At 70.4% G+C, this 57290-nt stretch carries 53 protein-coding genes and 1 rRNA gene (1 of these 54 running past the window's edge); 33 read left to right on the top strand and 21 right to left on the bottom strand.

What is annotated here, in order from left to right:
* Positions 1-59, bottom strand: the start of a protein-coding gene (locus tag QWI33_RS22045; protein WP_289959074.1) for an NAD(P)/FAD-dependent oxidoreductase. Its footprint begins 1102 nt before the window's first position; only the first 59 of its 1161 coding nucleotides appear in the window; its start codon is at positions 57-59; its stop codon lies off the left edge, out of view.
* Between the two features lie 193 nt (positions 60-252).
* Here QWI33_RS22045 and QWI33_RS22040 point away from each other — a divergent pair, with 193 nt between their 5' ends.
* Positions 253-870, top strand: a complete 618-nt coding sequence (locus tag QWI33_RS22040) for a GNAT family N-acetyltransferase (RefSeq protein ID WP_289959073.1) — start codon at positions 253-255, stop codon at positions 868-870.
* A gap of 48 nt (positions 871-918) precedes the next feature.
* Entirely contained in the window at positions 919-1374 is a 456-nt protein-coding gene (locus QWI33_RS22035; RefSeq protein ID WP_289959072.1) for a hypothetical protein, read from the top strand.
* A gap of 57 nt (positions 1375-1431) precedes the next feature.
* On the opposite strand, the gene QWI33_RS22030 is transcribed toward QWI33_RS22035, so the two are convergent.
* Positions 1432-2331 (bottom strand): NAD-dependent epimerase/dehydratase family protein, encoded by a 900-nt coding sequence (locus QWI33_RS22030; protein WP_289959071.1) that lies wholly within the window; start codon positions 2329-2331, stop codon positions 1432-1434.
* Between the two features lie 129 nt (positions 2332-2460).
* On the opposite strand from QWI33_RS22030, the gene QWI33_RS22025 reads away from it, so the two are divergent.
* Positions 2461-3408, top strand: a complete 948-nt coding sequence (locus QWI33_RS22025; protein WP_289959070.1) for a GlxA family transcriptional regulator — start codon at positions 2461-2463, stop codon at positions 3406-3408.
* Positions 3409-3412: 4 nt separating this feature from the next.
* Here the strand turns inward: QWI33_RS22025 and QWI33_RS22020 are convergent, their stop codons facing one another.
* On the bottom strand, positions 3413-4159 hold the full coding sequence (locus QWI33_RS22020) for a GNAT family N-acetyltransferase (RefSeq protein WP_289959069.1): 747 nt from the start codon (positions 4157-4159) through the stop codon (positions 3413-3415).
* A 6-nt stretch (positions 4160-4165) separates the two neighbouring features.
* The gene (locus QWI33_RS22015; RefSeq protein WP_289959068.1) at positions 4166-6085 is read right to left on the bottom strand and encodes a GTP-binding protein; all 1920 of its coding nucleotides are present in this window, start codon (positions 6083-6085) and stop codon (positions 4166-4168) included.
* A 180-nt stretch (positions 6086-6265) separates the two neighbouring features.
* Here QWI33_RS22015 and QWI33_RS22010 point away from each other — a divergent pair, with 180 nt between their 5' ends.
* Together QWI33_RS22010 and QWI33_RS22005 are read left to right on the top strand one after the other, a co-directional pair.
* Positions 6266-7444 carry a serpin family protein gene (locus tag QWI33_RS22010; RefSeq protein ID WP_289959067.1) on the top strand — a complete coding sequence of 393 codons (1179 nt, stop codon included), beginning with the start codon at positions 6266-6268 and terminating at the stop codon, positions 7442-7444.
* A gap of 140 nt (positions 7445-7584) precedes the next feature.
* Positions 7585-8781, top strand: coding sequence for a serpin family protein (locus QWI33_RS22005; protein WP_289959066.1), 1197 nt, complete (start codon positions 7585-7587; stop codon positions 8779-8781).
* Between the two features lie 67 nt (positions 8782-8848).
* Here QWI33_RS22005 and QWI33_RS22000 read toward each other — a convergent pair whose 3' ends face one another.
* Genes QWI33_RS22000 through QWI33_RS21985 form a run of 4 tightly spaced genes read right to left on the bottom strand, consistent with a single transcriptional unit; the run spans position 8849 to position 13457 of the window.
* On the bottom strand, positions 8849-9253 hold the full coding sequence (locus QWI33_RS22000; protein ID WP_289959065.1) for a VOC family protein: 405 nt from the start codon (positions 9251-9253) through the stop codon (positions 8849-8851).
* Between the two features lie 51 nt (positions 9254-9304).
* Positions 9305-9955 carry a hypothetical protein gene (locus QWI33_RS21995; protein WP_289959064.1) on the bottom strand — a complete coding sequence of 217 codons (651 nt, stop codon included), beginning with the start codon at positions 9953-9955 and terminating at the stop codon, positions 9305-9307.
* A 41-nt stretch (positions 9956-9996) separates the two neighbouring features.
* The gene (locus QWI33_RS21990; RefSeq protein WP_289959063.1) at positions 9997-11736 is read right to left on the bottom strand and encodes an ABC transporter ATP-binding protein; all 1740 of its coding nucleotides are present in this window, start codon (positions 11734-11736) and stop codon (positions 9997-9999) included.
* Positions 11733-13457 carry an ABC transporter transmembrane domain-containing protein gene (locus tag QWI33_RS21985; RefSeq protein ID WP_289959062.1) on the bottom strand — a complete coding sequence of 575 codons (1725 nt, stop codon included), beginning with the start codon at positions 13455-13457 and terminating at the stop codon, positions 11733-11735. Before QWI33_RS21985 ends, QWI33_RS21990 begins: the two co-directional genes overlap by 4 nt.
* Positions 13458-13612: 155 nt before the next feature.
* Here QWI33_RS21985 and QWI33_RS21980 point away from each other — a divergent pair, with 155 nt between their 5' ends.
* Positions 13613-13918, top strand: a complete 306-nt coding sequence (locus QWI33_RS21980) for a hypothetical protein (protein WP_289959061.1) — start codon at positions 13613-13615, stop codon at positions 13916-13918.
* 269 nt (positions 13919-14187) lie between these two features.
* Positions 14188-14544, top strand: coding sequence for a hypothetical protein (locus QWI33_RS21975; protein WP_289959060.1), 357 nt, complete (start codon positions 14188-14190; stop codon positions 14542-14544).
* Between the two features lie 60 nt (positions 14545-14604).
* Here QWI33_RS21975 and QWI33_RS21970 read toward each other — a convergent pair whose 3' ends face one another.
* Genes QWI33_RS21970 through QWI33_RS21960 form a run of 3 tightly spaced genes read right to left on the bottom strand, consistent with a single transcriptional unit; the run spans position 14605 to position 17418 of the window.
* The gene (locus QWI33_RS21970) at positions 14605-15126 is read right to left on the bottom strand and encodes an isochorismatase family protein (RefSeq protein ID WP_289959059.1); all 522 of its coding nucleotides are present in this window, start codon (positions 15124-15126) and stop codon (positions 14605-14607) included.
* Positions 15127-15139: 13 nt separating this feature from the next.
* Positions 15140-15979, bottom strand: coding sequence for a beta-keto acid cleavage family enzyme (locus tag QWI33_RS21965; protein WP_289959058.1), 840 nt, complete (start codon positions 15977-15979; stop codon positions 15140-15142).
* Positions 15976-17418 (bottom strand): KamA family radical SAM protein, encoded by a 1443-nt coding sequence (locus QWI33_RS21960; protein WP_289959057.1) that lies wholly within the window; start codon positions 17416-17418, stop codon positions 15976-15978. The genes QWI33_RS21965 and QWI33_RS21960 overlap by 4 nt, the downstream gene beginning before the upstream one ends.
* A gap of 186 nt (positions 17419-17604) precedes the next feature.
* On the opposite strand from QWI33_RS21960, the gene kdd reads away from it, so the two are divergent.
* From kdd to QWI33_RS21895, 13 genes are all read left to right on the top strand, one after another.
* Complete coding sequence (gene kdd, locus QWI33_RS21955) at positions 17605-18657, top strand: L-erythro-3,5-diaminohexanoate dehydrogenase (RefSeq protein ID WP_289959056.1); 1053 nt, start codon at positions 17605-17607, stop codon at positions 18655-18657.
* Entirely contained in the window at positions 18658-20244 is a 1587-nt protein-coding gene (gene kamD / locus QWI33_RS21950; RefSeq protein ID WP_289959055.1) for a lysine 5,6-aminomutase subunit alpha, read from the top strand. It begins immediately after the preceding gene.
* On the top strand, positions 20241-20987 hold the full coding sequence (gene kamE / locus QWI33_RS21945) for a lysine 5,6-aminomutase subunit beta (protein ID WP_289959054.1): 747 nt from the start codon (positions 20241-20243) through the stop codon (positions 20985-20987). Before kamD ends, kamE begins: the two co-directional genes overlap by 4 nt.
* Entirely contained in the window at positions 20984-21364 is a 381-nt protein-coding gene (gene kal, locus QWI33_RS21940) for a 3-aminobutyryl-CoA ammonia lyase (protein ID WP_289959053.1), read from the top strand. The genes kamE and kal overlap by 4 nt, the downstream gene beginning before the upstream one ends.
* Complete coding sequence (locus QWI33_RS21935; protein WP_289959052.1) at positions 21361-22689, top strand: glutamate mutase L; 1329 nt, start codon at positions 21361-21363, stop codon at positions 22687-22689. Before kal ends, QWI33_RS21935 begins: the two co-directional genes overlap by 4 nt.
* A gap of 82 nt (positions 22690-22771) precedes the next feature.
* Positions 22772-23779, top strand: coding sequence for a serine hydrolase (locus tag QWI33_RS21930; protein WP_289959051.1), 1008 nt, complete (start codon positions 22772-22774; stop codon positions 23777-23779).
* Positions 23780-23977: 198 nt separating this feature from the next.
* Positions 23978-25927: a phosphatase PAP2 family protein gene (locus QWI33_RS21925; RefSeq protein ID WP_289959050.1), complete on the top strand. Its 1950-nt coding sequence runs from the start codon at positions 23978-23980 to the stop codon at positions 25925-25927.
* Between the two features lie 142 nt (positions 25928-26069).
* The gene (locus tag QWI33_RS21920; protein ID WP_289959049.1) at positions 26070-26963 is read left to right on the top strand and encodes a transglutaminase domain-containing protein; all 894 of its coding nucleotides are present in this window, start codon (positions 26070-26072) and stop codon (positions 26961-26963) included.
* A gap of 53 nt (positions 26964-27016) precedes the next feature.
* Positions 27017-27502: a cation:proton antiporter regulatory subunit gene (locus QWI33_RS21915; RefSeq protein WP_289959048.1), complete on the top strand. Its 486-nt coding sequence runs from the start codon at positions 27017-27019 to the stop codon at positions 27500-27502.
* Positions 27502-28692, top strand: a complete 1191-nt coding sequence (locus tag QWI33_RS21910) for a cation:proton antiporter (protein WP_289959047.1) — start codon at positions 27502-27504, stop codon at positions 28690-28692. The genes QWI33_RS21915 and QWI33_RS21910 overlap by 1 nt, the downstream gene beginning before the upstream one ends.
* Before the next feature lie 104 nt (positions 28693-28796).
* Entirely contained in the window at positions 28797-30119 is a 1323-nt protein-coding gene (locus QWI33_RS21905; protein WP_289959046.1) for a M20/M25/M40 family metallo-hydrolase, read from the top strand.
* A 256-nt stretch (positions 30120-30375) separates the two neighbouring features.
* Positions 30376-32001 (top strand): ribosomal protection-like ABC-F family protein, encoded by a 1626-nt coding sequence (gene abc-f, locus QWI33_RS21900; protein WP_289959045.1) that lies wholly within the window; start codon positions 30376-30378, stop codon positions 31999-32001.
* Positions 32002-32259: 258 nt separating this feature from the next.
* The gene (locus QWI33_RS21895; RefSeq protein WP_289959044.1) at positions 32260-32634 is read left to right on the top strand and encodes a cupin domain-containing protein; all 375 of its coding nucleotides are present in this window, start codon (positions 32260-32262) and stop codon (positions 32632-32634) included.
* Between the two features lie 15 nt (positions 32635-32649).
* On the opposite strand, the gene QWI33_RS21890 is transcribed toward QWI33_RS21895, so the two are convergent.
* On the bottom strand, positions 32650-33486 hold the full coding sequence (locus QWI33_RS21890) for an AraC family transcriptional regulator (protein WP_289959043.1): 837 nt from the start codon (positions 33484-33486) through the stop codon (positions 32650-32652).
* A 73-nt stretch (positions 33487-33559) separates the two neighbouring features.
* On the opposite strand from QWI33_RS21890, the gene QWI33_RS21885 reads away from it, so the two are divergent.
* Positions 33560-34042, top strand: a complete 483-nt coding sequence (locus tag QWI33_RS21885; protein WP_289959042.1) for a VOC family protein — start codon at positions 33560-33562, stop codon at positions 34040-34042.
* A gap of 95 nt (positions 34043-34137) precedes the next feature.
* On the opposite strand, the gene QWI33_RS21880 is transcribed toward QWI33_RS21885, so the two are convergent.
* Positions 34138-35112 carry an aldo/keto reductase gene (locus QWI33_RS21880; RefSeq protein ID WP_289959041.1) on the bottom strand — a complete coding sequence of 325 codons (975 nt, stop codon included), beginning with the start codon at positions 35110-35112 and terminating at the stop codon, positions 34138-34140.
* Positions 35113-35242: 130 nt separating this feature from the next.
* Here QWI33_RS21880 and mshC point away from each other — a divergent pair, with 130 nt between their 5' ends.
* The 3 genes from mshC to QWI33_RS21865 all read left to right on the top strand — a co-directional run bounded on the left by mshC (position 35243) and on the right by QWI33_RS21865 (position 39225).
* A complete protein-coding gene (mshC, locus tag QWI33_RS21875) occupies positions 35243-36484 on the top strand; it encodes a cysteine--1-D-myo-inosityl 2-amino-2-deoxy-alpha-D-glucopyranoside ligase (RefSeq protein WP_289959040.1) in 1242 nt (413 codons plus the stop codon).
* 71 nt (positions 36485-36555) lie between these two features.
* Positions 36556-38241 (top strand): enoyl-CoA hydratase-related protein, encoded by a 1686-nt coding sequence (locus QWI33_RS21870; protein ID WP_289959039.1) that lies wholly within the window; start codon positions 36556-36558, stop codon positions 38239-38241.
* A gap of 96 nt (positions 38242-38337) precedes the next feature.
* Positions 38338-39225 carry a phenylalanine 4-monooxygenase gene (locus QWI33_RS21865; protein ID WP_289959038.1) on the top strand — a complete coding sequence of 296 codons (888 nt, stop codon included), beginning with the start codon at positions 38338-38340 and terminating at the stop codon, positions 39223-39225.
* A gap of 56 nt (positions 39226-39281) precedes the next feature.
* On the opposite strand, the gene QWI33_RS21860 is transcribed toward QWI33_RS21865, so the two are convergent.
* The 4 genes from QWI33_RS21860 to QWI33_RS21845 form a co-directional block, all read right to left on the bottom strand.
* Positions 39282-39998, bottom strand: coding sequence for a PspA/IM30 family protein (locus tag QWI33_RS21860; protein ID WP_289959037.1), 717 nt, complete (start codon positions 39996-39998; stop codon positions 39282-39284).
* Positions 39999-40045: 47 nt separating this feature from the next.
* Positions 40046-42034: a TPM domain-containing protein gene (locus QWI33_RS21855; protein ID WP_289959036.1), complete on the bottom strand. Its 1989-nt coding sequence runs from the start codon at positions 42032-42034 to the stop codon at positions 40046-40048.
* A 127-nt stretch (positions 42035-42161) separates the two neighbouring features.
* Complete coding sequence (locus tag QWI33_RS21850) at positions 42162-42800, bottom strand: pyridoxamine 5'-phosphate oxidase family protein (RefSeq protein WP_289959035.1); 639 nt, start codon at positions 42798-42800, stop codon at positions 42162-42164.
* 47 nt (positions 42801-42847) lie between these two features.
* Complete coding sequence (locus QWI33_RS21845) at positions 42848-43003, bottom strand: hypothetical protein (RefSeq protein ID WP_289959034.1); 156 nt, start codon at positions 43001-43003, stop codon at positions 42848-42850.
* Between the two features lie 102 nt (positions 43004-43105).
* Between QWI33_RS21845 and metH the strand changes: the two genes are divergently transcribed.
* The 4 genes from metH (at position 43106) to QWI33_RS21825 (ending at position 48634) form a co-directional block, all read left to right on the top strand.
* Positions 43106-46645: a methionine synthase gene (gene metH, locus QWI33_RS21840; protein WP_289959033.1), complete on the top strand. Its 3540-nt coding sequence runs from the start codon at positions 43106-43108 to the stop codon at positions 46643-46645.
* Positions 46646-46735: 90 nt separating this feature from the next.
* Positions 46736-47293, top strand: a complete 558-nt coding sequence (locus tag QWI33_RS21835; protein WP_289959032.1) for a thymidine kinase — start codon at positions 46736-46738, stop codon at positions 47291-47293.
* A gap of 136 nt (positions 47294-47429) precedes the next feature.
* Complete coding sequence (locus QWI33_RS21830; RefSeq protein WP_435367600.1) at positions 47430-48062, top strand: HAD family hydrolase; 633 nt, start codon at positions 47430-47432, stop codon at positions 48060-48062.
* 47 nt (positions 48063-48109) lie between these two features.
* Positions 48110-48634: a DUF2087 domain-containing protein gene (locus QWI33_RS21825; protein ID WP_289959030.1), complete on the top strand. Its 525-nt coding sequence runs from the start codon at positions 48110-48112 to the stop codon at positions 48632-48634.
* 58 nt (positions 48635-48692) lie between these two features.
* Here the strand turns inward: QWI33_RS21825 and QWI33_RS21820 are convergent, their stop codons facing one another.
* Entirely contained in the window at positions 48693-49037 is a 345-nt protein-coding gene (locus QWI33_RS21820) for a winged helix-turn-helix transcriptional regulator (protein ID WP_353895538.1), read from the bottom strand.
* An 88-nt stretch (positions 49038-49125) separates the two neighbouring features.
* Here QWI33_RS21820 and QWI33_RS21815 point away from each other — a divergent pair, with 88 nt between their 5' ends.
* The 3 genes from QWI33_RS21815 to QWI33_RS21805 all read left to right on the top strand — a co-directional run bounded on the left by QWI33_RS21815 (position 49126) and on the right by QWI33_RS21805 (position 51913).
* Entirely contained in the window at positions 49126-50055 is a 930-nt protein-coding gene (locus QWI33_RS21815) for an NAD(P)-dependent oxidoreductase (RefSeq protein ID WP_289959028.1), read from the top strand.
* A gap of 71 nt (positions 50056-50126) precedes the next feature.
* Complete coding sequence (locus QWI33_RS21810) at positions 50127-50990, top strand: NAD(P)-dependent oxidoreductase (protein ID WP_289959027.1); 864 nt, start codon at positions 50127-50129, stop codon at positions 50988-50990.
* Positions 50954-51913, top strand: a complete 960-nt coding sequence (locus tag QWI33_RS21805; protein ID WP_289959245.1) for an NAD(P)-dependent oxidoreductase — start codon at positions 50954-50956, stop codon at positions 51911-51913. Before QWI33_RS21810 ends, QWI33_RS21805 begins: the two co-directional genes overlap by 37 nt.
* Positions 51914-51979: 66 nt before the next feature.
* Here QWI33_RS21805 and QWI33_RS21800 read toward each other — a convergent pair whose 3' ends face one another.
* Entirely contained in the window at positions 51980-52846 is an 867-nt protein-coding gene (locus QWI33_RS21800; protein WP_289959026.1) for a helix-turn-helix transcriptional regulator, read from the bottom strand.
* Positions 52847-52977: 131 nt separating this feature from the next.
* Between QWI33_RS21800 and QWI33_RS21795 the strand changes: the two genes are divergently transcribed.
* Positions 52978-53724: an NAD(P)H-dependent oxidoreductase gene (locus QWI33_RS21795; protein WP_289959025.1), complete on the top strand. Its 747-nt coding sequence runs from the start codon at positions 52978-52980 to the stop codon at positions 53722-53724.
* Between the two features lie 66 nt (positions 53725-53790).
* Here the strand turns inward: QWI33_RS21795 and QWI33_RS21790 are convergent, their stop codons facing one another.
* A complete protein-coding gene (locus tag QWI33_RS21790; protein WP_289959024.1) occupies positions 53791-55083 on the bottom strand; it encodes a KamA family radical SAM protein in 1293 nt (430 codons plus the stop codon).
* 206 nt (positions 55084-55289) lie between these two features.
* Positions 55290-55715, bottom strand: coding sequence for an OsmC family peroxiredoxin (locus QWI33_RS21785; RefSeq protein ID WP_289959023.1), 426 nt, complete (start codon positions 55713-55715; stop codon positions 55290-55292).
* 672 nt (positions 55716-56387) lie between these two features.
* On the opposite strand from QWI33_RS21785, the gene QWI33_RS21780 reads away from it, so the two are divergent.
* Positions 56388-57290: ribosomal RNA gene (locus QWI33_RS21780) — 16S ribosomal RNA — on the top strand; the annotation flags it as partial.

Genomic DNA, 57290 nt, shown 5'->3' with positions numbered 1-57290 from the left:
AGGCCCGAGGCGCTGAGCGCCTCGGCGCACGCGGCACCGATGATTCCGGCCCCGATCACGACAACGTCAGCGGTCTCGATCCGACTCACCCGCCTCTCAGCACTCGCACGATCAGAGAGTATGCCCGTGTCCGGCCCTGCCTACACGGTGGTCCACGGACCGGCGCGGACCTCCCGCATCGTGGAAACCGCGCGACCGCCCGCGCGCGCCCCCTCTACCCTTTCGGGCAGCGACGACGAAGGATTGACGCCCATGGAATCCCTGCTCGAAGGTCCCGTGCTCCAAGGGGAGCGCGTGCGGCTCGAACCCCTCGGCCACCACCACGCCGCGGACCTCGCCGCGGCCGTCGAGGAGGATCGCGACCGGTACGGGTTCACGTGGGTCCCGCGCGCCCGCGAGGTCGGCGACTACATCGACCAGCACCTCGAGCGCCGCGCCCAGGGCACGCTCGCGCCGTACGCCCAGATCGATCTCGGCACCGGCCGCGCGGTCGGCGCGACCGCGTTCTGGGACCCGCGCTCGCTTCCCGGCCGGGGCCTTTATGCGATCGAGGTCGGCTTCACGTGGCTCGCCGCCTCCGCGCAGGGCACCGGCCTCAACGCCGAGGCGAAGCTCCTGCTCTTCCGGCACGCGTTCACCGTGTTCGGCGTCGATCGCGTCGACCTGAAGACCGATGCCCGCAACGCCCGCTCGCGCGCCGCCATCGAAGCCGCGGGCGCGACGTTCGAAGGCGTGCTGCGCAACTGGTCCCGCTCCTGGGTGCCAGGCGAGGACGGACGCCTCCGCGACTCCGCGATCTTCTCGATCACCCGCGCGGAGTGGCCCGAGGTCGAAGCGGCCCTGGAGCAGCGGCTCGCCCGCCTCCGCTAGGGGGACGCGTGAGCGCCTGTGCGGTTCAGCGGCGATACCGTTGCGACCATGCTCGTGAACGGACCGCCCCCGCGCCCTGAGCCCGGTTCCGGCCCGGAGTGGCCTTCGCGGCTGGGACTGGCCCTCGTCTTGACCGTGCTGCAGATCGCGGCGGGGACCGTCGTGTTCGCGCTGTCCTGGATTCCGGCCCTGAACATCGCATCCGAAGGCCTCGGCCACCGGTCCGGCGTCGAGTACCTGGTCTATGGCGCCATCGCCGCCGCTATCGTGGCGCTCATCGTCGGTCTGGCCGCGGCTGTGCGTATGCGCATGGCCATGTTCGGTCTCTATGCCCTGCCGGTGCCGCTGGCGGTCCTCGTCCTGTGGCAGCTCCAGTCCCACCCGGACGCCCTGTGGTTCGGCCTGCTCGCCTGTCTCGCAGGCAACTCCGTGATCGCCCTGGCCACTACCGGCCTCCCGCGCCGCCCGCGAAAGCCGCGGCTCAGCGACCGCGGCAACCCCTGACCCCGCGGCCGAGTGACGCCGCAGGGACGGGCCCGATCGGTCCCGCCCCTGCTCCGCTCACATGCCCGCGAGCGCTTCGTCGAGCGAGGACGCCTTGAGCCCGAACGCCTCCCGGATGTCGCGGTCGTCCACGACGAACGGCCGGTCGGCCATGTACGCCATCTCGATGAACTCGTGCCAGATGGGCGCGGAGAACCCGAGCAGGGTCAGGTCCCGCTCGGTCAGCGCCTCCAGCCTCGGCCGCGGCGCGCCCTTGAGGTCGGCGAGGCGATCGGCGACCTGCCGGATCGTGGCGGTGAGGGCCGGGGCGTTCCATGCCCGGCCCCAGGCGTTCTCGCTTCCGGCCGCGGCCACCAGCGCGGCCGCCGCGTCCTCGACGAACGTGAACGTATTGGCCGCATCGGGGTTGCCGTCGGTGAGCGCCAGCTCGCCGCGCAGGATCCGGGGCGCCACCAGGAAGTTGAAGGACGAGAACGCGCCGGGGCCGAGGAACTCGCCCGCCCTGATCTCCGTGACCCGCACCCGCCCGGCCTCGTGCGCCGCCAGGGCCTGCCGCCACAGCTGGGCCCGCACCCTGCCTTTGCGCGTGTGCGGTTCCAGCGGGGTGCGCTCGGTGATCGGCCCGTCCGTCTCGCGGTAGGCGTAGTGGTTGCCGAGCATCACGTAGTCCGCGCCGACCCGTTCGGCCGCGGCGAGGATCGAGTCGTACAGGGGCGGCATGGTCTCGGGCCAGGTGTGGTAGTCCGTCATCGCGGCGTTCACGACGGTCGCCGCGCCTTCGGCGGCGGCCGTCAGCTCGTCGGTCCGGGTCGCGTCGAGCGCGACCAGTTCGACACCGGGGACTTCGGGGCCGCTGCCGCTGCGGGTGATGACGCGGACCCGGTCGCCGTTCGCGGCGAACCGCCGCGCTGTCGCCGAGCCGGTGGCGCCGGCACCGACAACGATGCGTTCAGCCATGGTGGTCTCCTTCGATGTGCTTGCCTCAGTTGGTGTTCCATGCTGCGGCCGGGGCCGCGCGACCAATCCTGCGCGCCATCGGGGGCGTAGCCTAGTGGCCTGAACGCCATGCTTCCAAAGGATTCCGCCATGCGCGATGTCGCCGTTCTGGCCGTGCCACCGGTCAAGCCCTTCGACCTGTCGATGCCGTCGACCCTGCTGGAGGACGTGCACGTCGAAGGCAGGCCCGGCTACCGGATCACCGTGTGCACCGCCGAGCCCGGGGTCGTCGCCTCCTCAGGCGGGTTCGACCTGGTGATCCCGAACGGCTTGGAGGCGCTGGACGCGGCCGACACCGTGATCGTGCCTTCGACCGGCCGCCGCCACGACGCCGACGATGCCACCTTGGCGGCACTGCGGCGGGCCGCCGCCGCGGGCAAGCGGATCGCCTCGATCTGCAGCGGCGCGTTCGTCCTCGCCCAGGCCGGGCTCCTCGACGGCCGCCCCGCGACCACCCATTGGGCGCTCGCGGAGGAGTTGCGGCAGGCGCATGCGTCGGTGTCGGTGGACCCCAACGTGCTGTTCGTCGACGACGGCCTCATCCTGACCGGCGCCGGCTCGGCCGCCGGGATCGACCTGTGCCTGCACCTGATCCGCTCCGACTACGGTGCGGCCGTGGCGAACGAGGCGGCCCGCGCGGCGGTCGTCACGCCGGTCCGCCAAGGCGGCCAGGCCCAGTTCGTGGCGACCCCGCTGCCGCCGGAGTCCGGTTCGCCGCTCGCCGAGGCGCGCGTGTGGGCCCTCGGCCGCCTCGACCGGGCGATCTCCCTGGAGGACCTGGCGCGCGAGGCGAAGATGAGCGTGCGGACGCTCGCCCGCCGCTTCACCGCCGAGACGGGCATGACCCCGTTCCAGTGGCTGCTCCAGCAGCGGCTGCACCGGGCCCGGGAACTGCTCGAATCGACCGACTTCAGCGTGGACCAGGTCGCCCGCCGCAGCGGCTTCGGCACCGCCGAGTCCCTCCGCCAGCATTTCTCCCGCCACATCGGACTGACGCCGAGCGGCTACCGGGCCGCCTTCAGCCGCACGGCGGTCTGAGCGCTCACGGATGCCGGACGAACTCGATCGTCCCGCCGACGATCGTGCCGCCCGCCTTCTCCAGCAGCGCTTTCGAAGCCGGGTTCGCCGCGTCGCACTCGGCGGCGACCTTCGCGTGGCCGCGATCCCGCAGTGCCCGGAACGCCACCCCCAGCAGCGCCGCCGCGATCCCGCGGCCCCGGTACGGGCGCGCCGCGCCGACCAGGCCGAGCCGCGGGCCGGACTCGTTCATCCAGACCCGCACGATCCCGGCGAAGCGCCCGGCCGCGGGATCCCAGGCCACCGGGTAGACCGCCGGATCGTACGCCGCCCCGCTGTGCTCCTCCGCCCAGAACGCCGCGCTCGAACGCCATCCCCGCTGGCCCGGCGAGTCGGCGCACACTGCGTCGTTGAAGCGCCGCACCGCATCCATGCCGAATCGCTCGGGCGGTCCGACCTCGAAGCCGGCCAGCGCCGCATCGCCCCATTCGGCGGCGGTCTCCACGGGCACAGTCCAGTCGTGCTCGTAGCGCTCGCCCACGAAACCGGCGGCAGCGAGCGTTCGGTGCATCCCCTGCTCGTAGACGTCTGCCACCGTGTACACCGGCCGGTCAGCGCCGATCGCGTCGCACAGCGCCGCGATCGGCTCCGCTTCGATCGGGTCGAACCAGGCGAACCGCTTGCCGTCCGGGCGGTCCCACACGTGCGCCGTCCCGACCAGGCGCTCGCCGTCGCGGGCCTCCCAGCGGTCCTCGATCTGCTCGATCTCCAAGGGTGCTCAGCCTCTCCTGGGCGGGGTGCCGTAGACCGGGCGGTACTCGGCGAACTCGGTGGTGAACAGGGCCAGGCCCTCGGTGATCCCGGGCAGGCGCCGCTCGACGCCGTGGACGGCCTCGGTCGGCATGAACCCGGAGACGTACCCGGTGGTCTCGGTCGAGAACTGGCCCTTGATGTTCGAGCGCGCCTCGCCGAGGGTCTTCAGGACCGCGTTGCCGGTCCCGGCCGGGAACTCCACATGGAAGCTGTTGACCGGCTCGCAGACCTCGGTGCCGGACTCCTTGAGCATCAGGTCGAGGAGGAACGCCGTGACCGCCCGGAAGTCGTTCGCCGTGCTCGCCTTGCCGATGTAGCCGGTGGCCGTCAGCAGCACTCGGCAGTCGGTGACCGCCCAGCCGTACAGGCCCCGCTTCAGGACCTTGTGGACGGTCTCCTCGACCGCGTTGCGCAGCGCCCGTGTCAGCGAGCCCCGCTCGACTTCCAGCCCGTAGTGCAGGCCCGAGCCCGGCTCGCCCGGCTCCAGCCGCAGGCCCACCGTCGCGATGTGCGGCGTCTGCTGCCACGGGCCCATCTCGTGCAGCGCCTCGACGGTCCGCACCGGACGTTCGATGTGGATCGCCCGCGTCTCCTCGAACTCGACGGCGATGCCGAACTCCTCGTCGAGCAGCGAGGCCACGACCTCCTTCTGCACTTCGCCGTAAAGGCGCACCGCCATCTCCTCGGACAACTCGTCCAAGTGCGGGTCCACGAGCGGGTCGCGCTCGGCCAGACTCAGCAGCGCCCGGCTCAGCGGGATGCGGTCCTTGGACTCGACCGGGCGCACCACCGTCTCCAGGGTCGGCGGCGTGAAGAACCCGCCGCCCGCCAGCGCCTCCTCCGAGCCGATCGCGTCGCCGATGCGGACCTCGGTGAGGCCCTTGACCTTCGCGATGCTCCCGGGCTCGGCCACGGCCATCACGGTCTCGGTGCCCGTGGCGAACACCTCGACGCCGGTCACCTTGCCCTCGAACGACTCGACGGCCCCGTCGACGCGGCGGTACGTCGTGAGCTGCTCGCGCGGCGCGATCCGCCCGCTGTGCAGCCGGATGTACGCGACCTTCTGGCCCGCCGCGCCGTGCTCGACCTTGAACACCGTTCCGACCGGCGCGCCCTCCGGGTCGCGCTTCGGCACCGGCAGGAACCGCCGGACCCCTTCGGTCAAGGCCGCCACACCCGCACCCGTGACGGCCGACCCGAAGTACACCGGGTGCGCCTGCCCCGCCCGCACCTGCGCGGCCAGCTCCGCCTCGCAGTCGAGCGCTTCGGGGTCGTCGAGGTACGCGGCCAGGAACGCGTCCGAGCCCTCGGTGAGCATTTCGACCGCTTGATCGGTGAACGCCGGATCGCCGAACGCGAACGGCTCCACCGCGGCCGCCCGGGTGCCGATCTCGCGGACCGTGCCCATGGGCAGCAGCCGCGGGCTCAGCATCTCGGCCAGGTCCTCCAGCAGATCGGCCTCGCGCGCACCGCGGCGGTCGACCTTGTTGACGAACAGGAGCGTCGGCACCCCGAGCCGCTCCAGGGTGCGGAACAGGACGCGCGTCTGCGCCTGCACGCCTTCCACGGCCGACACCACCAGCACCGCGCCGTCGAGCACGCGAAGCGCCCGCTCCACCTCGGCGATGAAGTCGGTGTGGCCGGGAGTGTCGATGAGGTTGACGGTGAGGTCGCCCAAGCGGAACGCCACGACCGCCGACTGGATGGTGATCCCGCGGCGCCGCTCCAGGTCCATGGAGTCGGTCTGCGTGCTGCCGGAGTCGACGCTGCCGACGCGGTCGATGATGCCCGCGTCGAACAGCAGACGCTCGGTCAGGCTGGTCTTACCGGCGTCGACGTGGGCGAGAATCCCCAGGTTCAGAAAGCTCGGGTTGAGATACGACAATGCAGGTCCTCGAGAGTGAGATCGACTGGAAGCTGATGGAGCACTCCGAGTTTTGGCGCATTGCGATCTCCCTCTAAGGCGAGGACTGACACGTCGGGACCGACGATGTGCCGAGGGTAGAGCCCCTGCGGGGACCGCGCAAGCGAATTAGCGCGCAGCGGGCGGCTAGCATTCCGGGGCATGGAGCAGACCACCCTGCAAGACGCGCTCAGCGCCGACGAGATCACGGCGGCCAACGAACTGACCCGCCGCTGGCTGACCGCCCGCGCCGAGGTCCCCGCGGTCGCCTCCGGGCTCGGCATCTGGCCGCTGCTCGCCGTCCTCGCCACCGGCGCCGTCGAAGCCACGCTCGAGGAGCTGCTGGAAGCGGCCGGCATCGACATCGGCCAGGCCGCCGACGTCCCGGCCGCGCTCCTGGACGCCGTCCGGTCGGCGCCCGCCCTCAGCCTCGCGGTGGCGGCCTGGGCCGGGCCGCGGGTCACCCTCGACCCCGAATGGGTCGCGGGCCTCCCGGGCGACGCCATCGGCGCGCTCACCGGCGACCCTGCCGTCGACAAGCCGGTCCTCGACGACTGGGCCTCCCGCAACACCGGCGGCCTGATCGACCGGATGCCGGTCGACCTCGACGAGTCGATCGAACTCCTCCTCGCCAGCGCCCTGTCCGTGCGCACCAAATGGCGCACGCCGTTCGAAGAGCAGTACGGGCCCTTCCGAAACGGTCCCTGGAAAGACCGCGGCAAGGTCCTCAGCGCCACGTACCGCGAAGAGGTCCTGCGCGTCGACCCGGACGCGGCCGTGCTCACCGTGGCAGGCCACGACGACATCGACGTCCTCCTCGCCATCGGCCGCGCAGAGGCCCCGCCCCAGGAGGTCATGTCGACCCTCATCGACGCCGCCGCCGACCCCCGCTGGGGCCGCCCGGCGAGCGAGGCCACACCGTCGATCGGCGTCACCTTCCGCGAGTACCAGGGCAGCGCCCCGCAGACGGCACCCGAGACCAACGCCGTGGTCCCCGCCTTCACCCTCGACACCGATCTCGACCTCCTCCAGGATGCGGCCGCACTCGGCCTCGAACTCGCCTCGGACGACGAGTTCGCCCAGTTCGACCGCCTTGCGGCCCAACGCCTCTACATCAGCCAGGCCAAGCAGGCCTGCACCGCCGTGTTCAGCGCCAGCGGCTTCGAGGCCGCGGCCGTCACCGCCTTCGGCATGGCCTTCATGGGCTCCGCCCCGCCGCAGCTGATCCACAAGCACCGCTGCGCGGTGGTCACCTTCGACCGCCCCTTCGCCTACCTCGCCCGCCACCGCCCCTCGGGCCTCATCCTCATCGCGGGATGGGTCGCCGAACCGGGGGAGTAGCCGACCGGCCGTCACCCGCACCGCACACCGGACGCGGTCGACTCGGGCTGCCATGGGCCCCCTGTCAGCCGCCGGGTCTGCCCCCGGCACCCACGGCCGAAGCGAGCTGCCCCGAGCGCCAAGGCACTAGCATCCAGAGCATGGGCACCGAGACGACGATCCAAGACGCACTGGACGCGCGTGAGATCCAGGCCGCCAACGAACTCACGCGGCGGTGGCTCGCCTCGCGGGCGGCGCTGCCGGCCGTGGCCTCGGGGCTCGGCATCTGGCCGCTGCTCGCGGCGCTGGCGACCGGTGCCGTCGCCGAGACCCGCGACGAGCTGCTCGCCGCCGCCGGCATCGACGCCGTCCAGGCCTCCAAACTGCCCGCCGCGCTCCTCGAAGCGGCCCGCTCGGCCCCCGCGATCCGGCTCGCCCTCGCCGTCTGGGCCGGGTCCCGGGTAACGCTCGATCCCGAATGGACCGCGAACCTGCCCGTGGACGCGGTCGGGTCGCTCACCGGCGACGCCGCCGCGGACAAGGCCGTCCTCGACGCATGGGCCTCCCGCAACACCGGCGGGCTCATCGAGCGGATGCCGCTCGATTTCGGTCAGCCGATCGACCTCGTCCTGGCGAGCGCCCTCTCCGTGCGCACCACCTGGGCCACCCCGTTCGATGACGCCTCCCGCGCCTTCGATCACGGCCCGTGGGCCGGGCTCGGACGCTGCCGCGCCCTCACGACGACCCTCCGCGACGACCTCCTGCGCGTCGCCGACGACGCCTCAGTGGTCACCGTCCCCGGCGACGGCGACATCGACGTGCTCCTGGGCCTCGGCCGCGAAGGCCTTGCGCCGCAGGCGGTCATGAACGCGCTTCTCGACGCCGCGACCGATCCGGCGTGGGGCCGCTCCTCGACCGGTCTCGCGGTGGGGGAGCGGGCCGTCGGCGTCGAGGTCACCGAGTACCTGTCCGTGCAGCCGCAGACCGGTCCGGAGGTCGAGGTCCACACCGTCCGCTTCAAGCTCGACGCGGACCTGGACCTCGGCGAGGACGCCGCCGCGCTCGGCCTCGTCACCGCCTCCGACGAGGACCGCGCGCGGTTCGACCGCCTTGCGGCCGAACCGGTCTACGTCACCCAGGCCAAGCAGACCGCCACAGCGGTGTTCAGCGCCACCGGCTTCGAAGCCGCCGCCGTCACCGCGATCGCCATGACCCGCGCCGCGGGCTTCGTGAAGCCCAAGCACCGGCATGTGCGCGCCTCGATCCGCTTCGACCGGCCGTTCGCCTACCTCGCCCGGCACCGCCCGTCAGGCCTCGTCCTCATCGCCGGCTGGGTCGACAAGCCTGAACTCGCATAGGGCGCCAAGAGCGTGCCGCGGTCGGCGAATCCGCCGAAGGCGGCGGTGACCCGCATCGGGTCGACGATCACTCGACGGGCTCGGGGCCTCCGGTCGAGGTCCACCAGTCGCGGACCAGGCAGAACGGATGGCCGGCGGGGTCGGCGTACACGCGCCAGCCTTGCCGGTCGTCGAGATAGGTCGCGCCGCAGGAGAGCACCTCGGCGTGCGCCGCGTCCATGTCAGGGACGGCGAAGTCGAGGTGGAACTGCTTCGGATGGTCGGGATCGGGCCATTGCGGGGGCCGGTAGTCCTCCACCCGTTGGAACAGGAACACCAGGCCGGACTCCAGATGGAGCGTCGCACCGTCCTCGTTGACCGCCCATCGCCGGTCGGGCCGGTTGACGGCGCCGCCGAGAATGGAGCGGTAGAACTCGGCCAGACCGATCGGGTCCGCGCAGTCCAGGGCCACGCACTCCAACTTCGCTTCCATGAGCGCATCCTATTGGTGCGCGCCCGCCGCGCTCGCGAACGCGCAACACGTTCACGTGCCGGAGGGGCCCTGGTCCCCGTCCAGCGGCGCCGAGTGCCAAGTCCAATCAGGACTGCGCTTTGCGTGCCCTTCGAGTTCCCCGCGGCCCGTGGCCCACAGCAGGGTCGGCCACGGATCGGTGTCCGCGGGGGCCTCGGGGAACAGCCGCGCCAGCGCCGGGGCGACCAGTTCCGCCGGCGCCTCGAAGCCCAGGCCCAGACCCTGCGTGAGGTCGAAGGCGTGCGCGAGCGTCTCGACCACGCCCATCGCCGCGAAGCCCTCGGGGTCGGCGGTGCCCCAGATGTGCCACGCCCGCGCCGTCGCCGGACGGGTGTCGACCACGGCCGCGACCAGGCCGCCGACCATGAGCAGCACCTCGATCGCCGCCTCCGGCCCGGCCTCGCGGTCGGTGGCCATCGGCAGCGGCGAGCCCGGCCGCTTCCACATGATCGTGGGCCGCATCTGCACGTTCGGGACCGGCGGCACGAGCCGCGTCGCGTACGAGAACACGCCGTTGTTCAAGTGGTCCAAGGCGTCCCAGCACGAGCAGTCCATCGGCCCGGCCTTCGCGTCCCAGGCCTCGGCGGGCGCGAGGCGCAGCGCCTCGGCGGTAAGGGCAACGGCCCGTTCGACATCGGCACCGGTCACAGGGGTTCTCGACATCCTCGGACCTTAGCGCCCGCCCCCGCGCCGGGCAACCCGGATCACTCGCCCTGCCACGCGTGCCAGAGCCCGGCGTACACCCCGCCCGCCGCGAGGAGCGCCTCGTGCGTGCCCTCCTCCGCGATCCGGCCGTCCTCGACCACCGCGATCCGATCGGCCGACGCCGCCGCCTGCAACTGGTGCGCGATCGCGATGACCGTGCGGCCCGCGAGCGCCGCCGCCAGCGCGGCCTCCACATTGCCCGCGCTGGCCGGGTCGATCCCGGCCGTGGCCTCGTCGAGGATCACTATCGGCGGGTCCGCGATGACGACGCGGGCGAGCGCGATCTGCTGCGCTTCGGCCGTGGTCAGCGCCCGGTGCTCGGGGCCAAGCACGGTGTCGAGCCCGGCCGCGACGGCCCACCCGGCGTCGACGCGCCGCAGCGCCCCGACCAGCCGCGCGTCGTCCGCCTCGGGCGCGGCCAGGATCAGGTTCTCCCGCAGGGTCGCGGTGAACACGTAGTGCTCCTGGGTCACCAGCACCACGCGGCGCCGCAGCTCCTCGACCGCGATGTCGCACACCGGGACCCCGCCGAGCGTGGCCGTGCCGGTGCGGGGCCGGTCGATCCCGGCGAGGAGCCGCGCGATCGTCGACTTCCCCGCCCCGGAAGGCCCGACCACGACCAGCCGCTCGCCCTGCGCCGGATGGAGGCTGAGGCCGTGCAGCACATCAGGGCCGTCGCCGTAACCGAAGGTCACGGTGTCGAGGGCCAGGTCGGTCCCGTCCGGTTCGGCCTCGCGGGGCGCGGCCTCGATGAGCCCGACGCCCGTGATCCGCGCGAGCGCGGCCGAGCCCTGCTGGAACTCGCTGAGGTGGATCATGACGCCGTTGGTGGGGTTGGCGATGCGCACGACGACGGTGATCGCCGCGATCGCCGTGCCGAGGCTCAAGCCGCCCTCGAGGTACCACAGGCCCGCGGCGACGATCGTGATGAGCAGCTGCATCCGGTTGAGCCACAGCAGCAGGAAGAAGAACTCCACCTGGAGCCGGATGAGCCGCATGAACCGCTCGAACAGGGTCGCGCCCCGCTCGTACCCGAGCGCGCGCCGCTCCTCCTGCATCGCGAGCGCCGCCACCGTTCGGGCCCCGCTGCCCGACGCGGACAGGGTCTCGGCCGCCTCGCTCATGGCCGCGCGCTGCGCGGTGAACACCACGTTCGCCTGGCGCAGGTACCGGCGCGCCGCGAGCACCAGCGGCGGCAGTGTCAGCAGCGACACCAGGCCCAGCAGCGGATCGACCACGAACAGCGCGATGTACAGCACGAGCACCTCGATCAGCGAGGTCACTATCGTGGGTCCGTTGTCGCGCAGCAGATCAGCGACCGTGTTGACGTCAGAGGCCGTCCGGGTGCCCAGGTCGCCGCGCCCGGCCTGCTCGACCCGGTCGAGCGGCAGTCCGAGTACCCGGGCCACGACGTCCTCGCGCAGCCGCGCGGCCGCCCGCTCGCCGAACCGGTAGCCCGCGCGCCGGCCCAGGCGGCTGAACACGAACTGGACGCCGACGCAGGCGAGGATGACCCCGCACCACAGGTTGACGTCGCCCGCGCCCCAGCCCGCGCCGATGCCGTCGACGACCCGGCCCAGCAGGACCGGCACGGCGACGCTGAACCCGGCCGCGAGCGTGTACATGACCAGGACCTGCACGGCCGGGCCCTTGTCCGCGGCGAGGAGCTCCAGGAACGCCCGCCGCACCTGCGCCGGGTTCGCGATCGGCAGGCGCGCTCGAGTCTCGGTGGCGCTCATGCGGACTCCTCTCCTCGGCGCAGCCCGCCGTCAGTGGATTCACGGTGCGATGCGAGACGGCGGTACTCGGGGTCGGCCAGCAGCTCCGCATGCGATCCGGTGGCATGGACCTTGCCCTCGACCATCCACACCACGCGGTCGGCGTGGGCCAGCCACAGCGGCGAGGCCGTCACCACGAGTGTCGACAGGGCCGCGCGGGCGGCGGCGACGCGCGCGGCGATGAGCGACTCGGTGTGCGAGTCCACCGCCGACGTCGGCTCGACCGCGAGCAGGGCCCGCGGTTCGGCCGCGAGCGCGCGGGCGAGCCGCAGTCGCTGGCGCTGGCCGCCCGAGAGGTTGCGTCCGCCTTCGGCGATGCGCCCGTCGAAGGAGCCGCCGAGGGCGGTGTGCACGTCGCCGGCGCAGGCGGTCGCGAGCGCGGTCGACGCCGCGTCGGGGCCGACCCGCAGGGTCTCGGCGAGCGTCGCTTCGAAGAGGTAGTCCTCGTCGGTGAGCAGCATGATCTGCTCGCGCACGTCTGCGAGTGCGTACGCCTCCAAGGGGTTCGGACCCCACACGGCTCCGGAGTCGCGGTAGCGGGCCAGCCGCTCGCAGGCTTCCATGGCCGGGGCGGTCTCAGCGGTGACGAGGACGGTGAGCCCGGTGCCCGGGACCGCGAGGCCCGAGTCGGGGTCGCGCAGTTCGCCGCCTTCGCCGCGGAGCGCCCCCTGATCGTCCACATCGGTCGAAACGGCGAGGAACCGGGTGAGGCGGCCGGCGGCCACCCAGCTCGCGACCAGGTAGTTCGCGGAGATGATGAAGTTCCCCGAGACGGCGATGAAGATCGTCGCGAAGCTGAACGCCGAGGCGAGGCCGCCGATGGTGAGCGAGCCGCCGACGACGAGGAGCGCGCCGACCCAGGTGATGGCCGCGACGAACACGATCGGCATCGAGCTGCGCAGCGCGTGGATCCATGAGCTGGAGTTCGCCACGTCGTAGCCGCGGTCGCGCAGCGCCGTCGACTGCTCCCGGTACCGCGCGGTGAACATCAGGTCCCCGCCGATGCCGCGGAGCACCCGGAGGCCGCCGACGATGTCGGCCGCCTGCGCGGTGAGGCCGCCGATCATGTCCCGGTAGTCGGCCTGGCGGCGCTGGAGGCGCTTGAGGAGCGGCCCGGCGACGAGGGCGGTGACGACGCTGCCGGCGATCACGATGGCGCCCAGCAGCGGATGGATCGACCACACCAGGGCCGAGCCGATGACGAACATGGCGAGGTTGTTGGTGAGGAACCCGACCTCGGTGACGGAGTGGGCCGCCTTCCGCATGTCCTCGCTGGGCAGGTTCACCAGCTCTCCCGCCGAGACGCGCCCTCGCACACCGGTTCCGGCCGTGTTGAGGTGGTCGGTGAGGCGCTGGACGATGACCCGCTGGTTCGCGGCGTCGGCGCCGTTGAACCGCCGGAAGCCGAGCACCCAGAACGTCGGCTGCGCGGTGACGGCGATCGCCATGAGCGCCAACCAGAACGCGAAGGCGCCGCCGTCGCGGGCGATGAGGCCGTCGTCGACGACCCGGCCGAGCATCCACAGCTGCGACATCGACGCGCCGCCTGCGAGGAGGAAGAACAACGCGCCCAACGCGATCCGGCCGGTATGCGGCCGGGCGAGGCCGGTGAGGAGGCGCAGCGGGGTGAGCGGCCGTTCCGGGGGCGGGGCCCCTGTCCCGGCGCGAGGTCTGGAAGGCATGGGACCCAAGCTTACCGGTCGGCCGGTATCTCGAAAAGCGCATAAAGCCGTCGGCTTTCCGACCCCGCCGAGCCCGCCGTTTCCGTTTGCACTGCACCTCAGCGGGATACCCCTGAGTCCAAGAGCGACAGATCATCGACCCGAATGGAATCGCCATGCCTTACGTCGCCACACGCCACAACCCCGTCGTCGTGCACATCATCTCGGCGGTCTTCTATTTCATTGCCCTGATCATCGTGCTGCACCTGGCCTTCATCCTCCTGGAGGCCAATCCCCACAACCCGCTGGTCGACTTCGTCGGCGATCTCGCCAACTGGTTCGCCTGGCTGTTCAAGGACATGTTCACCCAGATCGAGGACCCGAAGGTGCGCGCCGTCGTCAACTACGGCATTGCAGCCCTGGTCTACATCGCAATCGGAGGGATCCTTTCGGGGGTCGGTCGCCGCCGCTGGCGCGACTGACCGCGAACCGGTGCCCATCCGATCGACGACGCGGTCCGCTCCGTGCCCCGGTGCGGACCGCAGTCGTGTCCGCCTTCGGTCGTCGACCACGACGTGCCCGTGACAGCCGAGATTTCGGCGGGACGGGCGGCGCCGCTCAAGTGAGTCGAGCGGCAGGCCGGCTCGCAAACGGCCGCTAGCACGTTGCGCTCCGTTCGGCAGGCCCATGAGGGTATTTCGGAAAGCCGGACAGGGGTCGCCCAGGGGCGGTGTGATGAAGGCGTCGCCCGGTGCGGGTGCCGCCCGACGCGCGGCCCGCCGGAGCGGCCACCAGGAGGATGAGTCATATGCGAGTCTGTCTGAAAGTGCAGATACCGGTCGAAGCGGGCAACAAGGCGATCATCGACGGGGGGATGCAGACGAACCTGAAGACCCTCATGGATCGGGTACGCCCCGAAGCCGCCTACTTCTTTCCGCAGGACGGCATGCGGGGCATGATGCTGTTCTTCGACCTCGAGGACACCGCGAGCATCCCGCCGCTCGTCGAGCCGCTGTTCGAGGGGTTCAACGCGAAGGTGGAGATGACGCCCGTCATGAACCTCGACGACCTGATGGCGGGTCTCAAGAAGATCGAGAGCAGCCGTTAGGAGCATCCCGGACGTCACGAAAAGGCCCGGCCGCCGCGGCCGGGCCTTTCGCCGTACTCGTCAGGCGGTGGTCCGCCAGCCCAGGTCGGACAGGCGCGCCACCTCGCCGAAGCGGGGCAGGTTGAGGCCGATCGCGGCCTCGTGCTCGGCGCTGCTCAGGGCGCTCATCGCGTCCTCGACGAAGACCAGCTCGTACCCGTGGTCGGAGGCCGCCCTCGCGGTCGACTCCACTCCGAGGTTCGACATGATCCCGGCCATCACCAGCGTCTCGGCCCCATGTCCGCGCAGGACCGCGTCGAAGTCGGTGCCGTAGAAGCCGCCGATGCTGCGCTTGACCACGACGGCATCGGCGGCCTTCGCGATCGGCTCGGCCAGTTCGCTGCCCGGTGGCTGCTCGTCCACGTTGGGGCGCTCCACCCGGATCGCCACGACCGGGGCGCCCGCTGAACGGGCGCCCTCGGCCAGGGCGAGCGCGGTGTCGAGCACGGCGGTTCCGGGACGCGGTTCGAGTTCCAGTCCGAGGAGTCTCGGCATCAGGTCCACCAGGACGACGGCAGTGCGTCGGGGGTCGAGGACGGTCATGCGTCCACACTAATCAGTCGGCGTCGCGCATCCGCAGGAGCTTGCGGGCCTCGACGGTGGTGATCGCCGGCCGCTGCGCCAGCGCCGCCGCTGCCGCCGCGCGCTCTACCAGCTGGTCGTTGCCGGTGACCGCCCGCCGTCTCGCGAACGACACCGTGTCCTCCATGCCCACCCGCAGGTGCCCGCCGTGGGCCAGTGAGGCGAACATGACCGGGAGCGTCGTCCTGCCGATGCCGGTGGCCGAGAACGTGGTCCCCTCGGGCAGGTACCGGCGCACGCCCTCGGCGAACGCGGTCACCGTGGAGGCGTCGCCGGCCGCGCCGCCCGGCACGCCCAGCACGAAGTCCACGTGCACGTGCCCGCCGAACGGCAGCCCCTCCTTGTCCAGCAAGCGCTCGAGCGCCGAGAGGTGCCCCAGGTCGAACAGCTCGTACTCGGGCACGACCGCCCGCTCCTGCATGCGCCGGTGCAGTTCGGTGATGAACGCCCACCGGTTCATGAAGACGTCGTCGCCGAAGTTCACGGTCCCCATGGTGCAGGAGGCCATGTCCGGTTCGGCGTCGAGCACCGCGAGGCGGGCCTCCTCGCCGTCGCGCACCGAGCCGCCCGTCGAGAGCTGCACGATGAGGTCGGTCGTGTCCCGAAGGGCTGCAACGGCGTCGCGCAGCCGCACCGGGTCGAGGGTCGGCCGGGCGTCGTCGTCGCGCAGGTGCACGTGGATGATCGACGCCCCGGCCTGCTCGCACCGCTTCGCGGTGTCGACCAGCTCGTCCAGCGTCACCGGCAGCGCCGGGACCTCGGCCTTGTCGACCTCGGCCCCGGTGGGCGCCACCGTGATGAGGGTGCCGGTCATGCGACCTCCGCAGCCGCGTCCTGGCGGGCCGCGGCCTGCCGGGACCGCGCGGCGGCCGCGTCGCCGTCCTCCTTGGCGCGCACCGGCGCGTGCATGTTCGCCCACCACTGCTGGCCCGCCTTGGGCAGCGTGTCGATCGGGTCGTAGAACGGGTACCGGCGGGTGAGGGCGTCGGGGTCGTCGGCCTCGATCGAGGTCCGGTAGTTCTTGGTCCAGTAGGAGATGCCGAGTTCGCGGTCGTACTCGGAGAGCTGGTGGACCCAGCGCTTGCCGACCATCGGCACGTCGCAGATGATCCGCGGCGTCGCGTACCCGGGCAGGTACCCCATGATCGCCGTCTGCAGCTCCTGCGCCTGGGCGACGGAGGTGCGCCAGTGCTCGGCGTTGGGGATCATGTCGCACATGTAGAAGTAGTACGGGAGGATGTTCGCCTCGCCCTGCAGGGCGAAGCACAGGTCCAGCAGGTCCGCCTGGGTGTCGTTGACGCCGCGCATGAGCACGCCCTGGTTGCGCACGTCCCGCACGCCCGCGTCGAGCATCGCCGCCGCGGCCTTCGCCACGGCCGGGGTCACCGAGTTCACGTGGTTGATGTGCGTGTGGATCGCGAGGTTGACGCCCTGCCCGGCCGCCCGCTTGGCGACGCGGGCCATGCCTTCGACGATCTCGTCCTGCAGCCAGTGCTGCGGCAGGCCCATGAGCGCCTTGGTGGCCAGGCGGATGTCGCGGATGGTCTCCACGTCCAGGAGCCGGTCGAGGAACCGCTCGAGCTGCTTCCACGGCAGGTTGGCCACGTCGCCGCCGGAGACGACCACGTCCCGCACGCCCGGGTGCGAGTCGAGGTAGTCGAGGATCGCCGTCTGCCGGTCGACCGGTTTGAGCGCGAGCCGCCGTTTGTCCACTGTGGGCGTGGAGTTGCCGACGAGGTCCATGCGGGTGCAGTGCCCGCAGTACTGGGGGCAGGTCGAGAGCAGCTCGGCGAGCACCTTCGTCGGGTAGCGGTGGGTGAGGCCTTCGACGGCCCACATGTCGTGCTCGTGCAGCGAGTCGCGGGCCGCGAACGGGTGCGAGGGCCAGTCGGGGTGGCGGTCGGAGGCGACCGGGAGCATGTAGCGGCGCACGGGGTCCGCGTAGAACGCGTCCGTCCACGAGCCCGCGCCGGTCTCCTCGACGTGCGGCGCCATCGTGTTGAGCATCTGGGGCGGCAGCAGCATCGACATGGTCGCCGAACGCTCCATGTCGGCGGCGAGGTCCTCGTAGAACGACTCGTGGAGCCGGTCGCCCACGACCTCCCGGAGCTGCTTGACGTTCTTGACGCAGTGCACGCGCTGCCACTGCGCCGAGGCCCAGTCGGCCTCGGTCACGTCCGCCCAGCCGGGGAACCGCGTCCAGTCGGGCTCCTCCAGCCTGCGACGCCGGTACTGGTAGGGCTGCTCGATCACGGGCGCTGTGTCTCCCGTCGGTCGATCCGACACCTTCTCACCTCCATGTCCGGGCTGTTGGCCCGGGGAAACCTCGCAGACGGGGATGACCGTCCTTGTGACGAGGATAACCTTCCGTTACTGTAGTGCGCTAGGTCCCGCATATTGAGACTCCATAAATTCCCTGCTACAAGAAGGGCGGCAACGATGTCGAAAGGCTCACCGGTCGGATCGCACCGAGTCGTCAGCCCCGCCGGAGCGCTGCCACAAGCGGCCGACCGGCTCGACCCCGACCCCGAGATCGCCGACGACGAGGTCCGCATCAGCGTCGAGCGCCTCAACCTCGACGCGGCCTCCTACCGGCAGCTCCACACCGCCCACGGCGGCGACGGCGAGGCGATCCGGAACGAGGTGCGCGCCATCATCGAGCGCCGCGGCAAGATGCACAACCCCGTCACCGGCTCCGGCGGCATGCTCATCGGCACCGTCGACGCCGTCGGGCCCCGCTCCCCGCTGGGCCTCAAACCCGGCCAGAAGGTCGCCACCCTCGTCTCGCTCACGCTCACGCCGCTGCGCATTGATGACGGTTTGATGCGCTGGGACGGTCAATCCGAGCAGGTTCCGACCAGCGGGCACGCGATCCTCTTCGCCCGCTCCATCGCCGCGGTCCTCCCCGACGACCTGCCCGAGCACCTCGCGCTCGCCGTCCTCGACGTGTGCGGCGCCCCCGCGCTCGTGCGACGCGTCGTCGCCCGCCGTCCCCACGCCACCACCAGCGTCGCCGTCCTCGGCGCCGCCGGGAAGTCCGGCTCGCTCTCGCTCGCCGCCGCCCGGGACGCCCACGCCGCGAAGGTCGTCGCCGTCGTCCGCGACGAGATCGAGGACGCCCAGCTGCGCGGCTCCGGCCTCGCCGACGAGATCGTCATCGCCGACGCCACCGACCCCCTCCGCCTCGCCAAGAAGGTCAACGACGCCCTCGACGGCCGCGGGGCCGACGTCACCGTGGTCTGCGTCGACGTGCCCGGCTGCGAGCACGGCGCCATCCTCGCCACCGCCACCGGCGGCACCGTCGTCTTCTTCTCCATGGCCACGTCCTTCCCGGCCGCCGCCCTCGGCGCCGAAGGACTCGCCGCCGACGTCGAGATGCTCATCGGCAACGGCTACGTACCCGGCCACGCCGACTACGCCGTCCACCTCCTCAGAGCGAACCCGCACCTGAAGGACCTCTTCATCGACCGAGTCGGGAAGGCTGAGGACTAGATGGCCGCCGAACTCCCGCTCGACCCCGCCGTCGTCGCCCAGGCCCGCCGCCTCGCCGCGAAAGCCGCGCAGCCCGTCGTCGACCTGGCCCGCAGCCACACCACCGTCTCCGTCGAACGCGCCACCCTCCGCCTCGCCGGACTCACCGGCGCCGACCCCGACGGCATCCCCTGGGTCAACCGCCTCGCCGACGCCGTCCAGGAGCAGGTCGGCATCGAACACGGCATCGCACTCCCGGTCTTCCACGCGCTCAAGGACTTCCCCGACCTCGACCGCCTCGCCCACGCCGCCGCCGCGGACGGGGTCCGCTTCACCCTCCCCACCGGAAACGACGCCCGCACCGCCCGCGAACGCGCCACGGCCGCCGTCCAGCACGGCTTCGACCGCATCGACCGGTCCCGAGGACGCAGAGACGAACTCGTCGCCGAGATCGGCGACCCGCCCCAGCGCCCCTGGATCTACCTCATCGTCGCCACCGGCGACATCTACGAGGACATCCCGCAGGCCCAGGCCGCCGCCAAGGCCGGAGCCGACGTCATCGCCGTCATCCGCTCCACCGGGCAGTCCCTCCTGGACTACGTCCCCGAAGGCGCGACCCGCGAGGGCTTCGCCGGCACCTACGCCACCGGCGAGAACTTCCGCCTCATGCGCGCCGCCCTGGACGAGACCTCGCGCGAGGTCGGCCGCTACATCCGCCTCACCAACTACGCGTCCGGGCTCTGCATGCCCGAGATCGCCGCGCTGGCGGGGATGCACCGGCTCGACATGATGCTCAACGACTCGATGTACGGCATCCTGTTCCGCGACATCAACCCGATCCGCACCTTCGTGGACCAGCGCTTCTCGCGGCAGGTGCACGCCCGCGCCGGGATCATCATCAACACCGGCGAGGACAACTACCTGACCACGGCCGACGCGGTCGAGGCCGCCCACACCGTGACCGTCTCGCAGCTGCTCAACGAGCGCTTCGCGCACGAGGCCGGGCTCCCGGACCCGCTGCTCGGACTCGGGCACGCCTTCGAGATCAACCCCGAAGTGCCCGAGTCGTTCCGGCTCGAACTCGCGCACGCGCTCCTGGCCCGGCAGCTGTTCCCGGACGCGCCGCTGAAGTGGATGCCGCCCACGAAGCACATGACCGGCGACGTGTTCCGCGGCAACCTCCTCGACGGGTTCTTCAACCTCGCCGGGGTCATGACCGGGCAGTCGATCCTCTTGGTGGGCATGATGACCGAAGCGGTCGTCACCCCCTGGCTCTCCGACCGCGACATCGCGCTCCAGAACGTCCGCTACGTGCTCAGCGCCTGCGCCGGGCTCGCCGAGGACTTTCACCCGCCCAAGGACGGCTTCATCGCCGACCGCGCGAACCAGGTGCTCGGCGAGGCCGTCGAGCTGCTCGGCAAGATCGTGGACGACGGCCTACTCGACGCCATCGCCGACGGCACCTTCGGCATCATGAAGCGCCCCGCCGACGGCGGCCGCGGCCTCGACGGCGTCGCGAAGCGCGCCGAGGACTACTGGAACCCGGCAGCGGAGGAGCTGGACAGGACCAGCCCCGACCAGGACGCACCGATGGAGGCCGCCCGATGAGCCGCATCGTCAGGCCCTACGGGGACACCACCGGCGACGGCATGGTGCAGCTCTCCTTCACCCTGCCCGTCCCGCACGACAAGCGCGCCGAGGGCGCGGCCCTCCAGCTCGCCGCCAAGATGGGCCTCGACGGCGCGATGCTGGTGCACGCCAAGCCGATCGGCGACGGTTACACGTTCTTCGTCGTCTACGGGGCGTCCACGCACCTGGTCAACCTCGACGAGGTCAAGGTGGTCGAGAAGGACTACCCGCACCTGAGCCCCAAGGAGGTCAACGACGCCATCCGCGAGCGGCTCGGCCGCAAGCTCTGCGTCGTCGGCGCCTGCATCGGGACCGACGCGCACACCGTGGGCATCGACGCGATCCTCAACATCAAGGGCGTCGCGGGGGAGAAGGGCCTGGAGTACTACCGCGAGCTGCGGGTCGTGAACCTCGGCGCGCAGATCGCGGTGCCCGACCTCGTCAACCGCGCGGTCGACGAGGAGGCCGACGCGGTGCTGGTCAGCCAGGTCGTCACCCAGAAGGACGCCCACCTGCACAACACCCGCGAGATGGCCGCGGCCTTCCGCGAGGCCCTGCCGCCGGGCCGCCGCCCGCTCCTCGTCGTCGGCGGGCCCCGCTTCGACGAGGGCGCCGCGACCGAGCTCGGCGTCGACCGGATCTTCACCCGTGGCACCACGCCCTCCGATGTCGCCTCGTACCTCGTCCACCGGCTCGTCACCAGTAGGGAGAACGCAGCATGACCGACCACAACGGCACCACCGTCACCCACCGCCGCTACATCCCCTACAGCCACGCCCACTACGGCGGGGACCTCGTCGACGGCGCGTACGGCCTCGGCATGTTCGGCGACGTGGCGACCGAGCTGTGCATCATCACCGACGGCGACGAGGGCCTGTTCGCCTCCTACGCGGACGTCCAGTTCAAAGCGCCGGTGAAGGCCGGCGACGTCGTCGAGGCCACCGCCACGGTGGTGCGCACCGGCCGCCGCAGCCGCACCGTGGAGTTCACGCTCAGCGTCGTCTGCCGCGCCGACCCCGCACGCGGCGATTCGGCTGCGTCCGTACTGGAGGAGCCGATCATCGCGACCACGGCCACGGGCACTGTGGTCGTGCCGTGAGCGGCGCCGTCGTCTGCGTCGACGTCGGATCGACCTACACCAAGGCCGCCGCCGTCGACGCGGACACCGGCGACCTCCTCGGCACGGCCTCGCGCCCGACCACGATCGGCACCGATGTGATGGACGGCCTCCGCGCCGCCGCCGAGGAGGCCACCCCCAAGGGCGCCGAGGTCATCGACACCCTCGTCTGCTCCTCCGCGGGCGGGGGCCTGCGCCTCGCCGTGATCGGCAACGAGCCCCTGGTCACCGCCCGCGCCGCCTACCGGGCCGGGCTCAGCGCCGGCGCCCGGGTCGTGGACGTGCGCGCCGGGAACCTCGACGCGGGCGACTTCGTCGAACTCGCCGGCGCCCGCCCGGACGTGATCCTCCTGGCCGGAGGCACCGACGGCGGCGACGAGACCGCCCTGCGCGCGCACGCCGAAGCCCTCGCCGAGTCGGGTCTGCGCACACCGGTGGTCCTGGCGGGCAACGCGAACGCCGCGGACGATCTCGCGAAGCTCCTCACCGGGGCTGGCATCGACACCACGCGGGTGGCGAACGTCCTGCCGCGCATCGGCGTCCTCAACCCCGTGCCCGCCCGCACCGCGCTCCGCGAGGTGTTCCTGCGGCACGTGATCAGCGGGAAGCACCTCTCCGCCAGCGCCGACTTCACCCGGCTGGTCAAGGCCGCCACACCGGACGCCGTGCTGACCGGGGTGGAGCTCCTCGCCGAGGTCACCGGCGCGGATCTCCTCGTGGTCGACGTCGGCGGTGCGACCACGGACGTCTACTCGGTGCTCACCCCCGACGCCGAACGCGAGGGCCCGCGCGCCGAGGTGGCCGGGACCGCTTGGCGCTCAAGGACCGTCGAAGGCGACCTCGGCGTCCGCCACACCGCCGTGGGCATCACCGAGGCCGCCGACGAGGAGGACCTCGCCATGGGCTGGGGCCTTCCCGAGGCCGCCCGCCTGCGCGCCGCGAACCCGGCATTCCGGGCCGCCGACCCGGCCGACGACGCGGAGCTGAGTGCGCTCGCCGCCCGCATCGCGGTGCGGCGGCACGCCCGCGGCGAGCGCATCGGCGGCCCCCAGGAACCGCTCCGCGGCGGCAAGGACCTCGCCGCCGTGAGCCTCGTGGTCGGCTCCGGCGGCATCCTCCGCCGCGATCCCGGCGCCGCCGCGTGGCTGCGCGAAGCGGTCGGCGCCGACACCTCCGGCGGTGTCAGGCCGCCGAAGGACGCCCGCTTCGCGATCGACGCCGACTACCGGCTCGCCCCGGCCGGGCTCCTCAGCGCGAACGGCCACCGGAGCGCCGCGATCGGACTCCTCGAGTCCACTTCGTTCTGATCGGAGACAACCGCTCGGCCCCCTCCGCGCGTACCAATGATGGACATCCCTCAACACCCTTGCAAGCCAACGGAAGGCGACCATGGAACGACGCGATGTAATCAAGCTCGGTGCCGCAGTCACTGCCGGCGGGGCCGTCCTCGGCGCCGCCTCGACCGCGCACGCGGAGCAGGCGACCACGCAGGCCGCCGTCACGACCGCCTCCCAGATCAAGTCGGTCTACAACACCGAGATCGCCAAGGCCGGAGGCACCTGGCAGGGCTATGTCACCCTCCTGAACGGCACGTCCGCGCCGGTGGTGGCCGTGGACCACAGCTCGCGGGCCGTCAAGACGGCCGCGAGCATCAACAAGCTCGGCATCGCCCTCGGCGTGCTCGACAAGATCGACCGCGGCGAGCTCGCCCTGGACGACCGGATCACCCTCACGCCCGACATCATCCTCACCGGCTCGGGTTTCTACTTCCACCAGACCGCGTACGGCGACGAGATCACCGTCGCGAACATTCTCGTCGCGATGCTGCTGACCTCGGACAACACCTCGGTGCGGCTGTGCGGCCTGGTCTGCCCGCCCGCCGAGATCAACGAGACGCTGGCGGCGAAGGGCTTCACCGCCACACGCGTCATCCCCAACCCGGCCAACCCGAACCGCATGTGGCTCGGCGACACCTCCACCTACGAGACCAACCTCCTGCTCACCCGCCTCGCCAAGGGCGAGCTGCTCTCCACGGGGAGCACGAGCTTCTTCCTCAACATCCTGAAGGGCCTCAGCGGCTACCACGACGGGTTCCGCCGCAACATGTCCTCGGTCGAGCGCGCCCGCGTCGCCATGAAGTACGGCGCGGACGACGCCACCCGCAGCGAGTCGGGCGTGGTCTACAGCGCCTCGGGGGCCCCGGCCCTCGTCTACTCGTTCATGGCCCAGTACACCGACCACTGGGGCAACTACGGGGCGACCCACCCGGCCGTCCAGGCCCACGCCGTCATGGGCCGCAAGATGTTCGACATCGTGAACGCCGCGGGCCTGGCCGCCTCCGACGCGGTCACGCTCGAAGTGGAGCAGGAAGCCCTCAACGGCGGCCTGACCCAGTAGTCCCGAGCGCGAAGCCCCGGCCGGGGTGCGGCCGGGGCTTCGCCGTCTCCAGCAACCGTTAGCCATCGTGCAGCCCGTGCTCACCGGCCCGCTACGATCCGTTCACCGCGCAGCGCGAGAGTGATGCTCGCAATCAACTCCCGCGGCGCCGCCCCCGAGTCCGCGAGGCTTGGCCCTCCGCACCGAAACGAGCACAAGATGCCAGGACAACAGCACACGATCGGCCGCCGCACCCTCCTCGCCGGCTCGGCCGGCATCGTCGCGGCCGCGGTCGCCGCCGATCCCGCCGCCGCAGGTGAGACGACTAGCGCGCTCCAGTCCACAGTAGAATCAACTGCGACGACGGCCCCGCGCACGCAGTGGGCCCAGTACGACGGCCCCGCCTTCGTCGACACCTACTCCACCAACATCAACGCCAACACCACCCCCGAGACCAACGCCGCCGTCCGCGTCCTCAGCGGCATGCAGGACCTCTGGCAGACCGGCCCCGCCTGGAACAACGGCACCGTCCTCGACGACGACACCCTCCGCGCCAACATGGACCACTGCGCCGAGACCACCGGCGCCCGCACCGACGCCGAAGCCAAGCAGTCGTTCATCTTCGACCGCCAGCACCAGAGCTACAGCGCCATCGGCGGCCTCGGCCCCCTCGAAGCCGCCTACAAGACCGGCGCGAAAGCCGTCACCGCCATCACCAACGCCCCCGACGGCGTCCCCGCCGGCAAGATCGACGACAAGGTCCCCGCCGGCGCCCCCGCCGGATCGGCCGTCGGCTCCGGCGCCACCGACTCCGACCTCGGCAAGGTCGCCCAGCTCGTCAACGCCGTCCGCGGCGAGTTCACCTCCTCCAACCCCAGCAAGTTCGCCTACCTCTACCCCCGGCCCTGGCGCATGAACCGCGACAGCGAAGTCGTCGAGACCGGCGGCATCCCCGTCCTCGGCGTCCCCGCCTACGAGTCCGAAGTGCAGGGCGCCCCGCAGCTCCTGCGCCAGCGCTCCGACAAGCCCGCCGAGGACGGCGGCTTCCCCTCCGGCCACACCAACGCCGCCTGGATGGCCGCCTTCGCGTACGCCTACGCCGTCCCCGAGCGCTTCCAGGAACTCCTCACCCGCGCCGCCGAGATCGGCGACTCCCGCATCGTCGCCGGCATGCACTCCCCGCTCGACGTCATCGGCGGCCGCGTCCTCGGCACCGCGCTGGCCGCCGCGACCCTCCACAATCCGATCAACGCCGAGCTCAAGGCCGCCGCCCGCGAGCAGGCCCTGGCCTACTTCACGGCGGTCACCGGCGTCACCGCCGACGAACTGCCCGCGTACGCCCACCGGGAAGGCGTCGACACCGACCGGTACGCCGACCGCGAGGCCAACCGCGCCGCCTACCTGCCGCGCCTGACCTACATCCTCGAGCGCGACCGCTCCGACACGCCGATGACCGTTCCCAAGGGCGCTGAGGTGCTCCTGGAGACGCGCCTGCCCTATCTGGACGCCGAGCAGCGCCGCGAGGTCCTGCGCACCACCGCCCTCAAGGCCGGCTACCCGATCCTCGACGGCCCCGAGCAGTGGGGCCGCCTCGACTACTTCGCCGCCGCGGACGGCTACGGCCGCTTCGACGCCGACCTCACGGTCACCATGGACGCCGCCAAGGGCGGGTTCCACGCCGCCGACACCTGGCGCGGGGACATCGGCGGCACCGGCAAGCTCACCAAGGCCGGCACCGGCTCCCTGACCCTCGCCGGCGACAACGCCTTCTCCGGCGGTGTGGCCCTGCAGGCCGGCACCCTCCGGGCCGCCTCGGCGAACGCCCTCGGCAAGGGCGGCGTCACCGTCACCGGCGGCACGCTCGCGGTCGACACCGGGCGGCTCGAACTGCGCGCGCTCGCCCAGTCGAACGCGACCCTGCAGGTGGTGCTGAACGACGGCGACGAGCCCGCCCTGGACGTCGACAAGAAGGTCACCCTCGGTGCGGGCGCGGTCCTGCGGATCGCCCTCGACCCGCAGCGCCCGCCCACCGCGGGCGTGGACCTCCCGGTCATCAAGGCCCAAGAGGTGAAAGGCACGTTCGCGGAGGTCGTGCTCGACCTCCCCGGCTACACCGCCACCGCCGAGTACGAGAAGAAGCGCGTCAAGGTCCGCATCGACGCCGCCTGATCGGACATGAGGCCCCGGCCGCTCAGCGGCCGGGGCGCTCAAAATACCCACAAATCTCAGCCCGTACATTTGTGCGATTGAATTTGGAACCAGGGGCATGAATCTCCGTAGGCTTCGGTGCATCCTCTACGGAAGGGACGCCATGAGCGCCAACGAATGCCTCGCCTACTACACCCAGCCCGGCCCGCTCACCGACGCCGGCGCACACCGCGACGCGCTGCTGTCCGTCCCTGGCGACATCCGCGGCATCCTCGCCGCAGTGCAGGGCCTCCTCGTGCACCAGGCCCTGACCGGCCTCTACGGCTTCGAGCTCCCCGAAGACCGCAAGGACACCGCGCACTTCCGGGAGACCACCGGCATCCTCGACCGCATCCTCACCGAAGATCGACGGCCCCTGGCCGAACCACGCGAACCGGAACGCCGCTTCGCCTGCACCTGCCGCACCTTCACCCTCCTCACCGTCGCCGCCCTCCGCGCCCACGGCGTCCCCGCCCGCGCCCGCTGCGGCTTCGGCAACTACTTCCCGGACGCCGACTGGCACATCGACCACTGGGTCGCCGAGCACTGGAACGGCGAACGCTGGATCCTCTCGGACGCCCAAATGGACCCGGTCCAGGTGAAGGAGTTCGGGCTCGACTTCGACCCGGCCGACGTCCCCCGCGACCGGTTCGTCGTCGCCGGGCAGGCCTGGACCGCCTACCGCGCGGGGGAGCTCGACGCTGACAAGTGCGGGCTCCCCGGCATCCCCGGCGAGTCCGGGCCCTGGTGGATCGCGGCGAACCTCATCCGCGACGTCGCCTCCCTGTCCAACATGGAGCTGCTGCCGTGGGACGTCTGGGGCCGCATGCCCGAACCCGAGGACGAGATCGGCCCCGACCTCACCGCCCTCTTCGACGAACTCGCCGCCGCCACCGCCGACCCGGACACCGCCGCCGAAGTCCGCTCACGCTACGCGACCGACGCGCGGCTCCGCGTCCCCGACCAGGTCCTCAACGCGGTCCGCCAGGCGACCGAGCCGGTCATCCCGGCCTCCTGACCCACCGGTGCTGTACGGTTCGGTGCGTATCCCACACAAAAGGAGTGACACCAGTGGACGTGGAGCGCACCGAGCTGCCCGGAATCGGCGTGCGGTTCGAATTCGAGACCAAACGCCATGTGCGCCTAGGCATCGTCGCCCACCGCGAGGGCCGCCGCGACTTCATCATCTACGACCCCGACGACCCCGACTCGATGCTCGACTGCATCGTGTTCTCCGCCGACGAGTCCGCTGCGATCGGCGAACTCCTCGGCGGCGCCCGCATCGTCGAGAAGCTCAACCGCCTCCACCACGAGATCGACAACCTCGTCTCCCGCCAGCTGAAGATCGACGCCACCAGCCCGTACGCCGAACGCCCGCTCGGCGACACCCGCGCCCGCACCCGCACCGGCGCCTCCATCGTCGCCATCGTCCGCGCGGACGGCGTCGACACCGGGCCGCCCCCCTCCGCGACCCTCCACGTAGGCGACCGCCTCGTGACCATCGGGACGCAAGAGGCCGTCGACGCCGTCGACCGGATCCTGCGCGGTCTCGAATAATGCACGGGACCGTCGAGCTCCTCCTTGAACTCGGCCTCCTCATCGGAGCCCTCGGTCTGCTCGGAGCGATCGCCGGCAAGTTCGGCATCTCCGCCATCCCGCTCTACCTCCTCGCCGGCCTCGCCTTCGGGCACGGCGGCATCTACGAGATGCAGGCCATCACCGGCTTCCTCGACGTAGGCGCCGAAGTGGGCGTCGTCCTGCTCCTGTTCACCCTGGGCCTGGAGTACACGCCGCGCGAACTGCTCGGCACCATGAAGACCTCCTGGCTCGGCGCCGTCGTCGACCTCGTCCTCAACGCCACGCCCGGCGTGCTCTGCGCGCTCCTGCTCGGCTGGGGACCCGTCGCGGCCGTCGTCTTCGGCGGCGTCACCTACGTGTCCTCCTCCGGCATCATCGCGAAGGTCCTCTCCGACCTCGGCTGGCTCGGCAACCGCGAAACGCCCACCATTCTGGCGCTCCTCGTGGCCGAAGACCTGGTCATGGCGCTCTACCTGCCGATCCTCACCACGATCCTCGCCGGACTCGCGTTCGCGCAGGCCGCGGTCGGCCTCGGCGTCGCCCTGCTCGCCGTCGCCGCGGCGTTCCTCATCGCCTCCCGCTTCGGCGGCCTGCTCTCCCGGTTCCTCGCCTCGCCGAACGACGAGATCCTCATGCTCAAGGTCATGGGCATCGTCCTCGTCGTCGCCGGACTCGCGGAGAAGGTGCACGTCTCGGCCGCCGTCGGCGCGTTCATCGTCGGCATGGCGCTCTCCGGCGAGGTCTCGCGCCAAGCCGAGGAGACCCTGGAACCGCTCAAGAACCTGTTCGCGGCGGTCTTCTTCGTCAACTTCGGGCTCGAGACCGACCCGACCGCGCTGCCACCGGTACTCCCGGTCGCCATCGCGCTGGCGGTCTGCACGATCGCGACGAAGTTCGCCACCGGCTGGTGGGCGGCGGGCCGCTCCGGCTCCGCGTTCACCGGCAAGCTCCGCGCCGGGCTCGTGCTCCTGCCGCGCGGCGAGTTCTCGATCGTCATCGCCGGACTCGGCGTCACGGCGGGCCTCAATCCCGCGCTGGGGTCCGTCGCCGCCGCGTACGTGCTGATCCTGGCCGCCGTAGGCCCGCTCGCACCGCGCCTCGCGGGCCCGATCGTCGCCAAGCGCCGCAAGAAGAACCGCGCGAGGCGACTCGCGCAAGCGGCGTCGTAGCGATGCGGTGGCGGGAGTGCCCGGCTCCGGCGAGCCGGAGTCGCATCCTTCACTCCCGCCACCGCACTCGACGAACCGTTACAAGGGCTTGATAGAACTCAGAGATGGCTGAAACCGCGAACCCGCCCCGCCCGCAAGACGAGGTCGTCGACATCGCCCGCGACCTCATCCGGATCGACACCACCAACACCGGCGACAACGCGACCGCGAAGGGCGAGCGCGCCGCCGCCGAGTACGTCGCGGAGCAGCTCGCCGAAGTCGGCCTCGAAGCCAAGATCTACGAGTCCGCGCCCGGCCGCGCCTCGGTCGCCTGCCGCTTCCCCGGCGCCGACCCCTCCCGCGGGGCCCTCCTCCTCCACGGCCACCTCGACGTCGTCCCCGCCGAGGCCAGTGAGTGGACCGTCCACCCCTTCTCCGGCGAGATCAAGGACGGCTACCTCTTCGGCCGCGGCGCGGTCGACATGAAGGACTTCGACGCCATGCTCCTCGCGCTCGTGCGCGACTGGAAGCGGCGCGGCAAGGTCCCCCCGCGCGACCTCGTCCTCCTCTTCACCGCCGACGAAGAGGCCGGCTCCGACTACGGCGCCCGCTTCATGGTCGAGCAGCACCCCGAGGTCTTCGAAGGCGTCACCGAAGCGGTCGGCGAAGTCGGCGGCTTCTCCGTGACCCTCCCCAACGACCTGCGGGTCTACGTGGTCCAGACCGCCGAGAAGGGCCTCGACTGGCTCCGCCTGCGCGCCACCGGCCGCCCCGGCCACGGCTCGATGCTCCACGACGACAACGCCGTCACCCGCCTCACCCGCGCCGTCGCCAACATCGGACAGCACGAGTTCCCGGTCGAGATGACCCCCACCGTGCGCCAGTTCCTCGAATCCGTCTCCGAACTCACCGGCATCGCCTTCGACCCGAACAACCCCGACGAGACGGTCGCCAAGCTCGGCCCGGTCGCCCGCCTCATCGGCGCGACCCTGCGCAACACGGCCAACCCCACCCGCCTCAACGCCGGCTACAAGACCAACGTCATCCCCTCGACCGCCGACGCCGTCATCGACTGCCGCTCGCTCCCGGGACGCAACGACGAGCTCGAGGCGATCCTCCGCGAACTCGCCGGCCCCGGCATCGACTTCGAGTACGAGATCCGCCAGCCCGGCTACGAGACCTCCTTCGACGGCGTCCTCGTCGACGCGATGGCCGAGGCGATCCGCCAGGCCGACCCCGGCGCCCGCACCGTCCCGTACATGCTCTCGGGCGGCACCGACGCCAAGGCCTTCGCGACCCTCGGCATCCGCTGCTTCGGCTTCGCCCCGCTGAAGCTCCCCGCCGACCTCGACTTCACCGCCCTCTTCCACGGCATCGACGAGCGCGTCCCGCTCGACGGCCTCAAGTTCGGCGTCGACGTCATGGACCGCTTCATCTCCCAGTCCTGACCGCGAGAACCCAACGGGCCCTGATGCAGTGAGCGCACTCACCGCATCGGGGCCCTGCTTCGTCTAGACGCGCGGCCCCGACGGCCGCTACAATCGAGCACGATGTTGATCTTCCTTTAGAAAGCAGCCAGGCCCTCGCGTAGAGCAGCGCTCCGCGACGGCCGCCGAGGCACGCATCGCAATCCATGAGGCCGATGAGCTCTTTGCGCGTGCCGGTCACCTTCCTTTCCTGAACGACTGCTTTCCGGAGGCGCGCATGTTCCGCCATGCCCAACTGACCCTTGTAGACATCACTAAGCGCTATGCCGACCACCTCGTCCTCGACCGCGTCACCTTCGCCGTCAAACCGGGGGAGAAGCTCGGCATCATCGGCGACAACGGCTCCGGCAAGTCCACCCTGCTCCGGCTGATCGCCGAAGTCGAGTCGCCCGACAACGGCGAGCTGACGATCACCTCCCCTGGAGGCATCGGCTACCTGCCGCAGCAGCTCGACCTGCCTGAACACGACACGGTCGCCGCCGCCGTCGACCTCGCCCTCGCGGACCTGCGCGAGATCGAGCGGCACATGCGCGAGACCGAACGCGACCTCGCCGACGGCGATGAGGCCGCAGGCGAGCGGTACGCCGAACTCATGGCGCACTTCGAATCCCGCGAAGGCTGGGACGCCGACCTCCGGGTCGACCGGGCGCTGGAAGTCCTCGGCCTGCCAGGGCTCGACCGGGACCGTCCCCTGGGGACCCTCTCGGGCGGGGAGCGGTCGCGGCTCATGCTGGCCGCGACCCTCGCGGCCAGGCCCCCGCTCCTGCTGCTCGACGAACCGTCGAACGACCTCGACGACGACGCCGTGACCTGGCTGGAAGCGCAGCTGCGCGACTGGCCCGGCACCGTGGTCGCCGTGACCCACGACCGGGCCTTCCTGGAGGCGATCACGACGACGATGCTCGAGGTCGCCGACCGAAAGGCCCGCCGCTACGGCAACGGCTACGCCGGATACCTCATCGCGAAGGAGACCGAACGCCGGCAGGCGCAGGAGGCCTTCGACACCTGGAAGGCCGAAGTGGACCGTCAGGAGGGCATCGTGGACCACAACGCGGGCCGCATGGCCGCGATCCCGCGCAAGCTCCCGATGGCCAACATGTCCACCGGCGCGTTCCGGGCCCGCAACCGCGACCACGGTGCGGGCAGCCGCATCAGGGTCGCGAAGCAGATGCTCGAACGGCTGCGCGCCGACCCGGCGCCGCAGCCGCCCGAGCCGATGCGGTTCGAGTCGGGCCTGAAGACCACCGGTGCGGACACCACGGCGACCGCCTTGGCGCTGCAGGGCGTCCGAGTGGGCGACCGGCTCAAGGTGGACGGGCTGCAGATCGCCCAAGGCGAGCGGATCCTGATCACCGGTCCGAACGGAGCGGGGAAGACCACCTTGATGCGGGTGCTCGCGGGCGAACTCGAGCCGGACGAAGGCGAGGTCGAGCGCAGCGGCGCCATCGGCCACCTGCGCCAGCTCGCGGGCCCGGGCTCAGGCCGCCAGTCGGTCCTGCGGGCCTTCGCCGAAGGCCGCGTCGGCACGCTCGAAGAGCACGCCGAAGCGCTCGACCGGCTGGGCCTGTTCGCTCACGACCAGTTCGGCACCCAGGTGTCGGCGCTGTCGGTGGGCCAGCGCCGCCGCCTCGAATTGGCCAGGCTCGTATCGCGGCCGGTCGACGTCCTGCTCCTGGACGAGCCGACCAACCACCTGTCCCCGCTCCTGGCCGAGCAGTTGCAGGAGGCCCTGAAGGACTACGAGGGAACGGTGGTCCTGGTCAGCCACGACCGGCGCCTGAGGGAGTCCTTCCAAGGCCGCCACCTCGAGATGGACGCGGGCGCGTTCAGTGCCGACGCCTGACCCCGAGTGCTCATCGCTCCCGGAGCGGTGCCGAGCCCGCCGGTACGCCGGGCCCGGCACCACTCCGGACGAGGTTGAACGGAAGAGGCTTTCGGGCCCCTTTCCCTGCGGATCGGCCACCGGGGTCTGAGGCGGACCCGAACCCCAATGGTCCGATCATCCGCTGCTGTGCTCTGGCGCGATCTCGGTGATCGCGGCCTGTCGCCCGAGTCTGGGGCGATGATGAAGAGAGGCCCTCGCGATCCGAGGAGGCACGACATGCCGAAGACATCGAAGGCGACAGCCGAGGACACCATCCGCCTCGAAGGCTATGAAGGCCACGCCACCGAGCTGGACACCGGCTACACGGTGGTGTTCGAGTCCTACACCGCCGACGCCGACCTCACCGAGTACTTCAAAGGCCTGCCTGACGACCGCTGCCAGTGCCCGCACTGGGGGTACGTGTTCAGCGGGAAGGTCACCTACAAGACCGCCGACGGCGACGAGACGTTCGAGGCCGGGGATGCGTACCACGTCGGCCCCGGGCACACGCCGGTCCTGTACGCCGGCACCGAACTCGTCGAGTTCAGTCCCACCGACGAGCTCACCCGCACGATCGAGGTGGTCTCGAGGAACATGGAATCGATGGGCTGACCCCGGTCGCGTCGGTCACCGGTGCGCCATGACCAGTTCCCTTCCGGCCGTTGCGCACTGCGCGGCGTACTCGGAGGGCGGGTAGCCGATGAGGTTCTTGAAGTCGTGGGTGAAGTGGGCGTGGTCGGACCAGCCGAGATCGGCCGCCAGGCGTGACAGGTCCGCCTGCGGGTCCTCGGCGAGCCGGTCGGCCGCGTCGTGGAGGCGGTAGCGCTGGATCAGGGTCTTCGGGCCCAGCCCCAGGAAGTCCTGGAAGAGCCGCTGGAGGGTCTTCGGGGACATGGCGAAGCGGGCCGCGACCTCGTCGACGCGCGTGATCGAGCGGTCCTCGAGCATCGCCCGCACCACCGCGAGCACCCGCCCGTAGCGGGGATCGGGCCGCTCCGGGACGCGCTCGGCGAGGAACCGGGACACCACCTGGATCGCGTCGATGTCGCCGCCGCTCATCACGATCGCGTTCAACTCGTCGACCTCCGGGCCGAACACCGTGGCCGCGCCCGCCGACCAGTCCGCCAGTGCCGCACCCGCCACGCCGCTGAACGCCGTGAACCCGCCCGGCCGGAACTTCACCCCGAACACGCGGCCGCGCCCCGTCAACGGATGCCGCGAGACCGCGAAGCCGGGCCCGTGCAGCTCGGCGCCGATCACGGGCATGAAACTCAGGTTCACGCACGGGTGGGGGATCACCACCGACTCGTACGAGGCGCCGTCCGGCAGGTCCCAGTGGACCGACCAGTACCGCTCGACGTACTGCCCGAGCAGGCCGGTCTCGCGGTATCGCCGCAGGTCGATGAAGTGCACGGCCTCCTGCGGTCGCAGCAGGCCCTTGTCGCTCGCCGTAGCTCCGTTCACGCCCCGAAAACTACCCCGGGGGTACGTCGTTTTTTTACAAGCGAGCCCGGCCGCACCGGGCGAGACTGGGCCCATGAGTGAGAACAAGGTGAACCCGATCCCGGACGGCTACCACACGATCACGCCGTTCATCGTCGTCAACGATGGCGCCAAGGCCATCGAGTTCTACAAGGAGGTCTTCGGCGCGAAGGTCCTGACCCGCAACGACATGCCCGACGGCACGGTCGCGCACTGCGAGCTCCAGATCGGCGACTCGATCGTGCAGCTCGGCGACGCCAACCCCGCCTGGGGCATGGCCTCGCCCGACCCGGAGCAGATCACCGCGAGCCTCGTCATCTACGTCGAGGACTGCGACGCGGTCTACGCGAAGGCCGTCGAGGCCGGCGCCACCGTCCGCGAGGAGCCCGCGGTGTTCCTCACCGGCGACCGGTACGCGTCCATCGCCGACCCGTTCGGCCGCCGCTGGTCGATCATGACCCGCGTCGAGGACGTCTCGCGCGAAGAAGGCGAGCGCCGCGTCGACGAATGGCTCGCCTCCATGGGCGAAGGTCAATAGCCGCAAGCACACCGGGCGGAACTCTCTGCGAACGCACGGCTCGCAAGCGGCTTCGGCGACGCTTGCGAGCCGTCGGCGTCGAGGGCGCCGGCCCTTCAGTAGCTCTCCGGATACCCCACCGTCGGCGCGGACACGTCGTCCAACGCCAGCCTGATCTCAGGCGGCAGGAACAGCTGCTCGGCCGCCAGCGAGGCCCGCAGCTGCGTCGCGTTCCGGGCGCCCACGATCGCGGACGCCACGCCGGGCTGGTCGCGCACCCACGCCAGCGCCACCTCCAGCGGGCTCACCCCGAGCCCTTCGGCGGCGGTCGCGCACGCCTCGACGATCCCGGCCGACCGTTCGTCCAGGTACACCCCGGCGAACCGCGACCACTGCGCCGAGACCGCCCGCGAATCCGCCGGCCGCCCGAACCGGTACTTGCCCGTCAGCACGCCGCGCCCCAGCGGGGACCACGCGAGCACGCCCATCTCCAACGCGAGGCACGCCGGCAGCACCTCGCGCTCGACCCCGCGCTGCAGCAGCGAGTACTCGACCTGGTTCGCCACGATCGGGGTCCGCCCCGGCCACGCCGACTGCCACGCGAACGCGCGCGCGGTCTGCCAGCCCGTGTGGTTCGAAAGCCCCACATAGCGGACCTTGCCGCTGGAGACGGCCGCGTCGAGCACCGACATGGTCTCCTCGAGCGGCGTGTCCGGGTCGTACACGTGCAGGATCCACAAGTCGATGTAGTCGGTCCCGAGCCGCCGCAGCGAGCCCTCGAGCGACCGCATGAGCCACCCGCGCGAGGTGTCGCGCTTGCGCGGCGCCCCGTCCGTGCGCACCCCGGCCTTGGTCGCGATGTGCAGCTCCGACCGGGCCACGATCTTGCCGATGAGCTGCCCGATCGCCGCCTCGGACGAGCCCTGCCCGAACACGTCGGCGGTGTCCACGAGCGTGCCGCCGGCCTCCACGAACGTCTGCAGCTGCGCCGCGGCGTCCTCGAGGCCGGCCTCGTCGGTGGTCCACGTCATCGTCCCCAGGCCGAGCGAGGAGACTTCGATGCCGCTGCGTCCAAGTGGTCGGCGTTCCATGACCACACAAGTTACATCGAGCAACCTTCGCATGAAAGCCTCAGGTGCGCTTAGAAGGACAACGAGTGCGCATCGGACGCGAACTCCCGGCACTGGCCGGTCGGCCGGTATTCGAAATATGATCGCGGGCATGGAATCCTGGACCGCCCCGCACCTGCCCGCCCTCCCCGGCCACGGACCGGCCCTGCGCCTGCACGACACCGCGTCGGCGGGCCTGCGCGAGACGGTCAAGCCCGGCGCCGAGCGCGCCTCGATGTACGTCTGCGGCATCACCCCCTACGACGCCACCCACCTCGGCCACGCCGCGACGATGCTCACCTTCGACCTCGTCCACCGGTACTGGCTCGACCAGGGCATCGACGTCCACTACGCCCAGAACGTCACCGACGTCGACGAGCCGCTCTTCGAGCGCGCGCTGCGCGATGGCACCGACTGGCAGGTGCTCGGCCTCCGCGAGACCGCCCTCTACCGCGAGGACATGGAGGCCCTCCAGGTCCTCCCGCCCCGCCACTACATCGGCGCCGTCGAGTCCATCCCCTCCGTCGGCCGCGCCATCGCCCGCCTCCTCGAGTCCGGCGCCGCCTACCGCCACGAGTCCGGCGACGTCTACTACGCCGTCGCCTCGCACCCCGGCTTCGGCGGCGAGTCCAACTACGACCGCGAGACCATGCTCCGCTACGCCCGCGAACGCGGCGGCGACCCCGACCGCGAAGGCAAGCGCGACCCGCTCGACGCGGTCCTGTGGGTCGCCCCCCGCGACGGCGAGCCCTCCTGGGACTCGCCCGTCGGCCCCGGCCGCCCCGGCTGGCACATCGAATGCGCCTGCATCGCCCTCGACCACCTCGGCGACACCATCGACGTGCAGGGCGGCGGCAACGACCTCATCTACCCCCACCACGAGTTCTCCGCGGCCCACGCCGAATCCCTCACGGGCACCAGCCCGTTCGCGCGCACCTACGTGCACACCGGCATGATCGGCCTCGACGGCGAGAAGATGTCGAAGTCCCTCGGCAACCTCGTGTTCGTCTCCAAGCTCCGCGCCGAAGGCGTCGACCCCGCCGCCGTGCGCCTCGCCCTCCTCGCCGACCACTACCGCGCCGACCGCCAGTGGAGCGCCGCCGCGCTGGCCGAGGCCGAGCTGCGGCTGGGGCGCTGGCGCGAGGCCGCGGCCCGCGAGCTCGCCGTCCCCGCTGGCGCGATGCTGAAGGCCGTGCGGGAGCGCCTGGCCGACGATCTGGACACCGCCGGGGCGCTCGCCGCGGTCGACACCTGGGCGAATGAAACGCTGACCAACGGGGGCGAAGACCCCTCGGCGCCCACCCTTGCCCGCGACACCATGCGAGGACTGCTCGGAATAGACTGCACGCGCTGATTGTGCGAAATGCCGAGTATCGGTACGCTCACAGGTGAGCGTGGCCGACTCCCCGTCCTCCTGGAGTCGAATTGAAGATCCTGCTGCTGGCGTCCGCATTCAACGGGCTCACCCAGCGCGTCTGGTGCACCCTGCGCGAGCAGGGGCACGAGGTCGGCGTGGAACTCGCCCCGGCCCACAAGGCCCCCGAGACGCTGACCCGCGCGGTCGAGCGCATCGACCCCGACCTCATCCTGTGCCCGTTCCTCAAACACCGCGTGCCCGAAGAGGTCTGGCGGCGCTGGACCACCGTGATCGTCCACCCCGGACCGGTCGGCGACCGCGGACCCTCCTCGCTCGACCACACCCTGCTCGGCCAGGGCCCCCGCTGGGGCGTCACCGCGCTCTCGGCGGTCGAGGAGATGGACGCCGGACCCGTCTGGGCCTGCTCCACATTCGACGTTCCTGAAGGCATCACCAAGTCGGCGCTCTACAACAGCCGCGTGGCCGACGCCGCCATGGAATGCGTCGCCACGGTCATCCGCAAGGTCCAGAACGGCGACCGCCCCGTGCCCGCCGAGGAGCTGCCCCTGCCCGTCCCGGGCACCGGCGAGCTCCCGCTGCTGCGCCGCAACGCCTTCGCGCTCGACTGGCGGGCCTCCGCGACCGAGCTCGCCCGCCGCATCGCCGCCGCCGACGGCGCCCCCGGCGCGCCCGCCGAACTCGACGGCCGCACCTACTGCCTCTTCGACGCCGCCGCCATCAGCGAGGACACCGGCGCCGAACCCGGCACGATCGTCGGACGCGACTGCGAATCGATCGCCTTCGCCACCGGCCGCGGCACCCTCTGGGTCGGCTACGCCGCCCTCCTGGAGGAGCCGGACCCGTCCTCGGGTCGCAAGCTCCCCAAGCGCGGTCCGAAGCTCCCCGCCGCCATGGTCGTCGACGCCTCCCACGCGCCGTTCAGGCCCGCGCCCGAGGCCATCGCCGAGACCGTCTACCGCCGCGAAGGCGACATCGGGTACCTCACCATCCGCTCCTACAACGGCGCCATGCACACCGAGCAGTGCCGCCGCCTCACCGGAGCGGTCGAGAAGGCCCTCACCGAGGACACGCGCATCCTCGTCCTCACCGGCACCGAGCACGCCTTCTCCAACGGCATCCACCTCGGCGTCATCGACGCCGCAGCGGACCCCGCCGCCGAGGCCTGGGACAACATCAACGCCATCGACGACCTCTGCCACGCGATCGCCGAGGCCGAGCAGCTGACCGTCGCCGCCTTCTCCGCGAACGCGGGCGCGGGCGGGGTCATGGCCGCCCTCTGCGCCGACGTCACCGTCGCCCGCGACGGCACCGTCCTCAACCCGTACTACGACATGGGCATCTACGGCTCGGAGCTGCACACCTGGTCGGTCGCCAACCGCGTGGGCGAGCAGGTCGCCTCCCGCCTCCTGGGGGAGAAGCTGCCGATCTCCGCGACCTCGGCCAAGCAGATCGGGCTCATCGGCGCGGTCGGCCCGCGCGACTGGGACGAGTTCCAGCGCTGGCTGCGCGCGGTCGCGATCGGCTACAACGACCCGGTCACGCGCGGGCGCATGTTCGCCGCGAAGGCCCGCCGCCGCGCCGAGTCCAAGCCCCTGTCGTACTACCGGACGATCGAGCTCGCCGAGATGGCCCGCGACATGTTCGACGACAGGCACGGCTTCCACGGCAAGCGCCGCGCGTTCCTCGGCAAGGCGGCCCCGACCGAGACCCCGGAGAAGCTCCGCTTCAAATGAGGAGAGGGCTCCGCTTCGCGTCGAGCGGGACCGGAGAGGGCTTGCCAGTCTCGCCAGTGCGTTGACAGGCGCCGTCCCACCTGATGGACTGTTCACATGTTCGAAGAAGGACAGTACTTCGCGCCGGTCAACACCGACGCCGACGGCACGGTCGTCGTGGAACTGGGTGAGAACCACCCGGGCTTCGCCGACCCCGAGTACCGCGAGCGGCGCAACGCCATCGCGGCCCTCGCATTGGACTGGGAACCCGGCCTACCCATGCCGACGGTTTCCTACTCCGACACCGAGCACGAGATCTGGCGGCTGGTCAGCGCCGAACTCGCCATCAAACACCAAGCCCTGGCCAACCACGAGTACCTGGAGGGCGCCGAGCGCCTCAAACTCCCCGCCGACCACATCCCGCAGCTCCACGAGGTCTCGGAGTCTCTGGAGCCGCTCACCGGCTTCAGCTACCTACCGGCGGCGGGGCTGGTGCCCCTGCGCGAGTTCTACGGGGTGCTCTCGGACGGGAAGTTCCACGCGACCCAGTACATCCGCCACCACTCGGTGCCGCTGTACACGCCCGAGCCGGACGTCATCCATGAGGTCATCGGCCACGCCAACGCCCTCGCGTCGCCGCGCTTCGCCGCCTTGTACAGGGCCGCGGGCGAGGCGGCCCGCCGCGTCCATTCGGAGGACGCGCTCGAGTTCGTCTCCCGCGTCTTCTGGTTCACCCTCGAGTTCGGGGTCATGAGCGAGAAGGACGGCCTGAAGGCCTACGGTGCGGGCATCCTGTCCTCGTACGGGGAGATCGACGAGTTCCGGGGCATGGAGATCATGCCGCTCGACCTGGTCAGGATGGGCACCATCGACTACGACATCACGAAGTACCAGGACCACCTCTTCGACGCGGGCTCGATGGAGCAGTTGGAGGACGTGGTGGGGGAGTTCTGGACGACCTGCGACGACGAGTCGATCGAGCGCCTGAAGGCGGACGCCCGCTAGCCGGAGACGCGAAGCGGCCGGGCGATCGCCCGGCCGCTCTCATCTCGTGCCGCGGTTCAGCCGCCGCTCTTGAGCGCGGCCATGCGCGCCTCGATCTCGGCGTCGTCGGCGAGCCCGTCCAGGCTCTCGAACTGCTGGTCCAGCGATGACATCGAGAGCTCCGACTGGCCCCGGACCTTGGCCTCCTCGCGGCGGACCTTCTCCTCGAAGCGGTTGACCTCGCTGAGCGGGTCCATGATGTCGACGCTGCCGATGGCCTCGTTCACCTGCTTCTGCGCCTGCGCGGTCTTCGCGCGCGCGGTCAGGCTGCTGCGCTTGGACTGCAGCTCGGTGAGTTTGGTCTTCATCTGGTTGAGCGCGGTCTTGAGCTTGTCGACGACCTCCTGCTGGCTCTGGATGGTCGGCGCGGAGGCCTTGATCTCCTTCTCCGCGGCGAGCTGCTTGCCCAGGGCCACCTTGACGAGGTTGTCGAACTTGTCGGCCTCGGCGGTGCTGCCGGCGGCCCGCAGCTCGTCGGCCTTGCGGCTGGCGTTGCGGGCCTTGTTCTCCCACTCCTGGGCCGCCTCCTTGTCGGCGGCGGCGTCCTCCTCCATCATCCGGAGGTTGCCGATGGTCTCGGCGATGGAGCTCTCGGCCTCGGCGATGCTGTTCTTGTAGTCGCGCTCCATCTGGGCGAGCATCTTCTCCGGGTCCTCCGCGGAGTCGATGGCGTCGTTGATGTTCGCCCTGAGCAGCTGGCTGATGCGGCCGAAGATCGATTGCTTCTTTGTCATTGGTCCCCACACCCTTCGGTTCTGGTAGTTGCGTTGCCTCGCGGTCGTCAGAATCGGCCACCACCGCCCCGTCTGCCGGAGCCGCCGAACGAGCCCGGTGCGGGGCCGCGGCGGCGTGACGGGCTCGGCGCGCCGAACCCGCCTCCGCGTCCGCCGCCGGAACCGCCGAGGAGCCCGCCGAGGAGGATGCCGCCGAGCATCGCCCCGGCGTTGCCGCCCCCGCCCGCGCCACCGCCGAAGCCGCCGCCCATGCCGCCGCCGGGCCCTGCCTGGTTGCGGTAGGCGTTCACGTCCTGCTGCGCGAGCCGCGAGGCCGCCGCGGCGAGCTGGTCGGCCCGCTGCGCCACCGCCAGCGCCTGCACCGGGTCGGAAGGGGCGAGCGAGCGGGCGGCGTCGAGCTGCTGGTTCGCCTCATTGAGGCGGGTGCGGGCCTCGGTGCCGACCCCGCCGCGGTTGGTGTTGATGTAGTCCTCCACTGCGGCGGCCGTTGCCGAGGCGTTCGCGATCGTGTGCGCCAGTTGGGCTTTCGCGCTCTCGCGCTGCTCCTGCTCGTCGCGCACGGCCTGCAGCTCCCCGCCGACGGCGGCCTGCGCCTGCTCGAGGCGGCGGGTGCTCTCGAGCGGGTCCACGGGCCCGGCGGCCTTGGCCGCGTCGATCTCGGCGGTGACGGCGCGCGCGTCGGCGGCGGCGCGACGCAGCCACTCCCCGCCGGGGGAGCCGTCGGCCTTGCGTTCGGCCTCGCCGATGTCCTGCTGGAGCGAGGCGAGCAGTGCGGGCAGCCCTTTGGCGGCCTCGGCGAGTTCGGTCTGGCGCCCGGTCACGGCGTCGAGCAGTTGCTTCGCCTGGGCGAGACCGCCTTCGGCGGCGCGCACGCCCACCGCGGCACGGCCGTTCTCGCCGTTCGCGAGCGCGTCGCGGGCCTCGGTGAGGTTCCGGTCGGTGAACGCGAGCCGGTCCTCGGCGTCTTCGGCGTTGCGGGCGATGGTCTCGTAGGCGGACGCGGGGTAGGCGGCCGCGAGCGCCGCCAGCGCCTCCCTAGCGGCGCCGGTGCGTCCGGCGAGCGCCTTGGCGTCGGCGGTGAGCTTCTCGATCGCCTCGGGCGCGCGGCGTCCGAGGTCGCGCAGCTCCTCGAACTCCGCGGCGGCCCCGTCGAGTTCCGCGTCGGCCTTGGTGAGGCGGTCGATGATCTCGGTCAGCACCGCGCGCCGCTGCTCCTCGGTCTCGGGCACGTCGTCGTCGAGGGTCTGGCGCAGCCGGAAGGCCTCGGCGAGTTCGCTCTTGGCGGTGTCGAGTGCGGTCGAGAAGCGGGCGGTGCTCTCCTGCCCGAACTCGGCGACGGCGAAACCGAGGTCCTGGTCGCTGGTGCGGACGGCGTCGTCGCCCTCCACCAGGAGCCGGCTCGCCTCGCGGTCGAGGTCCTGGGTCGACATCCGCTGGGCCTGCTTGCCGGCCGGGGAGCCGCGCTTGCCGCGCCGCCTGCGCCAGATGAGGAAGACGACGAGCGCGATCACCGCGAGCACCAGCAGGAACACCAGCCAGCCCGCGCCGCTGCCGCCGCTCGATCCGCCGTCCGCCTGCTCCCGGTAGCCGTCGGCGGCGGCGATCGCCGCACCGGCCCAGTCGTCGTCGGCGAGTTCGGGTTCGATCGCCGCGGCGGCGACCTCGTTCAGCTGCTCGTCCGAGAGGGGGAACCCGGACTCGACCGACCACGAGTAGCGGCGGTCGCCGGTGGCGATGGCGAGCAGGATGTCGTTGGTGCCCAGGCCGCTCCGCACGGCGGTCTGGTTGGCCCAGTCCTGCGGTGCGTACCCCGAGAACGAGTCCACATAGGCCACATAGAGGCCGATCGCGGCGTCGGCGCGGAGCCGGTCGATCGCCGCATCGACTGCGGCGCCGCGGTCGCCGACCGCGCCGACCTGGTCGGTGACCGCGCCGGAGTCCAGATCGAGGGGCGGCACGGCGAGGGCGGCGGTGCCGGAGAGGGCGAGCCAGAGGGCGGCCAGTACGGCCGCCGCGCACTTCACTGTTGCCGACATCGGCGCCCCTGTGTCTTCCCGTGTCCTGAGCTGCGCTTATTGCGCATTCAGATTAGGGAAGAAACTTCGCGGGTTGCTCGATTCGGTGAAAGAGCCCGTCGTGACCGGATCGGCGGGTAGGAGGCCGCTAGTACAGCTCCGCTTCGTACTTGGGGCCGTACTTCTCCACGAGCTGCTCCAGGGTCGCGTCGACGACCTGGGTCTCCTTGACCAGCTGCGCGTGCCGGGGGAGCGTGTCCGAGGTCCAGGTGTCGGGCTTCCAGATCCCCGACCGCATCGAGGCCTTGCCGCAGTGGAAGTAGATGGTGTCGATCTCCACGACCAGCGCCAGGACCGGCTGGTGGCCCTTGACGACCATGTCGGCGAAGAACGGCGCGTCCGCGACGACCCGGGCGCGGCCGTTGATGCGGAGCGTCTCGCGTCGGCCGGGGATGAGCGAGAGCAGGCCGACGTGCGGGTTCGCGAGCACGTTGTGGTAGCCGTCGACGCGGTGGTTGCCGCGGCGTTCGGGGATGGCGAGGGTCGAGTCGTCGAGGACGTGCACGAGCTTGCCCGCCGGGTCGCCCTTGGGGGAGGCGTCGCAGTTGCCGTCTGCGTCGGCGGTCGCGAGCACGCAGTAGGGGGAGGCGGCGAGCCATTCGCGGTCGCGCTGGTGGAGTCTGGCGCGCTCCTTGGTGGCCGCCTGGGGCATCACCTCGCCCACGATCTCCCGGAGCTTCTCGGGATCGGTCACTTCGGTCCACAGGTGACTGTCGAGCGAATCCATCTGGGTCCCTTCGGGGGGAGGAAGCCGTTACGACCCGATGCTACTCCTCAGTCGTCATCCGGGTCGTCCTCGTTTTCCTCGTCCGCATCGGCCGGTTCGGCCTCGCGGGCGTCGGCGATCCCGTCGCGCACGCCCAACCGCACGACCCAGTACATGACGCATGCGCCGATCAGGAGGAAGACGAACGCGAGGAGGAGTTCCATACCGCCCATCCTATTCGTCCGGCTGTGATCTTCAACCGACGCAGTGCCCAACCAGTGAAACCGACTTCCCACTCAGCGGCACACCCAAGTACCCTTGACCCCGTGTCTGCGAACAGCCTTTTCCTTGATGTCCTGAGCCGCCGCGTCGTGATCGCCGACGGTGGTATGGGCACCATGCTGCAGACCTTCGACCCCACGATGGAGGATTACGACGGCCACGAGGGCCTCTCCGACATCCTGTGCCTGACCCGCCCCGACATCGTGCTGGGCATCCACGACGCGTACCTGGCCGCCGGCGCCGACTGCGTCGAGACCAACAGCTTCAACGCCAACTACGGCGGCCTCGTCGAGTACGACATCGTCGACCGCGCCCGCGAGCTCGCCCACGCCGCCGCGAGCCTGGCCCGCCAGAAGGCCGACGAGTACGCCACGCCCGAGTGGCCGCGCTTCGTCCTCGGCTCCATGGGCGGCGGCACCCGCCTGCCCACCCTCGGCCACGCGCCCATGGCGCTCCTGCGCGACCACTACCAGGAATGCGTCCTCGGCCTCATCGAAGGCGGCGCCGACGCGATCCTCGTCGAGACCGCCCAAGACCTCCTCCAGGCCAAGGCTGCCGTCATCGGCGCCAAGCGCGCCAACGCCCAGCTCGGCACCCAGGTCCCGATCATCGCCCAGGTGACCGTCGAGACCACCGGCACGATGCTCGTCGGCGGCGAGATCGGCGCGGCCCTGACCAGCCTCGCCGCCCTCGGCATCGACATCATCGGCCTCAACTGCGCCACCGGCCCGGAGGAGATGAGCGAGCACATCCGGTACCTCTCCCGCCACTCGCCGGTCCCGATCTCGGTCATGCCCAACGCCGGCCTGCCGACCCTCGGCCCGAACGGCGCGGTCTACCCGCTCACCCCCGAAGAGCTCGCCGACGCCCACGAGGAGTTCGTCAAGAACTTCGGCGTCAGCCTCGTCGGCGGCTGCTGCGGCACCACCCCCGACCACATCAGGGCCGTCCGCGCCCGCCTCGGCGGCGCCCCCGAGAACCTGGTCAAGCCGAAGGAGCGCACCCCGGTCATCGAATCGGGCGTCTCCTCCTCCTACCACCACGTCCCGTACCTCCAGGACGCCTCGATCCTCAACGTCGGCGAGCGCACGAACGCCAACGGCTCCAAGGCCTTCCGTGACGCCATGCTCGCCGCCGACTACGACCGCTGCGTCGAGATCGCCCGCGAGCAGGCCGGCGGCGGCTCCCACGTCCTCGACCTCTGCGTCGACTACGTCGGCCGCGACGGCGCCGTCGACATGAACGTCCTCGCCTCCCGCTTCGCCACCGCCTCCACGCTCCCGATCATGCTCGACTCCACCGAGCCGAACGTGGTCGAAGCCGGCCTGGACGCCCTCGGCGGCAAGTGCATCGTCAACTCCGTCAACTTCGAGGACGGCGACGGCCCGAACTCCCGGTACCAGCGCATGATGCCGCTCGTCGCCGAACACGGCGCGGGCGTCGTCGCCCTGTGCATCGACGAAGAGGGCCAGGCCCGCGACCGCGACTGGAAGGTCCGCGTCGCCGCCCGCCTCATCGACGACCTCACCGGCACCTGGGGCATGAAGGTCCAGGACATCTTCGTCGACGCCCTCACCTTCCCCATCTCCACCGGCCAGGAGGAGACCCGCAAGGACGGCATCGAGACCATCGCCGCCATCCGCGAGATCGCCCGCCTCTACCCGGGCGTCAACTTCACCCTCGGCGTCTCCAACATCTCCTTCGGCCTCAACCCGGCCGCCCGCCAGGTCCTCAACTCCGTGTTCCTCCACGAATGCGTCCAGGCCGGGCTCACCAGCGCGATCGTCCACTCCTCCAAGATCCTGCCGATGGCCTCGATCCCCGAGGAGCAGAAGCAGGTCGCCCTCGACATGGTCTACGACCGCCGCACCGAGGGGTACGACCCGCTCCAGAAGCTCATCGAGATCTTCGACGGCGTCAGCCTCGCCGGCACCAAGGAGGCCCGCGCCGAAGCCCTCGCCGCCCTCCCGCTCGACGAGCGCCTCGCCCAGCGGATCATCGACGGCGACAAGAACGGCCTCGACACCGACCTCGACGCCGCCATGGCCCAGGGCAAGCGCCCCCTCGACATCATCAACGACAACCTCCTCGAAGGCATGAAGGTCGTCGGCGACCGCTTCGGCTCCGGCCAGATGCAGCTGCCGTTCGTCCTCCAGTCCGCCGAGGCCATGAAGTTCGCCGTCGCCCACCTCGAACCCCACATGGACAAGGCCGACGCCGCCGACAAGGGCACCATCGTGCTCGCCACCGTCCGCGGCGACGTCCACGACATCGGCAAGAACCTCGTCGACATCATCCTGTCCAACAACGGCTACACCGTCGTGAACCTCGGCATCAAGCAGCCCATCAACGCCATCCTCGACGCCGCCGAAGCGCACTCGGCGGACGTCATCGGCATGAGCGGCCTGCTCGTCAAATCGACGGTCATCATGAAGGACAACCTCGCCGAGATGATGGCCCGCTCGATGCACACGCGCTGGCCGGTCCTCCTCGGCGGCGCCGCGCTCACCCGCGCGTACGTCGAGGACGACCTCCGCGAGATGTTCGAAGGGGGCCAGGTCCACTACGCGCGCGACGCGTTCGAGGGCCTCGACCTCATGAACAAGGTCATGACCGCCCGCCGCACCGGCGTGCCCATCGTCGACGCCGAGAAGGAGGCGAAGATCGCCCTGCGCCGCGAACGCCGCGCCAAGCAGGCCACGATGGTCGCCGACACCCTCCCGGACCTGAACGACACCTCGGTGCGCTCCAACGTCGCCACCGACGTCGAGATCCCGGTCCCGCCGTTCTACGGCTCGCGCGTCGTCAAGGGCATCCAGACCTCCGAGTACGCCGCGCTGCTCGACGAGCGCGCCACCTTCCTCGGCCAGTGGGGCCTCAAGCCCGCCCGCGGCGACGGCCCCTCCTACGAGGAGCTGGTCGAGACCGAGGGCCGCCCGCGCCTGCGCTACTGGCTCGACCGGCTCGCCACGGACAACGTCCTCGAAGCCAAGGTCGTGTACGCCTACTTCCCGGCGTACTCCGAAGGCAACACCCTCGTCGTCCTCGACGAGAACGGCCACTCCGAGCGCACCCGCTTCACCTTCCCGCGCCAGCGGCAGGGCCGGCGCCTGTGCCTGGCGGACTTCTTCCGCGCCAAGGACGGCGAGCGCCTCGACGTCCTCGGCATGCAGCTGGTCACCCTGGGCTCCAAGGTCTCCGAGTACACGAACGAGCTGTTCCAGGCCAACGCGTACCGCGACTACCTCGAGGTGCACGGCCTCACCGTGCAGCTCACCGAGTCGCTCGCCGAGTACTGGCACCGGCGCATGCGCCGCGAATGGGTCCTGCCCTCGGGCGGCACCGTCGCCGACGCCGACCCCGGCGACCTCAAGGGCTACTTCGACGTCGACTTCCGCGGCTGCCGCTACTCGTTCGGCTACCCGGCCTGCCCCGAGCTGGCCGACCGCGCCACCCTCGTCGACCTCCTCGGCGCCGAGCGCATCGGCGTCGAACTGTCCGAAGGGGACCAGCTCCACCCGGAGCAGTCCACCGACGCGATCGTCCTGCACCACCCCGAGGCGAGCTACTTCAACGCCAAATGACCCCGGTAGGTGCCCGGTGCCTTTAGGGCGCCGGGCACCGTTACCGCGGCCGCGTTCACCGCCGCGCCACCCGCCCGGCACCATAGAGCCATGTCGCACGAACTCGTCGCCTACCTCGGCGTCATGGACGCAGGCAAGTCCACCCTCGCGCTCCAGTACCACCACTCCCTCGGCGGCAAGGGCGTCGTCTACACCTCAATGGACCGCGGCGGCGAAGGCGTCGTCTCCAGCCGCATCGGCCTCAGCCACGAAGCCCGCGAGGTCAAACCCGGCTTCGACATCTACGACGACCTCGCCGCGACCCGGCCCCCGTACGTGATCGTCGACGAAGTCCAGTTCCTCGAAGCGCCCAAGCAGATCAACCACCTCGCCGACGCCGTCGACGGCCTCGAACTCGACGTCTACGCCTTCGGCCTCAAGACCGACTTCCTCGGCCGCCTCTTCCCAGCCACCCAGCGGCTCATCGAACTCGCCGACCGCGTCGAGGAGCTCCCCGTCCGCGTCAACTGCTGGTGCGGCGAGCGCGGCACCCACAACGCCCGCGTCCGCGACGGCGTCATGGTCTTCTCCGGCGACCTCGTCGAAGTCGGCGACATGGACTCCTACACCGTCCTGTGCCGCCGCCACCACCGCGCCGGACTCGCCTGACCCCCGCACCCGCCCGCGGCGCCGCCGCACTGTGTGAGCCCGCTCGCGGCCCCGCCTCGACACGAGCCGGCCCACCCGCCCCGCCCGTACTGTTGACACCGTGACCGACCAAGCGAAAGCCGCGTTCCCGCAAGCCGTGCTCTTCGACATGGACGGCACGCTCGTCGACAGCGAGATCATCTGGGACACCGGCGTCGAAGAACTCGCCGCCCTCCTCGGCGGCGCCCTCGACCCCGAGGTCCGCGCCCGCATGGTCGGCACCAACGAGGACGCCTCGGTCACCATGCTCCTGGACAGCCTCGGCATCCCCCTCACCGAAGCCCCCCACCGCCAGACCTGGCTGCGCGCCCGCATGAAGGAGCTCTTCGCAGCAGGCGTCGAGTGGAAGCCCGGCGCCCGCGAACTCCTCCTCGAATGCCGCGCCGCCGGCATCCCGACCGCCCTGGTCACCTCCACCCCGCGCGAACTCGCCGACATCATCATCGGCCACGTCGGCCGCGACAACTTCGACCTCACCGTCTGCGGCGACGAAGTCGAGAAGCCCAAACCCGACCCCCGGCCCTACCTCGGCGCCGCCGCGACACTCGGCGTCGACATCGCACGCTGCGTGGTCGTTGAGGACTCCGTCTCCGGCGTCGGCTCCGCGCTGGCCGCCGGCGCGATCACCCTGGCCGTCCCGGGCGACGTCGAGCTCCCGGTCGACCTCGACGTGAAGCGCCTCGACTCCCTCCGCGGCATCGACCTGGCGTACCTGCGCAGCCTCGGCTAGCCCGATATCGCGTTGACGGGCGCGGCGGCTCGCACCAGTCTGTCCCCATGGAGCCAAGCCATCTGATCGTCAAAGCCCTGGCCGACCCCGAACGCCTGCGCGTGTTCGCCGACATCGTCCTCACCGACGCCGGTGCCGGCGTCACCGACTTGAAAGCGCGCCACCCGCGCGCCGAGAAGGCCCTCGTCCGCCTCTTCGAAGCCGGACTCGTCACCCGTGAGGACGGCAAGGTCCGCGCCGCACCGGACGCCTTCAAAGCCGCGGCAGCGGCCGCCCGCGAAGCGGCCCCCGCCGCCCCGCCCGGCGTCAGTCCCGCAGTGGCCCAGCTGTACTCGAACGGCCGCGTCAGCGTCATGCCGGTGAACCGCCGCACCCGCGTCACGCTCCTGCGCGACATCGCGGGCCGCCGCTTCGAGTTCGACCGCGTCTACACCGAAGCCGAGGTCACCGAGATCCTCGCCGCCGAATACCACGACCCGCTGCAGCTGCGCCGGGACATGGTCGACGAACTCCTGCTCGAACGCACCCTGGGAGGCAGGGAGTACCGCCGCCGCGAGGCCCCGCCGATCTGACCCGGCCCCGAACGACGACGTCCCGCCCTCCGGAACCGGAAGGCGGGACGCGCTGCGTTCAGGGCTGCAACCGCCCGGCCAGCTCCTCGCGGTGCTGGTCGCCCCAGGTCTCCAATGCCGCCAGCGCGTCGTTGAGCGTCAGCCCGAGCGGCGTCAGCGAGTACTCCACGCGCGGCGGCACCTCCGCGTACAGCTCCCGGTGCACGATGCCGCTCGCCTCCAGCTGCCGCAGGTTCTCGGCCAGCACCTTCTCGCTCACCCCGTCGAGCTTGCGGCGGATCTGCCCGAACCGCACCGGCCCCTCGGCCAGCACCCACATCAGGTGCATCTTCCACTTGCCGCCGACAACGTCGATCGCGAGCGACATCCCGCAGATTTGATCTACGTCACTCTGCGTCTCCATCGGACCCCTCCCCGCCATATTTCGAACCTCGAAGTAAGTAGCCCCACCCGAAAGTGCGGTCTTGCAGAGCTTATCCGGCCGGACGAACATGGATCCCGTCAGCACGACCAAGGAAACACCAAATCGCAAGGGGCACAACATGTCTGCGCAGAACAACAAGTCCGTCACCGTCATCGGCCTGGGCCCGATGGGCCAGGCCACCGTCAAGGTCCTCCTCGACGCCGGCTACGACGTCACCGCCTGGAACCGCACCCGCCCCAAGCTCGACGCCATCGCCGAGCTCGGCGCCAAGCCCGCCGACACGGTCGCCGAGGCCATCGCCGCGAACGACGTCGTCCTGCTCTCCCTGATCCACTACGACGCCATGTACGGCGTCCTGGAGCAGGGCCCGGCCGACCTCACCGGCAAGACCGTCATCAACCTGTCCTCCGACTCGCCCGAGAAGACCCGCAAGGGCGCCGCCTGGGTCACCGCCCGCGGCGGCGTGTTCGTCACCGGCGCCTACATGACCCAGAGCGACGACCTCAAGCACGCGTCCTCGCGCCTCTACGTCAGCGGCCCCGAGACCGACTTCGAGGCCCACCGCCCACTGCTCGAGACCCTCGTCCCCGGCATCGAGTACCTCGGCGCGGACTACGGCCTCGCCCAGCTCTACTACCAGGCCGGGCTCGCCCAGTTCCACGCGTTCCTCACCTCGCTGGAGCAGGCCGTCGCGATCATCGACGCCGGCGGCGGCGACGTCGACAAGTTCATCGAGTTCGCCAGCAACGGCGCCGAGAGCAACCGGGACTTCACGCTCTTCTTCGGGGCCGCCGCCAAGCAGGGCGGCTGGGGCGACGTCGCGAACTTCAAGATGATGCACGCCGGGGCCCAGCACGTCATCGACGCCGCCGAGGAAGTCGGCGTTGACGCCTCCCTCACCCGCATCAGCCAGGACCACTACCAGCGCGCCCTGGACGCGAGCGAGCAGGCCGGACACCCCGTCCCCGTCTACCAGATCCTCCGCAACGCCGCCTGACCCGCCGAACCCGCCACGAGCCGGGGTCGGTCCACCAGCCCGACCCCGGCCCTGCCGAAAGGAGTAACCACATGGGCTCGACCGCAAGCATCCTCGGCCTCGGCGCCATGGGCTCGGCCATCGCGACCCGCCTCCGCGAGACCGGCTACACCACCACCGTCTGGAACCGCACCCCCGCCAAGACCGAACCGCACGCCGAAGCCGGCTCCAAAGCCGCCGCCACGATCAGCGAAGCGATCAGCGCCGCCGACACCGTCCTCGTCGTCCTCCTCGACCACGACAGCGTCCGCGAACAGCTCGACCCGCACGCCGCCGAACTCGAAGGCAAGACCGTCGTCAACCTGGTCACCACCACACCGAACCAGGCCCGCGAGACCGCGGCCTGGGCCGCCGAACACGGCATCGGCTACGTCGACGGCGCCATCATGGCCGTCCCGTCCATGATCGGCGACGAGCACGCCCGCCTCCTCTACTCCGGCGACGAACACGCCTACAACACCGTCCTCCCGCTCCTCGAAACCCTCGGCACCGCCGAATACACCGGGAAGGACCCCGGCCTCGCCTCGCTCAAGGACATGGCCCTGCTCGCCGCCATGGACCTCATGCTCCTCGGCTACGTCCAGGCCATCGCCATGATGCGCACCGCCGGTACCCCGGCCGCCGACACCGCCGCCGAAGTCGAAGCCTGGCTCGCCGCCATGCTGCCCCACGGCAGGCACATCGCCGCGATCGCCGACCAAGGCACCTACGACACCGGCGGCCAGAGCGTCGACTTCGACCGCGCCGGCATCCGATCGCTCATCACCGCCAGCCGCGAACAAGGCGTCAGCGCCCAGCTCCTCGAACCCCACCAGAAACTCCTCGAAGAGCTCGCCGCCACCGGCCACGGCGACAGCGACTGGATCCGCATCATCGAACGCCTCACCATCCACTAGCCGACCACCGCGAACACTCCGCACCCGAAGACTCGACACGCAAGGACACCACCATGTCAAAGGGCACCATCAGCATCCTCGGCCTCGGCGCCATGGGCTCGGCCATCGCCGCCCGCCTCCGCGAGACCGGCTACACCACCACCGTCTGGAACCGCACCCCCGCCAAGACCGAGCCCCACGTCAAAGCCGGAGCGACCGCCGCCGCCACCGTCAGCGAAGCCGTCCAGGCCGGCGACATCACCCTCGCCGTCCTCCTCGACCACGCCAGCATCCACCAGAACCTCGAACCCGTCGCCGCCGAACTCAAAGGCAAGATCCTCGTCAACCTCACCACCACCACGCCCAACGAAGCCCGCGCCACCGCCGCCTGGGCCGCCGAACACGGCATCACCTACCTCGACGGCGCCATCATGGCCGTCCCGCAGATGATCGGGCGGCCCGGCTCCCGCCTCCTCTACTCCGGCGACGAGAACGCCTACGCCATCGCCAAACCCGCCCTCGAAACCCTCGGCACCGCCGAATTCGAAGGCACCGACGCCGGCATCGCCGAACTCAAGGACATGGCCCTCCTCACCGCCATGTACCAGATGTTCGGCGGCATGCTCCAAGCCGCCGCCATGATGCGCACCGTCGGCGTCCCCGCGACCCAGACCGCCAAAGACGTCATCGACTGGCTCAGCGCCGTACTCCCGCTCTCAGGCGACTTCGCCGCCGTCGTCGAAAGCGGCCGGTACGATCCGGCCCCCGGCCAGGACGTCAACTTCACCCGACCCGCCGTGGCCTCGCTCATCACCGCCAGCCGCGAGCAGGGCATCAGCGCCGACCTCCTGGAACCCACCAAGAAGCTCCTCGACGAACTCGCCGCCACCGGCCGCGGCACCGCCGACTGGGTCAGCATCATCGAACAGCTCACCATCCGCTGACACGCGACCGGGGCGGGCCCGCACCACCGGCCCGCCCCTAGGGGGTACTGGAAGATCCGCCCAGGATCACCCGGCACCCCCCAGCAGCGCCAGCTTGTCGTAGTCGTCCGTCCCCGGCGCCGCCGTCAACGTCACCAGCATCTGCCCCGAACCGTCCGCCACCCGGAACTGGTCCTTGTACAACTCGAGCAGCCCCACCATCGGATGGTCGAACCGCACCGACCCGATATTGCAGTCCTTCACCTCGGCCCGCGCCCACAACTCCGCGAAGAACCGGTGCCGCACCGACAACTCGCCGATCAGCCCCGTCATCGCCGTGTCATCCGGGAACAGCGCCGCCATCTTCCGCAACTGCGCCACCGTCTCCCACGAGCACACCGCCTCCCAGTCTGGGAAGAACCCCCGCGAATCATCGTCGAACAGCAGCCGCACGAAGTTCGGATTCGCCTCCAGATCCCACCCGAACCCGCCGTACAGCAAGCGCGCCAAGCGATTCGACGCCAACACGTCCTGCCTGTGGTTCAAGATCATCGCCGGGAACCCGTCGATCGCCGCGAGCATCGTCTGCAGCGACGGCCGCACCCCCGCGCTGGCCTGCATCGGGCTCAACCGCGAGTTCCCCGCCAGCCGGTGCAGGTGCGCCCGCGTCGTCTCGTCAAGCCGCAGCGCTCGTGCCACCGCGTCCAGCACCTGGTCCGAGGGGTGCTTCGCCCGGCCCTGCTCCAGTCGCGTGTAGTAGTCCACGCTCACCCCGGCCAGCAGCGCCAGCTCCTCGCGCCGCAGGCCGGGCACGCGCCGCCGCGTGTCCTCCCGCATCCCCACGTCGCCGGGGTTCACGCGTGCACGCCGCGCTTGCAGGAACTTCCCCAGGTCGACCACGTCCTCGAGCCGGTGGATCTCGGTCTTCTGGGTCTCTGTCGCATCAGCCGTCATCACGCAAACCTCCGCGGCAAGTATCGCCGGGATCCCCGCCGAGTGCCTAGGTCTGTCAGTCCTAGGGTCGAACGACCCCAGGTCGAACAGACGTCTGGCAGCCCCGGCGAAACCCCAGCAGCATGGTCCGCATGAGAACCCACCTGGTCTACGCCCACCCGCACCACGGCTCGCTCAACGCCTCGCTCAGAGACGAAGCCGTCCAGACCCTCGAAGGCCTCGGCCACACCGTCACCGTCTCCGACCTGTACGCCATGAACTGGAAGGCTGTCGCCGACTTCGACGACTTCGGCCCCACCGAGAACGAGCACTTCATGGCCGCCGCCGGCGAAGCCTGGGAGAAGGGCCAGATCACCGAGGACGTCAAGGCCGAGCAGGCGAAGCTCCTGGAGGCCGACCTCGTCGTCCTGCAGTTCCCGCTCTGGTGGTACACCGTGCCGGCGATCATGAAGGGCTGGTTCGACCGGGTCTTCACCAACGGCTTCGGCTACAGCCCCTCCCGCGACTGGCCGCGCTTCGGCGACGGCGTGCTGAAAGGCAAGCGCGCCATGGTCATCGTGACCACCGGCGCCGCCGAGTCGCACCTCTCGGACCGGGGCGTGAACGGCGACATCAACGACCTGCTCTTCCCGATCCAGCACGGCGTCCTCTTCTACACGGGAATGGCCGTCCTCCCGCCCGTCGTCATCAGCGGGGCCGGCTGGCAGGCCGAATACGCCGACATCACCAAGCACCTGCGCGAACGCCTCGAGAACCTCACCGAGACCGAGCCGATCGCCTACCGCAAGCAGTCCGAGGACTACGACGAGCACAAGCGCCTCCTCCCCGGCCGCGAACCCGAGGGCACCACCGGGTTCGCCCTGCACATCGCCCGGTAGGCGGACACGGAAGGGCCGGAGCGGCGTCGCCGCTCCGGCCCTGACTCGCTGTCGCTTCCTACCGCACTACTCGAACGGGAACTTGTCGGCGAACGCCGGCTTCAGGTCGTCCAGCCACACCGCGTTCTCGTCGAACTTCGCATAGAACGGACGTCCCACGAGGTCGGGATCCCGGGCTTGGAGCATCCGCAGCGCGAACACCTTCTCCTCACCGATCTCCACGACCCCGTCCACCGCCACCTTGCCCGGCGTGGCCGACATCGACGGACCCCGCACGGTCCGGCACAACCCCGACACCTGGCTGAACGCGTCGCGGAAGATCTCCCACGCCCGCACCAGCGGCACCGAGAAGTAGTCCTGCGGCCCCGTGTCGCGCTCGACGAACATGTAATAGGGGATCATCCCCAGCTTGTGCTGGGTCCTCCACATCCCCGCCCACTGCGTCGCGTCGTCGTTGATCGTCCTGATCAGCGGCGCCTGCGTCCGGATCACCGCACCGGTGCCGCGGATGCGGCGCACCGCCTCCCGCACGATCTCGGAGTCCAGCTCCTTCTGGTGCGAGAAGTGCGCCATGAACGCCAGGTTCTTGCCCGACGCCACCACGCGCTCGAACAGCCGCAGCGTGTCGTCCGCGTCGGGGTCCGACACGAACCGCTGCGGCCAGTACGCCAGCGCCTTCGAACCGATCCGGACCGACTCCACGTGCTCCATCTCGAGCAGCGGCTCGATGTAGCGCCGCAGCACCGGCTCGCCCATGATCATCGGGTCCCCGCCCGTGAGCAGCACACTGCTCACCTCGGGGTGGTCCCGCACGTAGCCCGTCAACTGCTCGACGTCGTTGTTCGCCATCTTCAGGTCGGCGATACCCACGAACTGCGCCCAGCGGAAGCAGTAGGTGCAGTACGCGTGGCAGGTCTGGCCCTGCTGCGGGAAGAAGAGCACCGTCTCGCGGTACTTGTGCTGCAGGCCCGGGATCGGCTCCTCGCCGGCCTTCGGAATGTTCAGCGCGAGCTGCCCGGCCGGATGCGGATTCAGCTTGAACCGGATCTGGTTGGCCGCGGCGGTCACCTCCTGCTTGGAGGCGTCGTTCTGGAGCAGGCCCGCGATCTGGTCGACGTCCTCGGTCGGCAGCATGTCCTCCTGCGGGAAGACCAGCCGGAACATCGGGTCCTCGAACGGGTCGTCCCAGTCGATGAGCTCATCGACCACGTAGGCGTTCGTTCGGAACGGCAGGACGGACGCCACGGCCCTGGTCCGGAGCCGCTGCTCCTCGGTCAGCGGCGCTCGCTGGAGCAACTCGTCCAGGTGGCGGATGGTGTAGGCGTTGAACCGCCTACCGGTGTTTTCAGGAGCAGTCACGAGAACCCCCTCCTCTGCAGTGTCGGTTTGCAACTGGGCAGGCGGGCCTGGTTACAAACAAGTGCGCGAAACCAACGACCACCGTGCCTCCCCGCAGGCGAGACCGCCTGTGTTCGGCTCCGTGACGTTTCAGCCACGGATGGTGCACCCGATGCTTTCGCGCACACTGTGCGTGAATATGAAATTTTCAGTCGTTTGTGACGACCCTAACCCAGCGTTGCCTCAATCGAAATCGGGACCGCCTTCAGCGCCTGGCTCACCGGGCAGTTCTCCTTGGCGCCCTGGGCGATCTTCTGGAATTCGTCGTTGTCGATCCCGGGGATCGAGGCACGGACGGTCAGGACGATGTCGGTGATCCCCGTGCCCGGCTTGAAGGTGACAGCGGCTTCGGTGACGATCTCGTCGGCGGTGTACCCGGCCTTCGACAGGGCGCCCGAGAACGCCATGGAGAAGCAGGAGGTGTGCGCCGCCGCGATGAGCTCCTCCGGGCTCGTCTTGCCCTCGGGGTTGTTCGTGCGTGCCGCCCAGGTCACTGGGGTGTCCGGCAGTCTCGAAGACAGGAAGCTGGTGACGCCGTTGCCTTCCTGGAGATCGCCGGTCCAACGAGTGCTTGCATTGCGAGTGGCTGACATGCCTTCTCCTATATGAGTCGGAGTTCCTTCGCTCGCAGGCTAACAGCCGAAGCCGCCCTCGGGAGACGGTCCGCGTCGGCGGCCAGGCGCGCCGCGCCGCCGCCGACTTTCCAGAAGATCTTGATGTCTCCGCTGGTCAAGCGTATCGTTGAACGAGAGGTGACCCCCCTGGTTTCGGCCCCTTCGAGGGTGTGTATATTTGTCTTTGCCCGCGGGGGAACGGAACAGCCGAGGAAAACGAGGCCGGTCCGGAGATCACGGAGGCACGCGACAAGCTCTGAAGAGCGCTGGCGCGGTCCGAGATCGAGACGCGGGGATCACCTGAGACTCCATAGAGGCTCAATCGCATGTGACGAGGGTCAATGACCCCCAGTTAGACAGTGCGGATTGAGACTAGTAATGTTGTTCGGGTTGCTCCGGCTGAGGCCGAATCCTTATGAGGATCGTTCTGGGTTGGCGTGTTGTTTGAGAACTCAACAGGGTGTTTGGATGGTCAGCGTGCGGGCTGATCGGGAATGACTGGCCTAGGTGCTGGTGGTTTCTGGTTGGTACTGTTTTTGACTGTCTTTTCCTTGGGGCACTTGCTTGGTGCCCCGTAGAAAATCGGTCAGGACATGCTTCGACACATACCAAAGTCGCTGGTGCCGTGAGGTGTCAGTGCGCAACAGGTTTTTGTTGGAGAGTTTGATCCTGGCTCAGGACGAACGCTGGCGGCGTGCTTCACACATGCAAGTCGAACGGAAAGGCCCGCTTGCGGGTACTCGAGTGGCGAACGGGTGAGTAACACGTGGGTAACCTGCCCCCATCTCTGGGATAACCGTTGGAAACGGCGGCTAATACCGGATACGACCTTGATCCGCATGGTTCGAGGTGGAAAGTTTTTGCGGTTGGGGAGGGGCCCGCGGCCTATCAGCTTGTTGGTGCGGTAGTGGCGCACCAAGGCTTTGACGGGTAGCCGGCCTGAGAGGGCGGTCGGTCACATTGGGACTGAGATACGGCCCAGACTCCTACGGGAGGCAGCAGTGGGGAATTTTGCACAATGGGCGAAAGCCTGATGCAGCGACGCCGCGTGAGGGATGACGGCTTTCGGGTTGTAAACCTCTTTTATCCACCACGAAGGCTCCGTATTCGCGGGGTTGACGGTAGTGGTTGAATAAGCGCCGGCTAACTACGTGCCAGCAGCCGCGGTAAGACGTAGGGCGCGAGCGTTGTCCGGATTTATTGGGCGTAAAGGGCTCGTAGGCGGTTGATTGCGTCCGCCGTGAAAGGCCTCGGCTTAACCGGGGTTTTGCGGTGGATACGGGTCGACTTGAGGCAATTAGGGGAGATCGGAATTCTACGTGTAGCGGTGAAATGCGCAGATATGTGGAGGAACACCGGTGGCGAAGGCGGATCTCTGGGATTGTTCTGACGCTGAGGAGCGAAAGCGTGGGGAGCGAACAGGATTAGATACCCTGGTAGTCCATGCTGTAAACGGTGGGCGCTAGGTGTGGGGTCACGTTGGTTGATTCTGTGCCGTAGCTAACGCATTAAGCGCCCCGCCTGGGGAGTACGGCCGCAAGGCTAAAACTCAAA

Source organism: Glycomyces tritici, assembly GCF_030403505.1.
Note: the sequence above shows the minus strand (reverse complement) of the source record. Positions and strands in the feature narration are given on the sequence as shown.

Excerpts from the sequence above, each read along its gene's own strand:
- QWI33_RS21965 (WP_289959058.1), bottom strand. The coding sequence starts at position 15,979 with ATGACCGGCACCCTCATCACGGTGGCGCCCACCGGGGCCGAGGTCGAC.
- QWI33_RS21895 (WP_289959044.1), top strand. The coding sequence starts at position 32,260 with ATGCCGAAGACATCGAAGGCGACAGCCGAGGACACCATCCGCCTCGAA.
- QWI33_RS21985 (WP_289959062.1), bottom strand. The coding sequence starts at position 13,457 with ATGCCTTCCAGACCTCGCGCCGGGACAGGGGCCCCGCCCCCGGAACGG.
- QWI33_RS21825 (WP_289959030.1), top strand. The coding sequence starts at position 48,110 with ATGGAGCCAAGCCATCTGATCGTCAAAGCCCTGGCCGACCCCGAACGC.
- QWI33_RS21990 (WP_289959063.1), bottom strand. The coding sequence starts at position 11,736 with ATGAGCGCCACCGAGACTCGAGCGCGCCTGCCGATCGCGAACCCGGCG.
- QWI33_RS21910 (WP_289959047.1), top strand. The coding sequence starts at position 27,502 with ATGCACGGGACCGTCGAGCTCCTCCTTGAACTCGGCCTCCTCATCGGA.
- QWI33_RS21880 (WP_289959041.1), bottom strand. The coding sequence starts at position 35,112 with ATGGAACGCCGACCACTTGGACGCAGCGGCATCGAAGTCTCCTCGCTC.
- QWI33_RS21855 (WP_289959036.1), bottom strand. The coding sequence starts at position 42,034 with ATGTCGGCAACAGTGAAGTGCGCGGCGGCCGTACTGGCCGCCCTCTGG.
- QWI33_RS22040 (WP_289959073.1), top strand. The coding sequence starts at position 253 with ATGGAATCCCTGCTCGAAGGTCCCGTGCTCCAAGGGGAGCGCGTGCGG.
- QWI33_RS21845 (WP_289959034.1), bottom strand. The coding sequence starts at position 43,003 with ATGGAACTCCTCCTCGCGTTCGTCTTCCTCCTGATCGGCGCATGCGTC.
- QWI33_RS21835 (WP_289959032.1), top strand. The coding sequence starts at position 46,736 with ATGTCGCACGAACTCGTCGCCTACCTCGGCGTCATGGACGCAGGCAAG.
- QWI33_RS21905 (WP_289959046.1), top strand. The coding sequence starts at position 28,797 with ATGGCTGAAACCGCGAACCCGCCCCGCCCGCAAGACGAGGTCGTCGAC.
- QWI33_RS22030 (WP_289959071.1), bottom strand. The coding sequence starts at position 2,331 with ATGGCTGAACGCATCGTTGTCGGTGCCGGCGCCACCGGCTCGGCGACA.
- QWI33_RS21860 (WP_289959037.1), bottom strand. The coding sequence starts at position 39,998 with ATGACAAAGAAGCAATCGATCTTCGGCCGCATCAGCCAGCTGCTCAGG.
- QWI33_RS21920 (WP_289959049.1), top strand. The coding sequence starts at position 26,070 with ATGAGCGCCAACGAATGCCTCGCCTACTACACCCAGCCCGGCCCGCTC.
- QWI33_RS21815 (WP_289959028.1), top strand. The coding sequence starts at position 49,126 with ATGGATCCCGTCAGCACGACCAAGGAAACACCAAATCGCAAGGGGCAC.
- QWI33_RS22000 (WP_289959065.1), bottom strand. The coding sequence starts at position 9,253 with ATGGAAGCGAAGTTGGAGTGCGTGGCCCTGGACTGCGCGGACCCGATC.
- QWI33_RS22025 (WP_289959070.1), top strand. The coding sequence starts at position 2,461 with ATGCGCGATGTCGCCGTTCTGGCCGTGCCACCGGTCAAGCCCTTCGAC.
- kal (WP_289959053.1), top strand. The coding sequence starts at position 20,984 with ATGACCGACCACAACGGCACCACCGTCACCCACCGCCGCTACATCCCC.
- QWI33_RS21795 (WP_289959025.1), top strand. The coding sequence starts at position 52,978 with ATGAGAACCCACCTGGTCTACGCCCACCCGCACCACGGCTCGCTCAAC.
- mshC (WP_289959040.1), top strand. The coding sequence starts at position 35,243 with ATGGAATCCTGGACCGCCCCGCACCTGCCCGCCCTCCCCGGCCACGGA.
- QWI33_RS22035 (WP_289959072.1), top strand. The coding sequence starts at position 919 with ATGCTCGTGAACGGACCGCCCCCGCGCCCTGAGCCCGGTTCCGGCCCG.
- QWI33_RS21810 (WP_289959027.1), top strand. The coding sequence starts at position 50,127 with ATGGGCTCGACCGCAAGCATCCTCGGCCTCGGCGCCATGGGCTCGGCC.
- kdd (WP_289959056.1), top strand. The coding sequence starts at position 17,605 with ATGTCGAAAGGCTCACCGGTCGGATCGCACCGAGTCGTCAGCCCCGCC.
- QWI33_RS21925 (WP_289959050.1), top strand. The coding sequence starts at position 23,978 with ATGCCAGGACAACAGCACACGATCGGCCGCCGCACCCTCCTCGCCGGC.
- abc-f (WP_289959045.1), top strand. The coding sequence starts at position 30,376 with ATGTTCCGCCATGCCCAACTGACCCTTGTAGACATCACTAAGCGCTAT.
- QWI33_RS22005 (WP_289959066.1), top strand. The coding sequence starts at position 7,585 with ATGGGCACCGAGACGACGATCCAAGACGCACTGGACGCGCGTGAGATC.
- QWI33_RS21785 (WP_289959023.1), bottom strand. The coding sequence starts at position 55,715 with ATGTCAGCCACTCGCAATGCAAGCACTCGTTGGACCGGCGATCTCCAG.
- QWI33_RS21865 (WP_289959038.1), top strand. The coding sequence starts at position 38,338 with ATGTTCGAAGAAGGACAGTACTTCGCGCCGGTCAACACCGACGCCGAC.
- QWI33_RS21995 (WP_289959064.1), bottom strand. The coding sequence starts at position 9,955 with ATGTCGAGAACCCCTGTGACCGGTGCCGATGTCGAACGGGCCGTTGCC.
- QWI33_RS21850 (WP_289959035.1), bottom strand. The coding sequence starts at position 42,800 with ATGGATTCGCTCGACAGTCACCTGTGGACCGAAGTGACCGATCCCGAG.
- QWI33_RS21800 (WP_289959026.1), bottom strand. The coding sequence starts at position 52,846 with ATGACGGCTGATGCGACAGAGACCCAGAAGACCGAGATCCACCGGCTC.
- QWI33_RS22010 (WP_289959067.1), top strand. The coding sequence starts at position 6,266 with ATGGAGCAGACCACCCTGCAAGACGCGCTCAGCGCCGACGAGATCACG.
- QWI33_RS21930 (WP_289959051.1), top strand. The coding sequence starts at position 22,772 with ATGGAACGACGCGATGTAATCAAGCTCGGTGCCGCAGTCACTGCCGGC.
- QWI33_RS21820 (WP_353895538.1), bottom strand. The coding sequence starts at position 49,037 with ATGGAGACGCAGAGTGACGTAGATCAAATCTGCGGGATGTCGCTCGCG.
- kamD (WP_289959055.1), top strand. The coding sequence starts at position 18,658 with ATGGCCGCCGAACTCCCGCTCGACCCCGCCGTCGTCGCCCAGGCCCGC.
- QWI33_RS21980 (WP_289959061.1), top strand. The coding sequence starts at position 13,613 with ATGCCTTACGTCGCCACACGCCACAACCCCGTCGTCGTGCACATCATC.
- QWI33_RS21885 (WP_289959042.1), top strand. The coding sequence starts at position 33,560 with ATGAGTGAGAACAAGGTGAACCCGATCCCGGACGGCTACCACACGATC.
- QWI33_RS21970 (WP_289959059.1), bottom strand. The coding sequence starts at position 15,126 with ATGACCGTCCTCGACCCCCGACGCACTGCCGTCGTCCTGGTGGACCTG.
- kamE (WP_289959054.1), top strand. The coding sequence starts at position 20,241 with ATGAGCCGCATCGTCAGGCCCTACGGGGACACCACCGGCGACGGCATG.